This is a genomic window from Halovibrio variabilis, assembly GCF_007991175.1.
GTDB lineage: Bacteria > Pseudomonadota > Gammaproteobacteria > Pseudomonadales > Halomonadaceae > Vreelandella > Vreelandella variabilis.
In genome coordinates this window covers 54,568-111,552 of sequence record NZ_BJXV01000003.1, presented here as the reverse complement: position 1 = coordinate 111,552, position 56,985 = coordinate 54,568, and the positions used below count along the sequence as shown (strand labels likewise).

Genomic DNA, 56,985 nt, shown 5'->3' with positions numbered 1-56,985 from the left:
AAAGGGCGCGCTTTCCGCGTTCGCCGTATCCGTTATTAAGCTACTGATCAATCAGTTCAGGTAGTCAAGTCAGATGGTCAAGATCGTAAAGAGGAGCCGACGCAGCTAACCATGAAAATCCCCAAAAGATTACAGCCCCTGGTCGATGATGGAATGATCGACGAGGTGCTGGTGCAACTGATGAGTGGCAAGGAAGCGCAGGTCTACGTGGTGCGCTGCGGTGACGAAGTGCGCTGTGCCAAAGTGTTTAAAGAAGCTAAGCAGCGCAGCTTTAAACAGGCGGTTCAATATCAAGAGGGGCGTAAAGAGCGCAACAGTCGCCGTTCTCGGGCCATGGCCAAAAAAACCCGTTACGGCCAGAAAGAGCAGGAGCAGGCGTGGCTGAATGCCGAAGTCGATGCGCTCTATCGCCTTGCCTCGGCTGGGGTTCGGGTACCCGAACCCCACGGCTTTGTGGATGGCGTACTGCTGATGGAAATGATCACCGACGCCGAAGGCAACGTGGCGCCGCGTTTGGATGAGGTAACGCTTACCCCCGAGCAGGCCGAAACCTACTACGCCAAGGTCATCCAGGACGTGGTGCGCATGCTATGCGCGGGGTTGATTCACGGCGATCTGTCGGAATTTAATGTATTGGTCGACTCCTCCGGCCCGGTGATTATCGATCTCCCCCAGGCGGTTGATGCCGCAGGCAATAACAGCGCCGCCGCGATGCTGTATCGCGATGTCAATAACATGCGCAACTACTTCGGCCAGTTCGCGCCAGCGCTGCTCACTACGGAATACGGCAAAGAGATGTGGGCACTGTATGAAACCGGTGAACTGCATCCGGATAGTAAGCTCACCGGCCACTTCGATGCCGATACCCATATTGCTAACGTCGATGAGTTGATGGAAGTGATCGACGATGCCAAAGAGGAAGAGGCCGACCGCCAAGCGCGTATGCGCGATGATGACGACGACGATGGTGAAATTCCGCAGCCTTACTAACGTTTCAGCTTACGTTGTCGCGCATCTTTTCCGCTTTTCGGTCAGGGTATCGGCGCTGTAGACAATGTTTTTATAGACACTGTTTTTATAGACACTGTTTCTGTAGACACTGCTGCCTGCGTTCTTCACAAGGAAAATATATGCTGTCGCGTGTTTTACAGCCGCTATTTCGTTACTTCGAAACGCGGGTCAATCCCTACCCTGAAGGCAACGTTGAAACACCGCCTAAGGGCTTGATGCCGTTTATTGTCCATTTTTCTCGTCCGATGCTGCCGCTGTTGCTGCTTATGACGCTGTTCACGGCGCTGGTGTCGGCGGCTGAGGTGGTGTTTTTTAGCTATATGGGCCAGTTAGTAGATTGGCTGGGCAACGTGGAGCGGGCGAATTTTTGGGCAGAAAATGGCTTATGGCTGTCAGGCTTGGGGTTATTGTTACTGATAGGCTTACCGCTATTAGTGCTGATGCAGTCACTGGTCACCCACCAAAGCATTTTTGGTAACTACCCGATGATCGGCCGCTGGCTGTCCCACCGCCATATGCTGAGCCAGAGCCTGGCATTCTATCAGGATGAGTTTGCTGGGCGGGTATCGCAGAAAGTCATGCAAACGGCGCTGGCGATTCGCGAAACCGTCACCAAGGTGATGGATCTGCTGGTCTACGCCATCGTCTATTTTACCGGCGCGGCCTATTTGCTAGGCCGGGCGGATCTGATGCTGCTGATCCCGCTGGGGCTATGGTTGGTGGGCTACTTGGCGATTATGCGCTACTTCGTGCCGCGTCTGCGGGATGTCTCCATGGCCCAGGCGGACGCTCGCGCGCAAATGACCGGCCGTGTGGTGGATAGCTACAGCAATATCCAAACCATCAAGCTGTTTGCCGATACCGAGCGCGAGCAGCGCTACGCCAAAGACGCCATGGAAGGCTTTATGGTCACCGTGCATCGTCAGATGCGGTTGGTGACCATCATGAGCGTGGGGTTGACGCTGCTGAACACGGCGCTATTGGTGGGCACGGCGGCCATGGCGATCAGCGCCTGGTACACCGAGGCGATTTCGCTTGGCGTGCTGGCGATCGCCATTGCGCTGGTGATGCGTATCCGCTTTATGTCTGACTGGATCTTGTGGGAAGTTGCCGGGCTATTTGAGAATATTGGCACCGTACAAGACGGTATGAATACCATCGCCCAAGAACCCACCGTTCGCGATGCCCCTAACGCTCAGCCGCTAAGTGTGCCCCAAGGGGAGATTCGTTTTGACGCCATGCGCTTTGGTTACGAGCAGGCCAAGGGCGAAAACAAAACCGTGTTTGATGGTTTTAACCTAACCATTGCCCCCGGTGAGAAAATCGGGTTGATAGGGCGCTCGGGTGCGGGTAAATCAACCCTTGCCAACCTGCTGCTGCGGTTTTATGACGTCCAGGGTGGGCGCATTCTAATTGATGGACAGAACGTTGCCGAGGTGACGCAGACCTCCCTGCGTCATCAGATTGGCATGGTGACCCAGGACACCTCGCTGCTGCACCGCTCGCTGCGCGACAACATTCGCTATGGCAGCCCACATGCCAGCGAAGAGGACGTTTGGAACGCGGTGCGCCGCGCCCATGCCGATACTTTTATCGATGAATTGGTCGACCCGAAAGGACGCCGCGGACTGGACGCTCATGTGGGCGAGCGGGGCGTTAAGCTATCCGGCGGCCAGCGCCAGCGTATTGCGATTGCTCGGGTGCTGCTCAAGAATGCGCCGATTCTGGTCTTGGATGAGGCCACTTCGGCGCTGGATTCTGAAGTGGAAGCCGCCATTCAAGAGCAGCTGGATACGCTGATGGAAGGCAAAACGGTGATTGCGATTGCCCATCGCCTGTCCACCATTGCCATGCTTGACCGACTGGTTGTGGTCGACGAAGGGCGTATTGTGGAAACTGGTACGCATCAGGAGTTACTGGCGCAAGGGGGAATCTATGCCAGCCTGTGGCAGCGACAGTCGGGTGGTTTCTTAGGTCACGACCTTGATCTTGAAGATAATGCCCTCATCTCATAATAGACCAGTCGTTTTTAATGACATGCGTTCAATAGGAGGTAGTGATGCAAGCTATTCAGCTTCGAGAGCCCGGCGGTTTAGACAAACTAGACGTCGTTGAACTAGCGGCTCCAGGCCAGCCCGGCCCTGGCGAAATAAAAGTACGCCTTCATGCCAGTTCCTTGAATTTCCACGACTACGCCGTGGTTGCCGGAATGATCCCGACAGAACAAAACCGCATTCCCATGTCCGATGGCGCGGGTGTGGTAGAAGCGGTCGGTGAAGGCGTGAGCGAATTCGCCGTTGGCGATCACGTGGTCTCGACCTTCTTCCCGCATTGGCTAGAAGGCCCGGCCAGAGTCGGTGATTTTCGCACCACGCCAGGCGACGGCGTGGACGGCTACGCTCGTGAGCAGGTGGTGCGCCCGGTCGAGTGGTTTACCCATCAACCCAAGGGCTATAGCCACGCTGAATCGGCTACCTTAACCACGGCGGGCTTAACTGCTTGGCGGGCGCTAGTGGTCGATGGCGGCCTTAAAGCGGGCGAAACGGTGCTGGTGCTGGGCACCGGCGGGGTATCCATTTTCGCCCTGCAGTTTGCGCGTTTGATGGGCGCGCGCGTAATTGCAACGTCATCGTCTAACGACAAGTTGGCGCGGCTGCGCGAGATGGGCGCTGAACACACCATCAACTACAAGGAAACGCCCGAGTGGGGTAAGCGCGTCAAAGAGCTAACCAACGGCGAAGGCGTTGATCATGTGGTTGAGGTGGGTGGCTCTGGTACCTTGCCACAATCCATTGATGCGGTGAAAATCGGCGGGCATATCGCCTTGATTGGTATCCTAACCGGCCGCGAAGGCGAAATACCCACCGCTAAGCTCATGGCCAAACAGGCTAATCTAAAAGGCTTGATTGTGGGCAGCCGTCGCCAGCAGATCGAGATGATTCGCGCCCTTGAAACGCTGGATATGCATCCGATCATTGACCGCGAATTTCCGCTTGCCGAGATCGCCGAGGCTTTCCGCCATCAGGAGTCGGGCCAGCACTTCGGTAAAATCTGCCTAACGTTTTAATCGCTTAGCCGCGATTTAGTCAGTTGACGTGTACGCCTTGTGTTGCTTTGCAAGGCGTACAAGAGAGCTAATCAGTCAGGCGGCTATAAACCACACCCTTCACTTCAAGCTCCAGTATTTCATCGTAGGGAACCGTGATGCCTTCAATGTCGCCCGGCGCTTTTCGGCTGTTTTTTATCTCGGTTTCAGGTATCACCTTCACGCCCACCAACCCGACGTGCTGAATTCTTGCGCTAAAGCGATTGCCTTCGTGTTCAATCAATAACCGCTCCCCAGCAATACATTTTTCTAGTTTGGCATGCAGTTCTGCTTCGCTAACGTGAACAACACTCATCGCTTTCTCCTTCGATACGTGCAATAAAGATTAATCCCTTAAACGCGTTATCTACTGTCTAGCACGACTCTAGTTTAGACTATAAGTTCGTGGCGTGATGTTTAAGCCTCACTAGACTCAGGTAGTTCAGCGCTGTGATAAACGTTTTGGACGTCGTCCAATTCATTGAGCATGCCCAGGAATTTTTCCAACATTGCCACATCGTCGCCTTCCACCGGGGTGGTGGTTTGCGGCAGAAACTGAATTTCATCCGCTTCAAAATCAATCTCACCGAAGGTGTCTAACAGCGCCTGTTTGGCTTTGGCGTAGTCGGTGTGCGGGGCGAAAACGGTAATGCGGCCGTCCTCTTGCTCAATGTCAGTGACATCGACATCGGCTTCCATCAAGGCTTCGAGCACGGCCTCTTCGTCGCTGCCAGCGAAGGAGAAAATGGCGCAGTGGTCAAACATATGGCTAACGCTGCCGGGGGTGCCGATTTTGCTCTTGGTTTTGGTAAAGCAGCCGCGCACGTCACCAAAGGTGCGGTTGGGGTTGTCAGTAAGGCAGTCGACAATCACCATTACATTGCCGGGGCCAAAGCCTTCGTAACGGGCGGCGGAGAAATCTTCGCCACCGGCGCCGCTGGCTTTGTCGAGTGCTTTATCAATGACGTGGGAAGGCACCTGATCTTTTTTAGCCCGCTCCATTAAACCGCGCAGTGCCAAGTTGCTATTGGGGTCGGTACCGCCAGCTTTGGCGCAAACGTAAATCTCGCGGCCATATTTACTATAAACCTTGGTCTTTGCATCGGCCGTTTTGGCCATGGATTCCTTACGGTTCTGAAAAGCCCTACCCATGTTGCCGTCCTATGTTATCGATACGGTTATCTATACGCCTCTCGCGGTGAGCGGCGGGTATTTTTGAAAAAAGTGAAAAGCGCCAAAAGCATAAATTTTACCCAACAGCGTACCATGCTAACAGCGTTATTTAAGCCGCTAGCTGAAGAGCGGGGTCCCTGGCGCTATACTGGCCGCCAGCCTGCAGAGTATGCTATCAACACCTTAGGGAGAAACCGCTATGCCATTTTCATTGTGGCTATCGTTAGCCGCGATTTGTGCCATGGGCGCTATGTCGCCAGGGCCCAGTTTGGCCCTGGTATTGCGTCATACCCTCGGCGGTGGTCGCTTTAACGGTATGACGGCAGCACTCTTTCATGCCCTTGGCGTGGGTTTTTATGCGCTATTAACTGTTTGGGGGCTGGGCGCATTAATCGCCGGTTTTCCCCTGCTGTTTCAGCTAATCACGTGGTGTGGAGCGGCTTATTTGGCGTGGCTAGGGTGGCAAGCGTTACGTGCAGCCAAAGCGGGCGCCTTAGCGCCCAACGTGATTGCCACTAACCGCGGGCAGGCAGCCAAAGAGGGTGTGCTGGTCGCGTTGGGCAACCCTAAGCTCATTCTTTTTTTTGTTGCGCTGCTGAGCCAGTTTGTCACGCCAGACATGAGCGCGCTGGCGAAAGCGATTATTGTGTCAACCGCCATGATCATTGATGGGGGCTGGTACGTGTTGGTCGCAGTGGCGTTGTCACACTCACGAATTCTACCCTGGCTGCAACAGCGTGCCCATTGGATTAACCGCATTACCGGGGTGCTGCTCATTGCGTTGGCGCTAAGAGTGGTTGCCGGGCCACTGGTGTAAAAAGATCAGTCGTGGCATGGTGATAGGCATGCCGTTTGAGGTTTTTTGTGGGGCTTAGTGATGATTTACGACCAAGATTGTTATACCCACCAAGGGCTGCCGTTCAACCTGCGGGCGCTGCGGGGCCAAGTGTTGTTAGTGGTCAATGTCGCTAGCCAGTGTGGCTTTACCCCACAGTTAAAAGAGCTTGAAACCCTCTATCAGCGCTATCGTGATCGTGGTTTTACCGTGATTGGATTTCCGTGTAATCAGTTTGGCCGCCAATCACCGGAGAGCGCCCAAGCGTTTTGTACTTTCGGCGAGGCTCAGTTCGGCGTGACGTTTCCGCTAATGGAAAAAGTAAAGGTCAACGGTGGGGGCGCACATCCACTCTTTGTGTGGCTTAAAAACGAGGCGCCTGGTGTGCTGGGGACTAAAACCATAAAATGGAATTTTACTAAATTTCTGATCGGGCGTGATGGGCGTGTGATCGCTCGGTTCGGGCCTCAGGACCATGGGCGCCCGCTGCGTTTGGCATTAGAAAAAGCCTTAGATCAAGCTTACCCTTAAGGTCGCTGTCCTTGCTGTTTATACCTGCTCACCCCGCGCGACCAGTACGCGATTCATTAGCTCGTTCCAACGGTGACGCACCATCATGGTGGTTAAGCCTGAGAACAGCGCCCAGCTTTTGCGCCGCCAGCCCTTCAATCGCATGTTGTGGTTAACCAACTGCTGCATCAGTTTGCGGTCGTCAAATTGACGCCATTCGCTGGCAATGGATAGCTGATGACGCGACATCACTGGGGCCATCTCCAAGCGAAACATCCACTCCAACTCGTTAAGCGTCATATCGTAGCGCTGCACTACCTCTACCATGCCCGCGTAATCTCGTTCGCTGGGTTCACGGTCAAGCCACAGCGGCGCTAACGCTAGCCAAAGATCGCCGCGTTCGTCTACTAGCTGCTGCGCATTCATGTGTGCCTCGTTGGTGAAGTAGTTAATAGTGGCTATCGTGACGTGAAAGCGCCTCTAGCTCAAGGGCGGGCAGTCGCTCGAAAGGACAATCGCTCAAGAGCGGACAGGGCGGGCGTAGACAGCTAGAATAGTCCCACTGAGTCACGACATTGCTACGGCAAAACGGTGTCGATAGCGACATTTATCTGATAACGAGGTTCACTGTGATTATTAAACCCAAAGTGCGCGGCTTTATTTGTACCACCACGCATCCTGTCGGCTGTGAGCAAAACGTCCGCGAACAAATTGAAGCAACCCGCGCGCGGGGTTTGGATAAAAGCCAAGGCCCTAAAAAGGTATTGGTGATTGGGGCTTCCAGTGGCTATGGCCTAGCCGCACGGATTACCGCCGCGTTTGGCTACGGTGCCGACACTTTGGGCGTGTTCTTTGAAAAGCCTGCTACTGATAAAAAGCCCGGCACCGCCGGTTGGTACAACAGCGCTGCTTTTGACAAGTTCGCTAAGCAAGAAGGCTTGTATAGCAAGTCGATTAACGGCGATGCCTTCTCCCATGAAGCGCGCGAGAAAGCCATTGAATTGATTAAACAGGACATGGGCGAGATTGACCTGGTGGTCTACTCGCTGGCATCGCCCGTTCGCAAGCTGCCCGATAGCGGCGAAGTGAAGCGCTCAAGCCTGAAGCCAATTGGTGAAACCTACCGCGCCACGGCCATTGATACCAATAAAGACGCGATTACCGAAGTGGAAGTCGAGCCTGCCACGCAGCAGGAAATCGACGATACCATTACCGTGATGGGGGGCGAAGATTGGGAACTGTGGATGGACGCGCTTGACCAAGCGGGCGTGCTGGCGAAAGGCGCGCGTAGCGTGGCGTTTAGCTATATCGGCACCGAAATCACCTGGCCTATTTACTGGCACGGTGCGCTGGGTAAAGCCAAGGAAGACCTGGACCGCGCTGCAACGGCTATCGACAGCCAGCTGAAAGCCAGCGGCGGTGGCGCCAACGTAGCGGTGCTCAAATCGGTGGTCACTCAGGCCAGCGCGGCGATTCCGGTGATGCCGCTGTATATCGCCATGGTGTATCGCATCATGAAAGAACAGGGCCTGCACGAAGGCACGATTGACCAGTTGAATCGCCTGTTCAGCGAGCAGCTCTACTCGGCCCAGGGGCTGCGCGGCGAGTTTGCCACCGACGAGGCTGGCCGTCTGCGCCTGGATGACTGGGAGCTGCGCGACGATGTTCAGCAAGCCTGCCAGGATTTATGGTCAGAGGTAACCACCGACAACCTTTTTGAAATTACCGACTATGCTGGTTATAAGCACGAATTCTTGAAGCTGTTTGGCTTTGAGCGCGATGATGTCGATTACGATGCCGATGTGAACCCTGAGGTGAAGTTCGATGTCATTAATTTATAGGGTGTGATGCAACCGGATAGCCAGGAGGTATTTATGGATACCAGGGAGAGTAAGACCCGAGAAGAAGAGAAGCAGCATTTACTGGATGAACGGGTTCCTGAGGACTTTGACGCTTCTCAGCCGCACCTTCAGCCTGAGGCAAAACAGAAGCCACCCAACAGGCTGCATCAAGTGATCCCGTTAGTGGTTGTGGCGGTTGGGATTATTGTGGCTGGGCTGCTTATCCTGGGTATTGGTGGCAGCGGCGGCTAAAGTAAATGTGTTGTGTCATTCTCAATTGCCGGGCCTTGTGCCCGGCAATTTGCATTCTTGCGTCACTTTTTTGCTGCACAGGTCATAACGCTGCCTTCAGCTAAGTAATTGCGTAAGATAGACGTTTCACTCCGATGATGGCGATCTTTCATGCTGCGCAATTACCTATCATGCAGTCTAACCTGTTAGTGCCGCCGGTTAGCGTCAGCCGTAGGCGGGTAGCCTTTGTGCTGCTGCCGGGGTTTTCGCTGCTGGCCCATGCCAGCGCGCTGGAACCGTTGCAAATGGCCAACCAGCTGAGTGGGCAAATGCTTTATCACACCGTCACGCTGAGTATGGATAGCCAGCCGGTGCGCAGTAGCGCGCAGCTGTCGCTGCTGGCCCAGCACGAGCTAAGCACCGCGCTTGGGCCACTCGACTTTCTGCTGGTCTGCGCGCCCACGCCGCTGCCCTATGCGTTACCCGCTAAGCTGAACGAGTGGTTGCGAGGTCATCAAGGCCGCGGCGTGGCGCTGGGCGGACTGGCGGGCGGCACCGAAGTGCTGGCGCGCTGTGGGCTACTGGAAGGTTACCGCGCCACGCTCCCCTGGCAGCGTTTCGAGGCCTTTGCCCAGGCGTACCCGCAAGTCACGCTTTCCCAGCAGCTGTTCGAGATCGACCGCGATAGGCTGACCTGCGCAGGCGGCACCGCCGGCATGGATATGATGCTTACGCTGATTGGTCAGCATCACGGTGCCCGCTTGGCTGAGCAGGTGTCGGAGCAGTTTGTTTGCGATCGTATTCGTTTGGCCGATGAACGCCAACATGTGCCGCTGCGCAGCCGGTTGGGCCACGCACCGCAAAGCCTGGTGGATGCCGTGACGCTAATGGAAGCCAATATTGAGGAGCCGCTCTCAACCCTGGAGCTGGCCGAACACCTGGGAATTTCCCGGCGTCAGCTAGAGCGGCTATTTAAGAAGTATTTGCAAGCGGTGCCCAGCCGCTATTATTTAGACTTGCGCTTACAGGAAGCCCGCAAACAACTGCGGGAAAGCGACCGGGCAGTAGGCGATATCGCCTTTGCCACAGGGTTTTCCTCGGGTGCCCACTTTTCTACTGCCTACCGGCACCACTTTGGTATGACACCGCGGGAAGAGCGCCTGGGTTAGAAAGATTAGGTTAACGTATCGACGATGCCGCCTTCCACACGAAGCGCTGCCCCAGAGGTGGCGCTGGCCTGGGGCGACGCGGCATACACACTCATGTTGGCAACTTCTTCAGGCGTCGCCAAGCGCTGGATAATGGAGGAGGGGCGGTTCTCCTTCACAAAGCGGGCTTCCACCTCCTGCTGTGAAATACCCTCTTTTTCAGCCATGTCACCAATCATATTGAGTACGCCCTCGGAACGGGTCGGCCCGGGCAGAATGGCATTCACGGTGACCTGGGTGCCGCTGAGCACCTTGGCGAGCCCCCGCGATATCGACAGCAGCGCCGATTTTGTCATGCCGTAATGGACCATTTCGCTGGGGATATTGATGCCCGACTCGCTGGAGATAAATTGAATACGGCCCCAGTCGCGCTCGCGCATGCCCTGTGCATAATGGCGAGAAAGGCGTACGGCGCTCATCACATTGATATCAAAAAATTGTTGCCAGGTGGCGTCGTCAACGTCGAAAAAGTCCTGGGGCGCAAAAATACCCACGTTGTTGATCAGGATATCTGCACTGGGCTGCTGCGCTATCAAGGTTTGGCAACCCTCAGCGGTACCCAGATCCGCCGCCACGCCTTCCACCTTGGCATTGGGGGCGTCTTTTTTAAGCGCCGCGATGGCCTCGTCAACCCGCGCTTGGGTACGTCCTGTGACGACCACATCAGCGCCTGCACTGGCGAGCCCTTGAGCAATCGCAAAACCAATGCCCGCTGTAGAACCGGTGATAATGGCGTGCTTGCCGCTTAGATTAATCTGCATATGCTGGTCTCCTCTCGTCCTGAGTGTCGGTGCTCATCACTATGCAGCGCAGCGAATAACCGCGTAGCTTGCTAATCAGTATGGTGCTCTTTTAGGCTTCTTCAAGAGGGCGGTCTTCAATCGACCAGGCGTTCAGTCGCTTGCTGAGCACTGAGCCAGTAAAGCTGAGCCAGTAAAAAAAGGGGCCTTGTGACCGTGCCCTGCCGCCCAGGCAGCTTAGCAACATCAGCGATACTAATGTTATCTCTAGCCCAACACCTGCTTATGACTTGGCATTCGGCGGCATCACCACCCACTCAGGCTCCTCGAATTCGCCGATCAGGCGGATCTCGCAGCAGGGGGCCGCACGGCGGATGATTTCCTTTATCTCCGGGTTGGGCTGGGCTTCCATGGCGTCGCGGCTGGCCTTGCTGTCCCAGTGGGCGATGGCGATCAGGGTGTTGGGGTCACCGATCTTACGATGCAGTTCGGTGCCGCGTGCCCCAGGCGCCTGCTGGATGAGTTGGCTGGCGCGGACCCAGGCGTCGGCGTAGTCCTCGGCACGGTAGCCGTCGCGGATATGCACTTCGAAGATATATTTCATGGCGCTGCTCCCTGTCGCTGCTGCTGAAACTGTCGATCCTGGGTCAGTGTAGCCCGCTCACCGTCCTGATTCAGCTGCCTCTTTTCTCGCGCCGTTAGTCGAGCGTGATGCTCAGCGTCTGCCGAGCCTTGCAGGGGTAGCCGTAGCGCAGGTGTAGGGTGCGCTTGTCGAGGGCCATCACCACCGCGAACAGGGTCTCCATGCGCTCGGCCTCGGGCAGGTCGACGTCGGTGTGCTTGCAGATCGACATGGGCGCATTGTGGTGGTCGCTCAGTACGTCGAACAGCGCGCTAACGCCGGCCTCTGGCGGTGGGTCGAGCAGCTCATTGAGGCGGCGCAGGCGCACATGGGAGTCGGGCTTAGAGAAGTCGGTGACATAGGCGGTGGCGGCCGCGGCGTAGAGGTGGTTGGTATGGGTCACCCGCCCGCCGCTGGGCTCGAGTACCCCCGGCGGCCCGGGCTGTACCTCGAAGCCGGCGGCCTGGCCTGCAGCGCTGGCGACCAGAAAGTGCGCTGGCGAGGCGACGCGGTCTTCCGCGACGATGCGCTGGGCGCTGGTGAAGCCGTCGCTTTCGAGAAGCTTGCGCAGGGCGACGTGGATCGGCAGGCCGTCGCCGCAGGTCTGCGAGCGGATGGCGTTGAGACACACGCCGAGGCCGTGGGCGTTGAGGCCGATCTTGGCCAGCATCCCGGCCTCGCCGACGCTGACCAGCGGCGGCGCATCGTCGCTCTCTATGTGCAGTACCACCACGTTATCGAGCTGGTCGAGGCGCCAGTCCCAGTTCTGGGCCAGCCATTGGCGACCCTGTTGGTAGAGCGAGAAGGCGGAACAGCCGCCGCTGGCTTGGGTTAGCGAGATCTCGCTGCGGCAGTTGAGGGTGAGAATGTCGTCGCGCTGCAGGCCGGCGCCCTCGGCAATGCCCTCAAGCTCATTCAGGATCGCCGGGAAGGCGCGTTCGATAGCCGGTATAAAGCGTCGTGCTTCCTGCCGGGCGGCGGCCCAGTCGAGGCCTACAAAGTCTTGAAACAGCCGGTCATAGACCTCAATGCTGCGCTGAATCTGTGCGGCGTGGCGCTGGCCATGGGCCACGCCAATGGCATGGCGGCTACCGCGCAGGTGGGTTATGTCGAGCATGCGGAGTGCTCCTCGGGGAGGGGGTTTACTCAAGCCTACCGCGAACAGCGTGGAAGTGCAGGTGCTTGGCTACGCAGGCTCACGGATTGACTCGCCCTTGATTGCCGACAATAAAAAGCAGGTTGCTAAATACGTCACTGATACCGTGAGGTGCACAAGGACGGATATAGAGTGTTACAAAAAGGGGGTACGCCAGTTAAATGCGGCTATTCATAATTTGCCGTCCCATTGCTGAAAGCGGTTAACCGGGTTGGCCGCTTATACTGTTGTTACTTCTTTCCTCCATTGGAGATAGCGTGCCATGAGCCATACCCCAAGCCGTCAGGATTTCGATCACTACATGACGCCCAACTACGCCCCGCAGCAGGTCATTCCGGTGCGCGGTGAAGGTAGCCGCTTGTGGGACCAAGAAGGGCGTGAATATATCGACTTCGCCGGCGGTATTGCGGTGAACTCACTAGGCCATTGCCACCCAGTGCTGGTCAATGCGCTGAAAGAGCAGGGCGAGAAGCTCTGGCATCTCTCCAACGTGTTTACCAACGAGCCAGCGCTGAACCTGGCCAAATCGCTGGTCGAGCGCACCTTCGCCGATAAGGTGTTCTTATGCTCCTCCGGCGGTGAAGCCAACGAAGCCGCGCTGAAGCTGGCGCGCCGCTGGGCGGTGGATCACCACGGTGAGCATAAAGATAAGATCATCTCGTTTTATCAATCTTTCCATGGCCGCACCTTCTTCACCGTTAGCGTTGGCGGTCAGCCCAAGTACTCCCAGGGCTTTGGCCCGGTGCCCGGCGGCATCCTGCATGCCGATTACAATGATCTGGAGAGCGTGCGCAAGCTGGTTGGCGACGACACCTGCGCGATTATGGTTGAACCGATGCAGGGCGAGGGCGGTATCGTACCCGGCACGCAAGCATTCCTTCAGGGCCTGCGCGACCTGTGCGACGAACACAACGCGCTGCTGATTTTCGACGAAGTGCAAACCGGCGTGGGCCGTAGCGGCGAGCTCTACGCCTATAAGAACTATGGTATTACGCCGGATATTCTCACCAGTGCAAAATCCCTGGGCGGCGGTTTCCCTATTGGCGCCATGCTGGCGACCGATGCGGTAGCTAAATCGCTGGCGATTGGCACCCACGGTTCCACCTACGGCGGCAATGCGTTGGCGTCTGCGGTGGCGCTGGCGGCGGTTGAATTTATCGATACCCCGGAGGTGCTTGCCGGCGTTAAACATCGCCATGATCTGTTCCGCGAGCACTTGGAAACCATCAACCGCAAGCACGGCGTGTTTAAAGAGATTCGCGGTATGGGCTTGCTGATAGGCGCCCAGATGTCGGATGCCTATGAAGGCCGCGCCAAAGACATTCTACCGCTCGCTATCGAAGAGGGGTTGATGGCGCTGATTGCCGGGCCGAACGTACTGCGCATGGCGCCCTCCCTGGTGATTCCTGAAGCGGATATTGCCGAGGGCATGGCCCGCCTAGAGCGCGCGATTGAGCGGTTAGTTGCAACCGCATGAGTGAGCAAACCGCAGCGGTTACCGTCTTAACTCAACAGGGGGCGTCGAGAATGCTGGTAGTTCGACCCGTTAAAGCGGCTGACCTTATGGCGCTGGAGCAATTAGCCGAGCACGCGGTGCCTAAACTTACCAACTTGCCCGCCAATCGTGAACGGCTCCAGGAGCGTATTGCGCGCTCCCAGGATGCCTTTAACGGCGACGTTGAGTTTCCAGAAGATGAGCACTATACGTTTGTGCTGGCGGACGACAGTCGCGAGGAAGTGCTCGGTACGGCCACCATTCGCGCCCAGGCGGGCGCTAATGAGGCTTACTACACCTATCGCCAAGAGACGCTGATTCACGCTTCCCAGCAGTTGAACGTTCGCCGCGAAGTGCAGACGTTAGCGCTTTCCCATGAAGTCTCGGATGCCACCCTGCTGTGCGCCTTTTCGCTAAACCCGCGCTACAAAGGCACCAGCGCCGAAAGCCTTTTGCGCCGGGCGCGGCTGATGTTTATTGCCCAATACCCAGAACGCTTTTCGCGCATCTTAGCGGTGGCGTTTCCCGGCTATTTGGATACCCGCGGCGAATCGCCGTTCTGGGAGAGCGTAGGGCGGCACTTTTTTGCCCGCAGCTTCCAGGATATTAATCACATTGCCGGAGTGCGCTCGAAAAGCTTTATCGCTGAAGTGATGCCCCAATTCCCACTTTATTTGCCGCTGCTAACGCCCCAGGCGCGGGCAGCGATTGGCCGGGAGCACCCTGCCCACGAAGAGGCGCTGGAGGAGATGCTGGCGGAGGGCTTTGTGCGCTCCCGGCATGTGGATATTTTCGACGCCGGGCCGATTGTCAAAGCCGAGCGCGAGCGGTTGGAAACCTTCCGCAGTGCCGCCTGGCACCCGGTACGCATTCGCCCTGAACACGCGTTGCCCGATGCCGAACCCGCGCTGGTTGCCAATCAAAAGCTCGGTGAGTTCCGCTGTATCGTCGCGCGTTATGCGTTATCCCCTACGGGGCAACTGATGCTTTCCCCCGAGCACGCCGAGCGGTTGGGCGTCACGGAAGGGCGGGCGGTGCTTGCCGCGCCGCTGACGCTACCCGCCGCGGTAGACGCGCTCGATGAAGGAGAAATGTAATGCGCATTCGACCCATTGCCCGCGATGATTTGGATGGGCTCCAGGCGCTTGCGCAGCAGGCGGGCGTTGGCTTTACCTCACTGCCGGATAACCGCGAGTTTTTAGCCGGTAAGATTGAAGCCGCCGCCAGTGCCTTTGAAGAGCGCACGCCGGTGGATGACCGGCTCTACTTCTTTGTGCTGGAAGATGAAGCGAGCGGCGAGCTGGCCGGGTGCTGCGCCATTGAGGGGCAGGTGGGCCGCGAAGTGCCGTTTTATAATTACCGATTGGGCACTTTAGCGCACTCCTCCATACAGCTGGATTTGCACCGCACCATTGATACGCTGTTTTTAAGTTCCGACCACACCGGCGACGCCGAAGTGTGCTCGCTTTTTCTGCGCCCCGAGTATCGCGGTGAAGCTAATAAGCATCTGCGTAACGGCGCACTGCTCTCCAAGGCGCGCTGGCTGTTTATGGCTCAGTTTCGCGACCATTTCCCCAATAAAGTGTTAGCGGAAATGCGCGGTGTGTTCGACGAAAACAATACCAGTCCCTTTTGGGAGAGCCTGGGAAAACACTTCTTTCCCATGGATTTTAACGAGGCGGATCGCTTGACCGGCCTGGGACAGAAGAGCTTTATCGGCGAGTTGATGCCCAAGTTCCCCATTTACACCACCTTTATGGCTGAAGAAGCCCGGGCCTGTATTGGTCAGGTGCATCGGCATACCCGCCCAGCGCTGGAGATGCTTAAAAAAGAGGGGCTACGCTGGGAAGGCTATATCGATATTTTCGACGGTGGCCCCACGGTGGAAGCCTACATCGATGACGTGCGGGCTATCCGCAATTCGCGGCTCTGTCAGGTGGAAGTCTCGACAAGCGCGCCGCAAGAGAGCGTCAGCCGCTGGCTGGCGGCCACCACCTACATGCTCAGCTTTACCGCCAGTTGGATCGGTCGCGCGCCCAGCGAAGACAACACCATCGTGCTGAGTGAACAAGAAGCGCAGCGCTTAGGCGTTGCCACCGGCGATACCCTACGGCTACTTGAAACCTAGGCGACGTTTACAGGAGAGTTTTATGCACGCCCAGCAGCAGCAACTGATCAATGGCGCCTGGATCGCAGGTGACGCAGAGCCGTTGAACAAGCACGACCCTGTTTCCGGCCAGCCGTTATGGCAAGCCGCGACGGCCAGCGCCGACCAGGTCACGGCCGCAGTGAAGGCTGCCCGCAGCGCTTTCCCTGGCTGGGCACGCAAGCCTTTTGCCGAGCGCCAGTCGCTGGTCGAGCGATTTGCCGAGGTGCTCAAAACGCGCGGCGAAGCGCTGGCCCTGGCGATTGCTGCAGAAACTGGTAAGCCCTTGTGGGAAGCGCGCACCGAAGTGGGCGCGATGGTGGGCAAGGTAGCGCTCTCTGTAAAAGCGTATAACGAGCGTACCGGCGAGCGGGAAAAGGTCGTTGGAAGCACCCATGCTGTCTTGCGTCACCGTCCTCATGGTGTCATGGCGGTGTTTGGCCCCTATAACTTCCCTGGCCATCTGCCTAACGGCCATATGGTGCCCGCGCTATTGGCGGGCAACACGGTGGTCTTCAAGCCCAGCGACCAAACACCACTCACCGCTGACCTGACGTTGCAGTGCTGGCTGGAAGCGGGACTACCGGCGGGAGTGATCAACCTGGTGCAGGGCGGTGTGTCAGTAGGCCAGGCGCTGGCAGGCAACCCCGATATTGATGGTCTACTGTTTACCGGCAGCGCCAAAGTAGGCGGTATGCTGCACCAGCAGTTTGCCGGTCAACTGGATAAAATCCTCGCGCTGGAACTGGGCGGCAATAACCCGCTGGTGGTGAAGGGGGTCGACGACCAGCGGGCAGCGGTGCTGGCTATTTTGCAGTCGGCATTTCTCTCGGGCGGCCAGCGCTGCACCTGCGCCCGTCGTTTGATGGTACCCCAGGGCGAGGTAGGCGACCGCTTGATTGATGCGCTTTCTGAGGCGATCGCCAAGCTGCACGTGGCGGGTCAGTTTGAGGAAAATCCTGCGCCGTTTTACGGCGGTTTGGTGAGCGTGGCCGCCGCCGATGGTCTGCTGAAAGCTCAAGAAGAGCTGGAAGCCATGGGCGGCACGGTAATCAATCGCATGCAGCGCCTGAAAAAGCATACCAGCCTGTTAAGCCCTGCCTTAATTGACGTAACCGGGTTGGACGTCCCTGACGAGGAGCATTTCGGCCCGTTGCTGAAAATCCACCGCTATCGCGATTGGGATGAAGCCCTGGCCCTTGCCAACAACACTCGCTATGGACTTTCCGCCGGGCTGATTGGCGGCGATAGAGCCGACTGGGATGACTTTTTGTTGAAAATTCGCGCGGGCATCGTGAACTGGAACCGCCAAACCACCGGTGCTTCCGGCGATGCGCCCTTCGGTGGCGTAGGTGACAGCGGCAACCACCGTCCCAGCGCTTTCTATGCGGCGGACTACTGTGCCTATCCGGTCGCTTCCATGGAAGCCGATAGCCTGGAAATGCCCGAGACCCTGCCGCCGGGAGTCAGTCTATGAGTACCGCGTCACTAGGCGGCGTCCGGGAAGTCAATTTCGATGGCCTGGTCGGCCCGACCCACAACTACTCAGGGCTGGCGGTGGGCAACGTGGCTTCCATGAGCCACGGTGGCTTGGTGTCCAACCCCAAAGAAGGGGCGCTGCAGGGACTGCTTAAAATGAAATCCTTGATGGAGGCGGGCTACGCCCAGGGAGTACTCCCCCCCCAACAGCGCCCAGATATCGGCGCGTTGCGCGACCTAGGCTTTAGCGGCAGCAATAGCGACGTGCTGGCCCGCGCTGCTCGTGAGGCGCCGCAACTACTGCGGGCGGTCTGCTCTGCCTCCAGTATGTGGACGGCTAACGCAGGTACCGTGACGCCCAGCATTGATGCGCAGGATGGCCGCGTGCACTTTACCCCGGCCAATTTGCAGTCGAGCTTTCACCGCTATTTAGAGCCCCAAACCACCGGTCGCGTGCTGCAGGCAATTTTCCGCGACGAACAGCATTTCGCCCACCATCCGGTGCTGCCCGCGACGCCTGCCTTTTCTGATGAAGGCGCGGCCAACCACACTCGATTATGCGGTGAGCACGGCGAACCGGGTGTGCATTTATTCGTGTATGGTCGCCAGGCGTTTGGTGACGTGCGTAGCGGGGTGCGTGAGCCCAAGCGTTATCCTGCCCGCCAAACCTTGGAGGCTAGCCAGGCGGTAGCCCGTCAGCACGGGTTAAGTGATGCACAAACGGTATTTGCCCAGCAGCATCCGGAGGCCATCGACGCGGGCGTCTTCCATAACGATGTGATCGCGGTCGGCAATGGTCCTGTGCTGCTCTATCACGAAATGGCTTTTCTGGACGAAGAGGGCACGCTCGAGGAGCTGCGCGCCAAAATGGCCACGCCTCTTATTCCTGTTCGGGTGCCGCTTGAGGCGGTGAGCATGGAAGATGCTGTCGCCTCATATCTATTCAACTCCCAGTTGCTCTCCAACCCGGACGGCACTATGACCCTGGTAGTGCCCGGTGAATGCCAGGAGCGCGAAGCAGTATGGCGCACTATTCAGGACTATTTGCTGGCGGGCAATAACCCCATTAGCGAAGTGATCGTCAAAGACGTTAAGCAGAGCATGCGCAACGGCGGCGGCCCCGCTTGCCTGCGCCTGAGGGTGGTGCTGACGGAGGCTGAACGCGCCGCGCTCACCGGCCGCGTGCTGCTCACCGATGCGCTTTATGATGACCTAACCGCCTGGGTGGAGCGTCACTACCGCGACTGTCTCGCGCCTGATGATCTGGTTGATCCGCAGCTGGCGGAGGAATCGCTTGCTGCTCTGGATGAACTCACCCAGCTATTGAGAATTGGCTCGGTTTACCCGTTTCAATTGGGGTAGGGTTGACTGGCTGATCGGGAGCTAAAGCGTCAAAGCACTGCTTGCGACAAACTCGTGAAAACAGCACCAGGAATCGAGATATGACGCCTATTATTCGGCCTACTAACGACAAGGCGTTCGCGGAAAAAATAATTCGTCAAAATATGTCTGATTACTATCAGCAGCTGGGTATGCGCTGGAATCCCGCCTTGTTCGATAAAGACTGGGGCGAGTTAGACAGCTACGAGTTAGTCATAAACGCGTCACGAGTGGGGCTGCTATGTATAAATCACGATGGAAATGCCTACTACATTCGAGAGTTGCAGATTGATCGAACATGGCAGCGACAAGGCTTAGGCACAACGGCCATTCGCTACACGGAGGAAATTGCCCAACAGTCGGGTATCCGCTTGCTTCGGCTGCGTGTGTTTTGTATCAACCCAGCAATAGCGCTATACGAACGTATGGGATTTCGCGTGTGTAAAACAGAAGGCGGGACTCACTATATGGAGCGGCGTATCCTATAACGATAAAGTCGATTAGCCAAAAGGCCTGAACAGCGCAATGACCACCTCGAACCACCGTTTTTCCGATGCAGAGCGGCGTGGGCTCTACCGCGCCATACACGAGCGGCGCGATGTGCGCTCGCAGTTTCTGCCCGACCCGATTCCCCCTGAAGTGCTGAACCGCCTGTTGGAGGCCGCGCATCATGCGCCCTCGGTGGGGTTTATGCAGCCTTGGGATTTTATTGTGATTGAAAGTCGCGACGTCAGGGAAACGGTGCTGACGATGTTCGAGCAGGAGAACCAGAAGGCCGCCGAGCGCTTTGAAGGCGAGCGTAAAGAGCGTTATCGCAGCCTTAAACTGCAAGGTATTATGGAAAGCCCGTTGAACCTTTGCATTACCTGCGACCGCAGCCGGGGCGGCCCCCATGTGCTGGGGCGCAATAGCATTGTAGAAATCGACCTTTTCAGCACGTGTTTAGCGGTGCAAAATCTCTGGCTGGCCGCGCGTGCGGAAGGTGTTGGTGTCGGCTGGGTGAGTATTCTCGATCAGCAGCAGCTAAGCACAGCGTTGAACCTGCCTGAGCACGTTTATCCGCTGGCGTATCTCTGCCTTGGCTACGTGAGCGAGTTTTTAGACCAGCCGGAGCTTGAAGCGAAAGGCTGGCGTTCCCGCCTGCCATTAAGTGAACTGGTACACGGCGATAAGTGGGGGCAGCCGTTTGCCACTCCCTGGCTTGACGCGCTATAGCGCTACACCTTATTTGTCGCTAATGTATTCGCTTCTGCTAAATAAGGCGGGGCGCCATTTATGCAAAGCGATATCATCCTCAAGCGGCTAAGGGCCGACGACTCTATCGGTGCAGTAGTCGCAGGCTGGACATTTGCAGCCTGGGGGCATTTACACCCAGGGCTCACACTAGAACAAGCCATTGAACGTACTAAGGCCAATTGTGGACAGGCTGGCGTGCCTTCCATTTTTGTGGCCATGCAAGGCGAAACACCAATTGGCACCGCCAGCCTCATTGCCGATGATATGAGTATTCGCCGCGAATTTACCCCCTGGCTGGCCTCAGTATTTGTCGTGCCCGAATGGCGGGGGCAGGGTATTGCCTCTGCGTTGGTGCGCCAGGTAGAAACCGAAGCAACCGCGAAAGGCCTTGAGCGCTTCTATCTCTATACCCCTGATCAACAGTCGCTTTATCGACGGCTGGGGTGGCAGGAGTTAGAAAGCCTTGAGTATCGGGGCGAAACCGTCACCGTGATGTCACGACAGTTGGGGCTTTAAGGGGCGCTTATGATCAGTGGGCGTGCATTACGCTACTTCGATACTGTGGCCCGGTGCCGTTCACTGCGCCAAGCTGCCGCCCAGCTGCATATCGCCCCCACGGCGATTAGCCGCCAGATCGATTTACTTGAACACCAGCTTGGCGCACCGCTCATCGAGCGCGGCCCTAACGGCATTAGCCTGACGGCGGCGGGGGAGCTGTTGGCCGCCCAGGCCCAGCGCACCCTGCGTGATCTTGAGCGGGTGCAGGAGCATATTGCCGACCTTAAAGGTTTACGCACTGGCCGGGTCAGCTTGCAGGTAGCGGAAGGCGTTGTGGCTGGCCTGTTAGCCCCAGCGTTAGCCAAAATGGGACAGCGCTATCCTCATTTGAGTTTTGATATCGGGATCGCAAGCGCCAGCCAAATGGTGGAGGCGCTGCGCCGAGGCGATGCAGATATTGGCCTGTCGTTCTTTATGCCTCGCCATGATGACATTGTCCCCTTTGCTAGTGCCGAGTTGCACCACCATGCAGTGATGGCTCCAGGCCATCCATTGGCCGCGGCTTCTGAGGTGAGTCTTCACACCTTGGCAGAGCACCGGCTGATCCTACCTGATGAATCCTATGGCGCTCGCCAAGCGCTGGAGCGCGCAGCACACCGGGCGGGCGTTACCCTAGTCCCTACCTTCAAGACTGCCTCGCTGGAAACTCAGAAAGCACTCGCCCTTAACGGCGCGGGTGTGCTGGTATTGCCGCCGATGGCGGTAGCTCGAGAGTGTCAGTTAGGCAAGCTCGTCAGCATTCCCCTATCTCCTTTAGAGCTCGAAGCAGCGCGGATTGATCTCTGCGTTTATCGCCATCGCCAGCGCAGCTTTGCCACCGAGGCATGCCTTTCGCTGCTGGCGAGTGCACTGCAAACCCGGCAAGACCCGCCATCCTGAAAGGGCTTGAACCTGAGAGATCTAGAAAGAGTGGAGTGCACACAAATTGTGGACACTCTGCGGTCAATATTGAAATAGCAGAGGTCGCTGTGTGGGTGCATGCTGAGCTTATTGATAACGACTGCCTGATGACAGCCGTCGGACAACAACAGCAAAAGGTGATGTGATGCCTGAACCATACCAACTAACCGCCACGCAGCTGCTAGCGGGCTACCGAACCCATACATTCTCGCCAAGTGAGGTAGCAGGCGCCCTGGTTGAGCATATCAACCGCTGGGAGCCGCACATTAACGCGCTGTATGCCTATCAGCCCGATGCCTTCATTAAAGCAGCTGAAGCATCCACCCAACGCTGGGCAAAAGACGAGCCAAACGGCGCTTTGGATGGTGTCCCGGTCACCCTTAAAGAGTTGATTGCCACTAAAGGGATGCCGGTGCCGGTGGGCACGGGGCTGGGTGAGCAAGCACCTGCTACGGAGGACGCTCCCCCAGCTGCGCGCCTAGCGGAAGACAATGCCTTGCTGTTGGCAAAAACCACCTGCCCCGATTTTGGCATGCTCTCATCCGGTCTCTCGTCGTTCCATGGTTTAACCCGAAACCCCTGGGATTTAGCCTGTAATACCGGTGGTTCAAGCGCGGGGGCGGGCGCGGCGGCCGCCGCAGGACTTGGGCCGCTGCATGTGGGTACCGATATTGGTGGCTCGGTACGCTTGCCAGCGGCGTGGTGCGGGGTCGTCGGTTTTAAGCCCACCCTGGGCCGGATACCCATAGATCCGTATTATGTGGGTCGCTGTGCCGGGCCCATGAGCCGCTGCATAGAGGATGCCGCGCTGATGATGACGGCACTTGCCCGTACGGATCGACGCGATGCGATGCGTCTGCCGCCGGAAAAAATCGATTGGATGGATCTAGGGTTAGACATTAAAGGCTTGCGAGTGGGAGTGATGATGGAGGCGGGGTGTGGTCTGCCCCTGGATGATGAGATTCGCCACCAAGTGGAACAGGCCGCAAAGCATTTGGAAGCCGCCGGAGCAACGCTGGTGCCGCTGGCGCCAGTACTGACCCGCGAAATGCTGGATGGGCTGGATCACTTCTGGCAGGCCCGACAGTGGAGCGAGCTGTTAAAGCTCTCGGCAGAAGAGCGTGAGCAGGTACTGCCTGCCATTTTAGCCTGGGCCGATGGCGGCGCGCGCTTAAGTGGCGTAGACGCGGTGCAAGGTTTCCAGCAAACCATGATGATGCGACGCGCTACCGAAAGCGTATTTGATGAGGTCGATGCGGTGATTTCACCCACCACCCCCAATATCGCCTTTCCGGCTGAGTGGCCATCGCCGACTAATGATCCGCGTCAGCCTTTTGAGCACATTGCTTATACCGTGCCGTGGAACATGGGCGAGCAACCCGCTATTTCCCTTAATGCTGGGTTCAGTAGCGGCGATATGCCTATTGGCGTGCAGTTGGTTGGCTCACGTTTCGCGGATCATTTTGTACTCAAGCTGGCGCGACTGCTTGAAGAGCGCTTGGCGCTACCCATGCGCTGGCCAACGCTGCCAACTGATAAAGTGGGGGCACAATAAAGCCGTTTTTAAAAATCTGTCATTAAAAACGTTCATTAAAAACTTGAATTCAAATATTAAGGGGAATACTTATGGGACCTTTATTGGTGCTGCCTACCTCCCGGGCGGGCTGGGGGCTATTAATTGCGTTTGTGGCGCTGGTGCTGGCAGGCACATGGCCGGTAATTGGGTTGGTGAACCGGGCCACCTTGGTGATGGGCTTGCCGCTGATAGTGGTGTGGAGCTACCTGGTGATTTTTGCCTGCGTGGTGGTGATGTTGATCGGCAACCGCATTGTAGAGCGAGACGACCATGAGTAGCCCTTGGCCACTGCTCATTACCTTGACCTATGTCGCCATTGCGATGGTAATTGGCCTGCGCGCCAGGGCAGGGCGCTCCATGAATAGCCTGGAAGAGTGGGGCGTGGCGGGCCGCAGCATGGGGCCGGTGACGCTCTACCTGTTGATCGCCGCTGGTAGTGTGAGTGCTTACACCTTTATGGGCGCGCCCGGCTGGGCTTATTCCAAAGGCGTCGCAGTATTTTATGTAGCGATCTACCTTGCTTACCTGGCACTGGTAGCGTGGTACTTCGGGCCGAAGGTGTGGCAGTTCGGCGAGCAGTTTGGCCACGTGACTCAGGCAAGTGCCATTTCAGACCGCTACCAAAGCCCCGCGCTGGGCGCGCTGGCGGCGCTCGTAATGGCGATTGGCTCTATTGCCTACGCGGTGCTGCAAACCATTGGTTCGGCGTACATTCTATTTGTGATGAGCGGTGGGATGATTCCGATTTGGTTGGGGGTCGTGCTGGTGCTGGCTTGCATAGCCGTCTATCTCTACGCCAGCGGTCAGCGGGCGATTGGTCGCACCAATGCGTTTCAGGGCGTGTTAATGCTGATCGTTGCCTGGGCCGTTGGCCTCTGGGCGGTGCATAGCGCTACCGGCGGGCTGAGCTTTGCTGGGGTATTCGAGCGCATTCAGGCCGAGCACAGTGAGTTTCTCACCCTGCCCGGCGCAGGCGGCGATATGAGCTTTAGCTTCTGGACAACCTCGATCATCGTTTCCATGTTCTCGTTTATGCCGCCGGTATGGACGCAGTGGATGAGCGCCTCTTCGGCGCGGACTATTCGCCGCAGCGCTACCTGGTTGCCCACTTATTACGTGGTGATTTTGCCCATGGTGGTGGTCGGCTTTATCGGCATTTTTTCGCTGCCTGAGCTGGCTCGGGCCGATACGGTTGTACTCGAATACGCCATGCAGCACTTGCCGGTGGTATTAGTGGGGTTGCTCGGCGCAGGCACCCTGGCCGCCTCAATGTCTTCCAGCGAGCCGTTTATTCATTCGGTCTCGCTGTCACTCAGCAAGGATGTGCTTCAGCCGATGCTAAAGCTCTCTGATGGCGCTACCGGAAAGCTCGCTCGATTGCTGATCCTGCCCATTATGTTCTTAGTGGTAGCGCCGCTGGCGATTGCCGAGCCTGGCAGTTTGGTAATGATTTTGTTGGTGGGGCTGGGGTTTGCCTCTCAGGTGCTGCCTGCGTTCGTTGGTATGTTCTTCTGGCCGCGAGCGTCTCGCTTGGGCGTGATGGCGGGTATCGTGGCGGGGTTTTTGATCACCACGGCATTTACTATTCTTTGGTCACACCCCATGGGCATCCATGCGGGATTCTGGGGGCTGATGCTTAACCTGCCGGTATTTATCGCGGTCTCGTTGATAACGCCGGCTACCCAAGGCGAAGTGGTCGAGCGTTTCTTTCGTATCGCCGCGCCCCGCGGGTTTACCCAGCGGATAAAAGCCGCTGACTTAATCTCTTAGTATTTATCGCCTATCATGAAGCAGATCGCTTTATTTCTTATGCACCTATAGGTAGGCCACCGCAATGAGCCAAGCACTGACAGGACACAATCGCCCGCAGCAGGTGATCGAGGCAATTCAGCAGACGAATTCGGCCCTGACAACGGCCACCCGCCAAGCGAAATTCTCTAAAATGGCAGCGTCGCCGTACCGTTTTTTTCGGGGCACTAATCACCTTTACTGGGACGATGTTTGGCACGATTGGCGCTTTGCACTATTTGGTGGTTGGCCGGCAACGCAAACGTGGCTGCAGGGCGATGCCCATGCGTACAATTTTGGCGCCTACGGGCACCATGATGACCAAGTTCGCTATGGTATGGATGACTTTGACGATGCCCTGATTGGAGATTATCAATACGACCTGTGGCGGCTCGCTGTCAGCATCGTATTGGATGGTCGCGAGAACGCTGAGTTAGCGACAAAGGCCATTGAGAAGGCGCTTAAAAAGCTAATACAAGGCTATTATCAAACGCTGGCTGACCATGCGGACGGCACCCCCGTTGAGGCCGTGACCCTCGAAAGCGCCAAAGGCCCGCTTAAACCCTTTATGAATAAAGTGGCTGACAAGCAGAGCCGCGCCCGCATGCTTGAAAAGTGGACCACGCTGGATGAGCAGAAAGGCCGTCTGTTCGCCGAGCGTCCTGGCAAACTCGCTAACCTGCCTGCCGATGTGGCGAGCCAGTTGAGCCGGACGATTGAGCACGAGTATCAGCAAACGCTTCAGCATCCGGTCAAGGATAGCGACCCGCAGCATTTTCGGGTAAAAGATACCGCCCGCCGCTTGGATGCAGGCACCGGCTCGCTCGGGGTGGAGCGATACTACGTGCTGATTGAAGGCGGCCGCGATCATGAGCACGATGATATTGTGCTGGACGTGAAGGAGCAGGTGGCGCCGGAAGCCTATCGGCTGATGAGTGCAGATCAAAAGCGAGCCTGGCGCCGCTCGTTTCCCAATGAGGGTATTCGTCATGCGGCCGCCTTTCATGCCATTGCGGAACATCCAGACCCCTATCTGGGGTGGCTAACATTGAACGATCGAGTGTTTTCGGTTCGCGAACGCTCTCCGTTCAAGAAAGACTTTCCTACCCATAAGCTGTCCGGCAATAAGTCGTATCGCAAGTTGGCGCACCAGTGGGGGCAAATTCTCGCCCGTGAACACCTACGCGGCGCCCAGGCGCTTAACCAGGGGGACCCAACACGCTTTGCCAATGCCGTTTGCCAACGGTTAAAAGGTCGTGAAGACCTGTTTGTTGAGGTGGTGTCGACACTGGCGGTGGCTTATGCCGACTGCGTTGAGCAAGATTACGCCGTGTTTATCGACCATTTTCTGGCCACGGCGTCGGATTAGCCAAGTCTGTTTCTAGCCAAGACTGTTTTTAGCCAAGAAAGGACATGTTTGATTTCACTGGGGTTGCTGTTTGTCATGCATCAATCCCGGTTCTTCAAGCGGCGTAGACCACACCACGCATCGGTTACGCCCAGTACGCTTGGCTTGATAAAGCGCTTCATCGGCGAGCCTGAGTAGCTTCTGAGGCTCGCGGGTATGGTCCGGGTAGGTGGCAATGCCACAAGAGAGAGTGATGCGTCCCAGCGGTATTCCGTGGTGAGCATAGGCTGCTTGTGACACTAAGGCTAACAGGTCGTTAGCGCTGGATTCGGCTATTTTGGCGGAGGCCAATGGCAGTAAAGCGACAAATTCTTCACCCCCAATTCGGCACACCACGCCTAAGTCAATAAAGTGTTGGCGAAGCCGTGAAGCGACCTCAACCAGCACGGTATCACCTGCCTCGTGGCCAAAGAGGTCATTGATCTGTTTGAAATGGTCTAAATCCATCATGAGCAGTGAAAGCTGGCTGCCGTGCTGTTTAGCACGACGGCATTCGTGGTCTAGCACCGTGTTGAAATGGCGTCGATTGTGCAGTCCCGTCAGGTGGTCTTTAAAGGAGAGGCCTTCTAATTCCTGAACCAGTTGATCGAGTTCTGCGGTGCGCGATGCCACTTGCTGCTCTAGGTTTTCGTTGACCGCCGCTAACTGTTGTTGAGTGTGTCGGTAATGCCATAGAAAAATAGCCGCATTGGCCAGTGAGAAAGCCAGTGTGCCATAGCTCAGCGGCACGCTTCGCCAGGGCAGGAAACCATGGGCAACCAGCATGTCGATCAATAAAAGCGGGCCAAAAAAGGCAAAACTGACGACCAGCAACCGCTGCTCAAGGTTCAACTGAGGAAAACGCAGCAGGGCAAGTAGCAGCATCGTGGGGAGTGTGACGGCCAATAATACGTCGAACACAGGGAAGGTCAGCGATAGGTTAAGACCCCCAAGGTGTACCAGGCCGATGGCGGTGACCAGATAAGCCAAATGCAGTATCCAAAGCCGCGTTATCCATCGCTTTGCCGTGCCTTCAAGCCAGTAACTTAGCAGCAGACCCAGTGCAACGGGCAGCGTGAAGTAGCTGCCCGCGCGCAGTGTGTCCCAGGCCAGTGCATTGTCTGCGATTAGTTGGCGCGCCGGTGCTTCGGCGAGCAACATAAACCCTGACGCGTAGGCAAAGAGGGCAATAGCCCCGAACCCACGTCTTTCAGGGCTAATCAACGCAAAAATGGTGGCGAGAATCGCCAAGACCAACACAATGGCGCTGACGGCCAGGTCCTGAACTGAATCACGAATGGCTTGTTTCAGCACGTCAATGCGCTCCATCACCTGCACTTCGCCCCATAAGCCGATATTGGTGTAAGAGGAGAACACCCGCAGGTAGAGGGGCTGGCCCGCCGCGTCATCGGGCAGGTCGACCATGTGCCAAGGCCAGCCAGCAAAGTCGCCACGCCCTTGCGCGTCGAACTCTCCGTGCTGATAAATCAGCTGGTTGTCTAGGTAGATCTGGCCGATTAAATTCATGCTGGTGATATAAAGCACCGGGTCGTTCCAATTACCCTCTGGTAACACCGTACGAAACCAGACATTTTCTTGACCATTGCGCTGGGGCGGGTCGGCCGGGAAGTTAATGGCGTGCCAATCCGGCGAACCATCGTTCAGCCATTGCGGCGATGAATCTGCTTTTAGCGGGGAGTCGCCCCAACGATACTCCCAGTTTTGAATTGGCTGAGGTTGCGGCGACGTATCCGCCTGTAACGCGCAGGAGGAAGCCGCCAGCATGGCAAGTAGCATTATTAGCAGATATTTAATGTAGATGGCGGACCTACGGGGCGGCATGGCAAACGACCTCGCTTTTCAGCATTTATATTACTGCTAAATGGATCGAATAGGCCATGTTTTAGGGTTGATACTGCCTAATGCAATGAAGGCCAGGCTATGGTAGCGAGTGTCATTTAAAAGGGTGGTGTTGGCGTACCGATCTGGGCCCTATTGATATGCTGGTGCTGGCAGCGTTGACCGGTATCTAGGCAAACGATTCGCTTCTTGCCAGCGGTCAAACCAGCGGCGGGGTTGAATAACCCGCAGGGTGGGCTCGCTCTGGTTAAGTTCTACCCCTAATCCCAGCGCGCCAAGGCGGGCATACAGGGCGCCATTCGCGCTGCGATCCGCCAGAGTGACATCCGCAAGCAGCAGCAGCGGGCCGCCGGTTAGCGTTAGGTCGCGCAAACCTATTTGATTGCCGTTGATCAATAACCGGGCAGTGCCGCTGATATCGCGCACGTTCAGTAGCCGCCCGAGCCAGTCGCTATCCCGGGCGCGGGTTAGAAATAGCCGAGCCAGTAAACCAGTATCGCGCATTTCAAGACGCAGCTGGCTGGTTAGACGAATAGGGTCTGCCCAGTCTAGCTGTGCTTCGTCCATTAGCAGTTGCACCCACCAGCCTGTATCTGCCGAGCCACCTTCATTCAATCGAGCGATATTTTCCAAGCGTAAGAAAGAGTCGTCGGCGGTAAAGCGCTGTGTTTCCAGATCGCCGTCGGTTAAGTGTAAATAAAACTGCAAGTCGCCACGCAGGCGCTGCTCCAACAGGGCCAGCTCGGCGCCGAAAGCGCGCAGCGTTATTTCCCCCTGGGCGTTTAACCCTTCCAGCAGCCACTCGCTTTCCAGGCTGGCTTGCCCATCCAGCAACGTAATGCCGGCATCTTCTGGCAGATAGCGATTGTAGCGGGTGAAATCGGGCACTTCGGTAATCGGCAGCGCAATACGCGTCGTAAAGTGTTCGGCTTGAGGCGATTCGAGTACGGCGCTGAAATGCTCTGTCTGGGTGGTAAGGGCGAAATGGCGGCCTTCCAGATGAGGACGGTCATCGTCTTGGCGCCCTAAGGCAAAGCGGGGGATGCCGAGTGAGAGTTGGGCTTGCTCAGCGCTATTCAGTTGGGCGGTGAGTTCACCACGTCCGGTGGCGAGATAGTCTAAAAAGGTCACTTCAAGCTGGTCGGCATTGACGCGCAGTCGGGTAGGTGCCAACAGCCGGTCATCGCGAAAAGCGCCTTGGGCAAAGAGCTGGCCCTCACCCGCGATGGCTAAACCATGCGCATCGGGTAGAAACGCATTTAAAAAGCCTAATCGCTGCACGCTGCCTTCAAGCGCAAACTGACCGCTGGGCACCTCATCAAGGCGCTGAAAACGGCCGTCGGTGAGTACCAAGGCGCTTGCTAGACGTTCGCTCGGCTGGTCAATGTCGGCAACTTGCCAATTCAGCCGGGTGCCGCTGATATCCAGCGTGGAACCGTCCATCGCCGCCTGCGAAATGGTGAGGTTAAGCTGCATATCACTGGTTAGGGTGCCTGACTGCTCGCCGTGCTGCCAATGGGTGGCAATCCCCACGCCGGATAGGTACACCTGGCCACTGGCCTGCGTCGCGGTGAAATCGAGCTGACCGTGGCTGGTTGCCTGCCCGCTAAGCATTTGCAGTGGCGCTGGTTCGGGCAGTATTGCCGCCAGATAGCCTTGTAACACGCGGATATTGGGTAGCCGGGTGGCTTGCCAGCTTAGCGTTGCGGATGCCGCTTCACGCGCTTGGTCTGCATCCTTGGGGCTCGATGCGACGACGTTAATGTCGGCATCTTCGAGCAGCAGCCGGTTATAGTGGTGTAAGGTGGCATCGGCGACGTTAACAGTCACGTCAATCATCGCTTGCGGCGTTAGCTGGGCAGTGAGTAAACCGCTACCCTGGGCGATAAAACCCCGGGTGTCTGCGATCAGCTCATTTGCTCGAATCGTTAGCGAGGCACGATGAGGGCGCGACTCGCGGATACTGGCCTGGGCGTCAATGTGGCCATGGCCGGCAAGGCGAATACCTTGCTCTTCAGCATTCTGTGAGGGCGAATGGGGGGCCAGGTATCGGTCAAGCATATCCAAACGGGTGATGTCGCCTTCCAGCTCAAGCGTTGCCGCCGTGGGGAGAGCCAGTTGATCCAGGCGTTGATTAGGGATCTGCGCGGCAAGGCGTAGCTCAGCATGCTCTGCATAAACGTGTGTATCGGCCAGTACTGCTTCAGCCAGCGCTACGTCGCTGAGCCGGGTGCTAAAATGCACGTGATCGCGGTCAACGAATAGGCGAATCTGGCCTTCACCGCTTGCTACGTGGCTGGGCGGTGGGTTGTCAGCAATCAGCCAGCGGGGTGAATCATCGGGCGTGCGCAGGCGCTGCTCGTCCACCGCTAAGCGCAGCGCCGGAGCCGCAAGCGTCAGCGCGCTATCGGGCTGTAATTCACCGGCTTTCAGGTTAACCGTACCGGTTAATGCACCCCGCCCCGCCAGGCTTAGCCAGGGCAGGGTGTCCAGATAGGGCATAAAGACATCCCAGGCATCCGCCTGAGCATCGACCCGCAGCTGGGCGGAAAGCGCCGCCCATACGTCAGGGTTGAGTTCTCCGCTGGCGACGTCCACGGGAGCAACACTGGCTAGCGTCGCCTCAGCGGTAAGCTGGATATCGTTTACCAGGGCGGCTTGATCGCTCTGGCGTACTAAGCGACCATGCGTAATGGCGAGGGAAAAGTGGGGGACTGCCAGCGTATCGCGGCTTAGCGTGGTGTCTTCTACGCGCAGCTGACCCTCTGCTTCGAGGGCTATATCACCGATGGTTAGGCGACGAATGCCGTCGGCATCCAGCGCGTCAATGTGCAGCTCGCCGCGCAGCAGGGCCAGCAACGAGAGCGAAAGGGTGGCGTGTTCGGCCTCAATCGCGATGGGCAGGGCGTCATCTTCGCGGGCTAAATAGAGTCCTTCTAGCTCCCAACGGCCTGGATGGCGGCTGACCCCTTGGTCCCAGCGGATGTCGATCCCTTCGAATTGAGAAATACGTTCCGGTAGCCACTGGCTGTTAAGTAACCAATAGCTGCCAGCCACCCAAATCACCGTCATCAACAGTAAACCAATCAACGCTTTCAGCAGCAGGCGGGGCAGGCGTTGTTTTCCAGTGTTCGCGTCCGACATAGTGGCTTCCCTAGCAGATAACTCCTGTTGGGGAGTGTTTTATGGCATTATGCGCGACGTTGGGCAGTAACGGGTTTTCGATTTCAACGCTAGGCAGGCAACAAACGCCATGTTTCAGGATTTTTACACGCAGCGCGGCGAGTATGTAGTGATCTCCGCAGAGCAGGCCAGCCGCTTTGCCAAAGGCGTGGCTGGCGATTACAACCCCATTCATAACCCGGATGCACGCCGCTTTTGTGTCCCCGGCGACCTGCTGTTTGCGTTGGTGCTAGCAAAGTTTGGCTTGTCGCGGCAAATGGATTTTCGCTTCACTAACATGGTGGGAGCCGATACGCCGCTAAAGTTTAGTGGGTTAGAAAACGGTGCTATTCACGTTTGTGATGAGCACGGGAAATGTTACCTGCAGGTCACGCGTGATGGTGAAACGACCCAGGATAGCGCCGCGGTGGAAGCATTTGCACGCTGTTATGTGGCGTTTTCAGGCAAAAACTTTCCGCACTATCTGAAGCCCCTGATGGAGCAACACGGGGTGATGTTTAACCCTAAACGCCCGCTGGTCATTTACGACAGCATGGGGTTTTCACTTGAGCGGTTAGATGGTTTCTCACCGGGCTTAACGCTGTACCAGTCGTCGTTAGAGGTGCAGGGTAAGCGTGCCGATGCGTTGCTGGAGTTTTCGATTGATTCCGCTGGCGAACCGGTGGGCGTCGGCTCCAAAAAGCTGGTGGTAAGCGGTCTTTGCGATTACGACACTGATGAAATGGCCGCTATCGTTGAGGAGTTTTATCGCCTTAAGGCCGCCTATGAGAAGGCCTGACGTCGACCTCTACCTCTAAACGATGTTCGCCGCCGCCATTCATCACCCCTTTGAGCGGGGCCACATCCGCGTAGTCGCGTCCCCACGCCAGCACCGGGTGTTGCTCACCGGCCACGGTGCCGTTAGTGGGGTCGAGGGCTAGCCAGCCCCAGTCGGGAATCCAGGTAGCCAGCCACGCATGGGAAGCATCTGCGCCTATAAGCCGTGGCTGGCCCGGTGGCGGCTGGGTTTCTAAATAGCCGCTAACATAGCGGGCGGCAAGCCCTACCGAACGCAGTGCGCCAATCGCCAGATGGGCGAAGTCTTGGCAGACGCCGCGCCGTTGGGCGAGCACCTCGCTTAGCGGCGTCGCTAGGGTGGTGAAGCTGGCGTCGTATTCAAAGGTTTGATAAATCAGTTCATTAAGCGCTAGCGCTGCCTCGACGATGGGCCTGCCTGGGGTAAAACAGCGGTGGGCAAAGGTGGCCAATGCATCGTTTCGGCGGATAAACGGCGAGTCCAGGCGGTAGAGCTGAAGGTCAAAGCTGCCTGCCTGGCAGAGCTGCTGAGCCACGTTTTCCCAGCTCGGCGAGGTGCTCGGTAGCGCGGCTAACGGCTGGGTATAAAGCGGCGTGACCACGGTGACGTCCAGGCTCTGGTGGACCTCTTCGAGTGCAAAATAAAGCACCCGATTGCCAAACACGTCGCGGCGTTCGCTCTGCACCTGGGGCGCCGGGCTAATCTGTAATGCCGAGGCGCCGCACTGCTGATAGGGCGTTTCACGCGGTAGCACCCGGGCTTCGCTATGGCACAGGGTCACGGGGGCGCTGTAGTGGTAGCGGGTGGTATGGCGCAGCGTGTAGTTCATGCGTCGGGCTCCATGCTGACAAGCTGGCGTGGCCGCTCCACGTGGCTGAAATGGCTCTGACTTATCGCCTCAGAAAGCGCGCTCAAGGGGGCTATCAAGGCATCCAGCAGTTGCGCTAGCGCTGCTTGCGCCTCTGAGGTGTCGGCTAAATGGCTCAAGCGATCAATATCGGCCAAGTGCAGCGCCGCATTGGCCTGAATCAACAGCCGTCGTTCTGCATTACGGTAAGGCGATGAACTGCCGGGCAGTTGGTCCATTTGCCGCTCAATGCGCTTGAGCATATAGCCCACCGAGCGGGGATTCGTTTCGTCAAACAGCAAGAGGTCCAGAATCGCCGCGGGGTGGAGCTCGCTGCGATAGCGCCGCCGGTAGGCGGTAAAGTTATCGGTAGTGGCGAGTACTACTTCCCATAGCGCAAGCCCCGGTGAGTGCGGGGCATGGAGAGTCAGCTTGAGCAGCTTGAGTAGCCCCAGTACGCGATCCAAAAAACGGCCGATATCCATAAATCGCCAGCCGAAGTGGTGCGGCATGGTTTCATTGCACAGCCCGAAGAAGGCCGCTAACTGGGCCGATAGCCCTTCGCAGGCGCGGCGTGCCGCACTGGTGCCTAAATGGGTATTAAACGTGGCTATTTGCTCGCCTAGCTGGTGCACGACGCGCCAGGAGTCGTCGCCCAAATGATCGCGCACGCTGCGCGCACTGCGCATGAGCTGGGCAAACAGTGGCTGCAGCGCCTGCGGGTCGACGTCATCGAATTGCGCCAGCAGCGCGGCGCGCTTTAGCTCAAACCCAATCCGCGGTGCCTGCGCACGCTGCGCGGCGTCCTCGTTGAGCGTGGTGATATCCAACGCCAGCAGCAGCTCATCCAGCAATTGGTCGGCAATGTCATCCTGGTCATACTCCATCAACCTCAGCAGCGCTTCACGCAATAGTCGCGCGCGGGTATCCAAGCGTTCGCCGTAGCGACCTAGCCAAAACAGGCTTTCGGCCACCCGGCTGGGCAGGTCGGTGCCGTCGCGGGTGGCGACCACCGGGCCGCGGGCCTGGCGTAGCTGGCTAACATGGGGCTGGGGCGAGGCGGCCGTGACCCACACATCCTTAACGACGGTGCTGCTTAACGACGGCGACCCAGGCTTGCCGACCCAGGCTAAACCGCCGGGCATGACTTGATAGTCATTGTCGGCGCTGCGCTTTCCACTGGCGCTGTCCGGTGTGCGGGTGACAAAGCAGCGTAGGTTCAAGGAGGCGGGCTCTAAACGCTGCAGGTGGCTATCAAACATCGGCGCCGTGGCGGGCACCGTCGAGGTATCCGCATTGGCTAGCCGTAACGGCTCACCCAGCAGGTGCTCGCATAGCGCAGGCAGGTAGTCGGCAAGCACGGGGTCTTCCAAAATGCCCACCCCTAAAGCGTTAGACAGGGCCACCTTGCCTGCGCGCATGGTCTGCAGCATGCCAGGCACGCCTAGCGGCGAATCGCCGCGCAGCTCCAGCGGGTCGCAATAGGCGTCATCGCAGTGGCGCAATACCACATCCACTGGCTTTAAGCCGCCTAACGTGCGCAGCCATACTTGGCTATCGCGGACGACTAAATCCTGACCTTCCACCAGCGCAATATTGAGATAGTTGGCCAAATAGGCGTGCTCAAAATAGCGCGGGCTGGACGGCCCTGGGGTCAGCAAAATAAGCGTTGGATTATCACGATGGTAATAGGCCATTGCGATGAGCATGCGGTGGTGCAGGTCAAGAAAACCGGCTAACCGCTTCAATGGCGCATTGCGGTACATGTCGGGCAGCGCGCGGGCCATCAGGATGCGGTTTTCAAGCGCAAACCCCGTGCCTGACGGCGCCTGCAACCGGTCTGCGATTACCCGCCACTGGCCTTGAGTGTCCTGAATGACATCCACGGCATGGAAGTTGATCGCGGAACGCTGATCGGGCAGTGACTGATGGCAGGGTAATAGTAAGTGCGGCGATGCAAGCAGTGCCTGAGCCGGTAATAGCCCCGCCGCAAACAGCGTTTTGGGCCCGTAAAGGTCGTCATAGAGGGCGCTGAGTAGCCGGCTGCGCTGGACTAAGCCCGCCACTAATGTTTGCCACTGCGCTTCATCAATCACCCAGGGCAGCGGGTCAAGCCGCCACGAACGCCCCTGGGTGTCGTCGTGCCGATTGAAAATCACGCCGTTTTCGGCTAGCAGTCGCTGGATCTCTTCATGCTGTTGATAGCGGCCTTCCGGACCCAGGGCCTCCAAGCAGCCGAGTAAGCTCTGCCAACCGGGGCGCAGCTGCCCCTGACCATCGAGCATGGCGTCAAACGTGCCGGGCTGTCCCTTGCCTAGCTGATTCAAGTAATCCTCAACGAGCCCATGTTTAACAGGCGCGAGAAGCGAGGTAGAGACAGGGGCCGTCATTGTCCTGGTCATCCTGAGAAGTAGGCCGCTGATTATCCTGCACCGCTAGCTAATAGGAAAGCATTAGCTTGGCGTCCAGCGCAGGTCGAGGGTCTGCGGTAGCTCCAGGCTGGGGGATTCCAGCTTGGGGACCTGATGGCCATGGCGATGGCCGCTGTCACTAAAGCGGCCTAGTCGGCGCGCTTCGGCTTCAAAGGCGTTGACCGGAAAGGTATCAAAGTGGCGGCCAGTGGGGTGCGCCACGTGGTAAGTACAGCCCGCGACGGAGCGCTGGTTCCAGGTGTCGACCACGTCAAACACCAGCGGTGCGTGAATGGGAATTTGCGAATGCGGCGCCGAATGCAGCGCCAAGGGCGGCTGCCAGGCACGGTAGCGCACCCCGGCCACCGCTTCACCGTTTCTGCCCGTTGCGGAAAGTGGTACCCGGCGACCGTTGCAGGTCACCACGTAACGGTCACCGCTCATGCCGCTGACGTTGACTTCCAGGCGCTCCACTGAGGAGTCGACGTAGCGGCCAGTGCCGCCAGCGCCGGCCTCGTCACCCGCGACATGCCAGGGTTCGATGGCTTGGCGCAGCTCGATATCCAGCATGGGAGTGTGCAGGCGACCGTGTAGCGGAAAGCGAAACGCCAGGAAGGGCGCAAACCACGCCAGGTCAAAATCGAAGCCATGGCAGCGTAAATCGTCGAGCACATCGCCAAGGTCACTCCACAGGTAATGGGGCAGCATCCAGCGATCCTGCAAGGCGCTGCCCCACCGCACTGGTTTGGCCCGGTAAGGCGTTTTCCAGCAGCGTGCCACCAGGGCGCGGACCAGCAGCATTTGCATCAGCCCCATGCGGGCATGCGGCGGCATTTCAAAGCCGCGTAGCGCTAACAGGCCTAGCTGCCTATCGCCGCTATCCGGTGGGTAGAGTTTGTCGATACACAGCTCGGCGCGTTGGCTGTTGCCGGTTAAATCGGTGAGCAAGGGGCGTAGCAGCTGATCCACTAGCCAAGGCTGATTCAGGTCGCCTGCAGGCATTTGCTGGAGGGCGATTTCCAGCTCGTAAAGTGCCTCGTGGCGGGTTTCATCCATCCTCGGGGCCTGGCTGGCAGGGCCAGTAAATAAGCCTGCAAACAGGTATGACAGGCTCGGATGGTGCTGCCAGTAAGTCACTATGCTGGCGAGCAGATCCGGGCGGCGTAAAAACGGCGAGTCGTCAGGGGTGATGCCACCCAGGGTGATCTGGTGGCCGCCGCCGGTGCCGGTATGGCGCCCATCAAGCATAAATTTCTCGGTGCCCAGGCGCGACGCCCACGCATCGGCATAGAGGCGTTCGGTCTGCGCCACCAGGGTTTGCCAACTCGCTGCCGGCATCATATTGACAGTGATCACACCGGGGTCGGGCGTCACCATCAATTTTTCCAAGCGCGAATCCTGGGGCGGTGCGTAGCCTTCAATGACGACCGGGCAAGCCAGCTCGCAGGCGCATTCTTCCACGCTATTGATCAGATCAAAATAGTGTTCCAGGTGGGTCAGCGGCGGCAGGAAAATATGCAAACGGCCATCGCGAGGCTCCACGCATAGGCTGGTATGGATAATGCCGTTCTGGTGGTCACTTTCCGTCGGTGCTTGATCCGGGTCGGCCCACGGCAAGGCGGAGAGTGGCAGGCGCAGCCCTATGGGCGAATCGCCGGGCACTAAAAAAAGATGCTCGCGCTTGAGCGGCCAGCGGCAAGTTTCCCAGCGGTGGGCCTGGCTAAGCGAATGGCGCAGGGGCAGTGCATAGCCGACCACGGCGTCCAGGCCCTGCTGCAATAGCCGTGCTAGCCGCTGACGTTCAGCACCGTCGTTGACAGTGGCGTTGCGTGGGTCAACGTTGATCGGCAGCGATTGCTCTTGCCAACGATAATAAGCGCTATCTTCATAGGCTGAGTGCCAGTGGCGCTCGGCCACGCTCAAACGCTCGCTTAGCGCGGTGGTAAAGCGCTGAGCGGTTACGTCGTCCGCGGCTACCTCGGGCGCGTCCGGCATAAAGGCTAACCACTGTGGGTTCCGCCATAGCGGCGCGCCGTCTTTACGCCAGTAGCAGGCCAACGCCCAGCGCGGTAGCGGTTCGCCGGGGTACCTTTTCCCTTGCTGCTGCTGAATCACACTGCCGGGGGCGAAAGCCGCCTGAAGGCGAGCCAGCAGCACCTCGGCGCATTCGCGCTTGTGTTCGCCTAGCGCTTGGGTATTCCACTGCGGGCTTTCCATGTCATCCACCGACACAAAGGTCGGCTCGCCACCCATGGTCAGGCGTACGTCCTGCTGGTTAAGCTCAGCGTCAACCTGGTCGCCTAGCGCGCCGATGCGCTGCCACTGCTCATCGCTATACGGCTTGGTGATTCGCGGGTCTTCGTGAATGCGCTCGACTTCCATGGTGACATCAAAGCTGACCTCACACTTTTCTGAAGACCCGGTGATCGCCGCTGCACTGCCGATGGTGGGGGTGGCGGCTAACGGAATATGGCCTTCGCCCGCGAACAGGCCCGAGGTCGGGTCCAGGCCTACCCAACCGGCCCCAGGCAGGAATACTTCGGTCCAGGCATGTAGGTCGGTGAAATCCTCCTCGCTACCGCTGGGGCCATCCAGCGCTTTGACATCCGACTTGAGCTGAATCAGGTAGCCCGACACAAAGCGTGCGGCGAGCCCCAGATGACGAAAAATCTGCACCAGCAGCCAGGCGCTGTCGCGGCAGGAGCCGCTGGCAAGCGTCAGCGTTTCTTCACAGCTTTGCACGCCGGGTTCTAAACGTACCAAGTAGCCGATGTCGTCCTGCAGGCGCTGGTTCAGCGCAACCAAAAAATCGACGGTCGTGGTGGGGGTGCGCGGGACGGTTTCAAGCCACGCCATCAGCCGCGGCCCGGCTTCGGTTATTTCCAGGTAAGGGCTTAATTCTTGGCGCAATGACGCTGGGTAGGCAAACGGGATCGTTTGGGCAATCTCATCTAAAAAGAAATCAAACGGATTGATTACCGTCATCGGGGCAATGAGCTCGACGGCAATGGTTAACTCTTTACGTGGTTCGGGGAACACCACGCGGGCATTGAAGTTGCCGAAGGGATCCTGTTGCCAATTGATAAAGTGGTCATCGCCGGAGAGTTTGAGCGAGTACGCCTCAATATGCGTGCGGCAGTGAGGCGCCGGGCGTAGCCGAATCACATGGGGCGAAAGAAGCACCGGGCGGTCAAAGTGGTAAGTCGTACGATGATACAAGGCAACGCGAATGGTCATGGGCCACCCTCAAAGGAACCGTTATCAACCGGATAGTCGGTTGCGTTAGGGAATAACCGAATGTTCCGCAAGTATCGTTCCACTTTTACTTTTTTGCAGCTGGTATCTGGCCTAAGGCGTTTAACAAGAGTGGAAATGCGCTAGTGCACCAAATTGAAGCCTCTTGGGTGCGCTAAAACAGTGCACTGAGACGCTATTGAGTGCTCAAAATTTCCGATAAGTAACGTTTGGGTAAGCAAGCGTTGAAATAACGCAAAAGATGGTACGTATATTGCTCTGAATTATTGGAATGTTTTGCACGCGGCAGACCTACACTGAGCATTAAGGACATTGCCGCGTCCACCCCAGCGCCAGGAGAGCGCCCATGAGCCAAGTGAATTGGAATAACTATGCGTGTCGTGACTATTACGATGAGCTGATGGCCGCACCCGGTCAGCCACGCGCGTCAGCGGGTGAACTGTGCAACATGTTGGCAAGGTTTAGCGCCGAAGAGTTGGCGGAGCGAAAAACCGCCGCTGAGATCGCTATTCGTACCATGGGGATTACCTTTACCGTTTATTCTGAAGGAGCCATGATCGACCGGGCTTGGCCCTTTGACATTGTGCCGCGGATTATTCCCGCCAGTGAGTGGCGCAAAACAGAGGCGGGTCTTAAGCAGCGTGTGCAGGCGTTGAATTTATTTATCGATGATCTTTACCACGACCAAAAAGTGATTAAGGACAAAGTACTGCCTGCGGAAGTGCTGGCGCAATCGGTCAATTTTCGCCCCCAGTGTGTCGGCATTAATCCTCCCCACGGCGTGTGGGCGCATGTGTGTGGCTCGGACTTAGTCCGCGATGGCGAGGGTACGCTGTATGTGCTGGAAGATAACCTGCGTATTCCTTCCGGCGTCTCTTACATGCTTGAAAACCGCAACGTCACCAAACGGGTGCTGCCGGAGCTGTTTGCTTCAGGCAAAATTCTGCCCGTGGATGACTATGTGGCCAATCTTTACGACATGCTGGCGGCGATGTCGCCGCGGCCTGGGGATGAGCCCCAGGTGGTGGTGCTGACCCCGGGTATTTATAACTCTGCCTACTTTGAGCACGCTTACCTTGCCCAGCAAATGGGCGTGGAACTGGTGCAGGGCAGCGACCTAGTCGTCGACGACGATGACGTAGTATATATGCGCACCGTGGAGGGACGACGCCGGGTCGATGTGATTTATCGCCGTGTGGACGACGAGTTTTTAGACCCGGAAGCCTTTAATCCGACATCAATGCTAGGGGTGGCAGGGCTAATGCGCGCTTGGCGGGCGGGCAAAGTGGCGCTGGCCAATGCCCCCGGCGCTGGCGTCGCTGACGACAAAGTCGTCTATGCGTTTGTGCCCGCGCTGATTCGCTACTATCTCGATCAGGAGCCGCTGCTGCCCAACGTGCCGAGCTATTTGTGCATGTTCGAGGACGACCGCCGCTATGTACTCGATCACCTGGATGAATTGGTGGTGAAGCCGGCCAACGAGTCGGGGGGCTACGGTATGCTGATTGGCCCACGCTCAACGAAAGAAACCCGTGAAGAGTTTGCCCGTTTGATCAAGGCGAACCCGCGTAACTACATGGCTCAGCCTACCCTGGCACTATCGACTACGCCGACCCTTTTCGATGGTTTAGCGCAGCCGCGCCACGTGGATTTACGCCCGTTTATTCTCTCAGGACCTGAAATCCACGTCACCACCGGTGGCCTTACCCGGGTGGCGCTAATCGAGGGCTCGCTGGTGGTCAACTCTTCCCAAGGCGGCGGCAGTAAAGATACCTGGATTGTGGAAACCGACGATAACGCGGCCGCGGCCGCGGCGAAAGGAGCCTAACGCCATGCTGTCACGCGTTGCAGAAAACCTCTATTGGATGGCGCGTTATATTGAGCGCGCAGAAGATACCGCGCGCCTGTTGAGCGTCAATAGTCACCTTATGCTCGATTTGCCAGGGCGCCTGCCGCTGGGCTGGGCGCCACTGATTGAAATGACCGGCAGCCGGGAAGCCTTCACCGCCCGCCATGCAGACTTTGATGAACGTAGCGTGGTGCACTTTTTATGCGCTGATACCGACAATGATATTTCGATTATTTCAGCGCTGGCGAGCGCCCGGGAAAATTTAAGAACCACCCGAGACGTGGTGCCGCGGGAGATTTGGGAAGAGGTTAACCAGCTATATTTAAACGTGGCGGATCACGTAGAAAACGGCGTTAGTCCGCGGCGGCGGGATAACTTCCTTAAAAACGTCATTCGTGGCTGCCAAACCCTGACCGGGCTCATTGAAGGCACCTTAAGCCATGGTCTGGCGCGTACTTTTATTGAGCTGGGGCGTCAGTTGGAACGGGCCGATATGACCACGCGGATTGTCGATGTGCGCTCCGCCAGCCTGTTGCCGCAAAACCCAGAAGAGCTGCTGCCGTTTGAGAATCTGCAGTGGATGAGCGTGCTAAAGTCGCTCACCGCTTATCAGATGTATCGCCAGCAGGTGCGTCTGCGCGTGCGCGGGCCGGATGTGCTGCGCTTTTTGTTACAAGACCCCAACCTGCCGCGCTCGATTGCCTGCAGCCTGGAAACACTTGGCTACGAACTAACGCTCTTGCCTCGCCAGGATCGCCCGGCAGCGACGGTTTCCCTGGTGCGTGCCGACGTGGTGGACGCCGATATTCAAGCGCTAGCTCATTCGCCCAGTAAGCTGCATGCGTTTATCGACGAGCTGCAGATTGGCTTTGCCGCCATCCACGCTACGCTGAGCGCGACCTATTTCGTTAATGACGACGCCGTGCCGATGGCGACGACGCCGCACCAAAGCCAGAGTCAACACCACGCGGGTGACAACGATAACGACTAGGGCCTAGCCTGTTCAAAGGCTTAGAAATTATCGAATAACGGCAGGCTTTCTTCGAGCAACTGCTCGATCGGGTCAAGTTGGCTTTCATGCAATACAAGCAGAGAAGACTCCTCCATAAAGCGTGAGGCAGGGGGTACCAGCAGCGCGAACTCTCCCTCTTCCAGATGGAACTCGTGTATTTCACGCAGGCCGTGCGATGTGAGGCACTGCGTGCACCGATAGGCGTCGTCTTCGCTATACACCAAGCGGTGATACATTTTAAACAGTGTGTAGAGTGCCAGGCCGCCATCAAAGGTCTGCCAGTGTGCGGGCGTACTGCGAATGTCAGGGGGAAGGTGCTGGCCCAGGGCTTCGGCGTTTGCAATCGCCTCGGTTAGCGGATCGTCAAGAACGGCGGTGGTGTCGGTGGGTAAAGGGGTATTGTGTTTAGAGGCATATTCAAAATCTCTGACCACGCGTTTGAAATCGGCCACGTTGCTAAGCGGGTAATCGACGTGCTGAAGGTCTTTCGGCTCATAGCCGCCATTTTCCCAGCCGTGGATAACCCGCAGTGTTATTTGCCCGCGTTTCATCGGGCGGGCAAGTAGCATATGCAGCATAATGCGAATATGCAGCTGACGCTCATCCGTATCGTTGTCAAACGCGCGATAGGGGTCAGAAAATAGTTCGTTTAGCCGACCAGCGGTGTGTTCCTTGGCTTCGTTATGAATCATGACAGTGTCCCTTTGAACGAGCTGTTTAGGCGGAGTAGCACGCCGCTTTTTATGCTAGCTATTATAGATCGCTAGCTCAGTATGGCGGGCAGGGCAGCGGATGAAAAGTTTCTTATGCCAGCGTTTTACTATGCGTTAGCTAAACCGTTTTAATTAGATAAACAAGCATCATCGCAAGCAATGATTATGTGATTAATTTTAGTGCGTTTTTAACCTAGCTGACAGATTGCGAGTAGCGCCTAACCTTTACTAAGCTGCGCTTTTAATTGAAGATAGGGTCTAGATATTTACCTACATTCACTGTCGCCAGGGGAGCCTTTGCCATAAAGGCTGAGAATGCGCAGCGCGCAGACCCTGGAACCTGATCCGGTTCGTACCGGCGGAGGAAGTGCGACATGCTTTACCTGACATCAGCCGTGCTTGGCGCGGCGCTATGCTGTTTTGCTTATTTAGGTTTACGTGCTCGCTGGGTGGATGGCCCGGTTGATGACTATGTCACGGCGCGCAATTCGCAAACCTCCTCGACCCTTGGGCTCTCCTTTCTTGCCTCCGGTATGGGCGCCTGGATTTTGTTTGCACCCCCTGAAATTGGCGCTTTTGTGGGGCCGTTAGCACTGGCGGGTTATGCCGTGGGATCGGCCCTGCCCTTTATTGTATTAGGGCTTTACGGGCCTAAAATTCGCCGGGCTTTACCAGAAGGCCGAAGCATCGCCGAGTTCGCTGACGCTTGCTACGGCAAGGGGGTGCGGCGCTGGGTAACCTTGGTGTCAGTCGGCTATATGGCCTGCTTTTTGGCCGCAGAGCTAACCGCCATCGGGGCGATCACCGGGTTACTTTCTGACGTGCCGCCTGCGCTAGTGATTATCGGTGTGGCACTGACCACGCTTGTTTATACGGCGGTGGGCGGGCTGCGCGCCAGTCTTGCTACCGACCGCTGGCAGGCTTGGCTTTTGCTGGCGCTACTCTTGGCGGTGGGCAGCGTCGCGTTATGGCGGCTGCCCGCAATGCCCAGCGAGGCGGCGCTGCCTTCAGTGCCCGTAACGAACGCGCTCAGTGTGGCGCTAACACTCGTCATTGCGGTCACGGCGGCCAACTTATTTCACCAGGGGTACTGGCAGCGCGTTTGGGCGGCCCAGGATGACCAAAGCCTGGGGCGTGGTGCCTGGTTGGGCGGTGGCATGACCGTTGTGGTCGTGATGATCATTGGCGGCTTGGGCACCTTGGCGGCAATGAGTGGCGTTGCGCTAGGTGAGCCGCCAATGCCGTTTTTTGCGCTGCTGTCTGATGCCCCCGCTTGGCTGTCGTTACCAGCGTTGGTGCTCGCCGTTACCTTGGTGGCCTCTAGCGTTGATACCCTGCAGAACGGTATTGCTTCCCTGGTAGTGGCCCGCAGCGAGCAGCGCGGCGTCTCACTGGTGGCTACCCGCTGGATTACCCTCATCTTGATGGTTCCCGTGGTGATCATTGCCTTGCAGGGGTTATCCGTACTGCGGCTGTTTTTGATTGCCGACTTACTGTGTGCCGCCATTGTGGTTCCCGTGTTGCTGGGCCTGTGGCAACGAATGACACCCCTCGCCGCCGTGGGCGGCGGAATTGCCGGGCTGATAGGGGCCGTGTTACCCGGCTGGGTTAGCCAAGGCAGCCTTGTGGCGGGCTTCTTGGCGGCGAGCTTTCCGGGCAGTGTGCCGACCTTGGGGCCATTTCTGGGGGCGCTGGTGGCGTCCACCTTGGTGAGCGTGGTGATCGCAGCGGTGATTAGAAAGTAGCCAGCCATAAGCAGGAACCATAAGCAGGAAGGTGCCAATCGCGTTATGATGGTAAGCAAACGCCTACCATCATGGGTGACACTACAATGTCTTATCCTATAACACCTAATGAAGATGCGCGCTTGGCAGTTCTCCGCGAGCTTGAGCTGCTTGATACCCCCCACGAGCCAGTCTTTGACCGTGTTACCCGGCTGGTGACGAAGCTGCTCAATGTGCCCATTGCAACGGTATCGTTGATTGACGCTGATCGGCAGTGGTTTAAGTCGAGCGTCGGTGTCGAAACGCGCGAGACGTCGCGAGATGTGGCCTTCTGCGCGCATACCATTATGCAAGCCGTGCCTCTTATCGTCGAAGACGCCACGGCGGACGAACGTTTTGCTAACAACCCGTTCGTGACCGTTCAGGACGGTATTCGCTTTTACGTTGGTTTTCCGCTGCTCTCCTCCCAAGGCCTGCCGCTGGGGGCGCTGTGCGCCATCGACACCAAGCCGCGCAGGCTACAAGAAGATGAGTTTGCGGTTATGCAAGACCTGGCCGCTATCGTGACTGATGAAATTCACCTGCGTGAGCGGCTGATTGTTGAGAAGAAGACCAAGCAGGCATCGCAGCAGGCGCTGAAAGCGTTTCATCAAAGTATGGAAAACCAGATAGAGCGGCGTACTCGGGAGCTCAACCTGGTCATCGAGTCAGCCTACGACGCTTATATTAGCCTGGATACACACGACGTGGTTTTGGATTGGAACCGCGCCGCGGAGATGATGTTTGGTTGGCCACGCAAACAAGCGCAGGCACGGCCGATCACCCAGCTGCTGTTTCCGCAAGGGCTACCCGCCAGCGACGAACAGGCGCCGCTGATCGCCACCGCTCAATGCCGAGACGGTAGTCAACTGCCGGTAGAAATTCGCATAAAATCGTTGCGCATCGATGGCCAACAGCGGCGCAGTTTGTTTATACACGATATTACCGAGCGTCAGCAGTTGGAGCGGCTACGCGACCAGGAAGCCCGAGAAGATGTGTTGACCCAGCTGCCCAACCGGCGCGCCTTGAATGAACGCCTGGCTGAAGCAATGGCACGTGCCCGCCGCTTGCAAAAACACCTGGCCGTGTTGTTTATGGATTTAGACGGGTTTAAAGCGGTTAATGATCAGCACGGCCATACAACCGGCGATGCGCTGCTGCGCGAGATAGCGAAGCGTTTGAAAACGGCCGTTCGCGAAACCGATTATGTTGCCCGCTGGGCGGGGGATGAGTTCGTGGTTCTATTAGAAGGCGTTGCCCCCGACGCTGTTCAGCCGTTGGCTCAGTCCATGGTCGAGGTGACAGAAAAACCGGTCCCAATGGGCGAGATAAGCCTGAGGGTAAGCACCAGCATAGGCGCCGCACTTTATTCACCTACCGCTGGAGAAACGGCTCATGAGCTACTTAAACGCGCTGATGTGGCCATGTACGAAGCTAAACATTCTGGCAAGGGCCAGGTAAGCATGGCGCGCTCTGCCGATAGTGCGGCTCCCGACGCACTCAATCTCAAGGACGAATATGATTAGGACGCTTTTGACCACTCCTGACGGGGCGGTTTACGAAGGTGATGAAGACCTGTTCGCAATGTGGCAAGCCACACCCGATAGCCATATCTGGATCGATATGCAGGGCGAGACTCAGGAGCGCGAGCGGACTATTTTAGAGGCGTTTGAGTTTCATTCGATGGCGATTCAGGACGCACAAAAAGAGCGTCATCCGCCGAAAATAGAAGAGTTTGATAACCACACGCTGATTATTTATCGCGGCATTTCGTCATTCGATGCAACGCTGAACTATCAGCCTCAGCAGCTGTGCTTCTTTATCGGTACAAGGTTTCTGGTGACCCTTCATCCCGGTGAGGCGTTAAGTATTGAGCGCCTGTTCAATGACCATGGCAAAACGCTTTTAGCGCATTCTCCGGAGCACGTGGCGCTGCGGGTGATGTATATATCGGCGGGCTTCTATATCGACAGCCTGCTCGAGTTTGAAACGGAGCTAAGCGATCTTGAGGATGAACTGTTAGAAAACGGTAATGATGTTTTGATGCGCAAGATCATTAGCTATCGTTCTCGATTGGTCAAAATGCGGCGTATCTTTAGTTACCACAAAGGGATCACGCAAGAGCTGACGGCCTACGACTATGAACATCTGCCCCGGGATGAGAGTGAAACCCTGCACGCGATTAACAATGTGGCCGAACGCTTCGAACGGCTCTACACCCTGACCCAAATGTACTACGACATTTGCGGCGACTTGGTCGACGGCTATATTTCCATTTCCTCCCACCAGTTAAACATCACCATGCGCGTGCTCACGGTGATTACCGCGATTTTTGTACCACTGACTTTTATTGCCGGTATCTATGGCATGAATTTCGACAATATGCCTGAACTGCGCTATGAGTACGGCTACTTTTTTGTCTGGGGCGTGATGCTGGGAATCGGTGGGCTATTGATTTGGCTTTTCAGGCGCAAGCATTGGTTTTAGCGCAGCACTAATTTTAGTTTTTAGCGCCAAGTCGCTAGGTTAACCTCCCCCTCTGTTGGCATGTTGAGCTTTTAGGTAAGCGAAAAGTTGACGCATTAACATGTGGTTGGTGGCTGTCTGTGGCATCCTCTGCAGCGACCAAGACTATAAGGCTTCAAGCCGTCACTAGCGTATTACCTGGGAGTACTTCCATGACCATTATGATTATTGGCCTGCTGATTTTTTTAGGCAGCCATTCCGTGCGTATTTTTGCTGAAAACTGGCGTCAGCAGCAGATTGCCAAATTGGGCGAGACCAACTGGAAGATCGCCTATTCGGTGGTGTCGCTGGTTGGTCTAGCCGTTGCGATTTATGGTTACGGGCAGATGCGCCTCGACCCTTTTATGGTTTGGTACCCGCCCATGGGGTTACGCCATGCGGTGGCGCTTTTGATGGTGCCTGCCTTTATCATGTTGGTAGCGGCCTATGTCCCGGGCAACGCCATTAAGGCCAAACTTGGCCACCCAATGATGCTGGCAGTCAAAATTTGGGCGTTTGCTCACCTGCTCGTCAACGGGCGCTTGGGCGATATTATCTTTTTCGCTGCCTTTCTGGTTTGGGCTATCCTGGCCTTTAAAACGGCCAAAAAGCGCGACCGCCTTTCGCCGCCCGCACCGGTTAACACTTCTAAGATGGCGACCATTGCCACGGTATTATTAGGCTTGGTAGCGTATGCGGTTTTCGCGTTCTATCTGCACATGCTATTAATTGGCGTCCCCGTGTTTGGTTAACGCCCAGCGTTGCCGCCACCGCGATGGATGAGGCTTGAGACTCGGTGAGAGTTTGTTATCTTCAACTATAATAGTTAACACATTCCATCAGGGAGTCACGTTATGGCTGAAGCTGCCCACACGTTACCAACGACGATGTCCGCCATGCTATTGACCGGTCATGGTGATATCGAAAAGCTGGAATACCATCAGGATGTACCGACCCCGCAGCCTAAGGCGGGCGAAGTGCTGGTGCAGGTAACTGCCACGGCGAAGAATAACACCGACCGCAAGGCCCGAGAGGGGTTATACCCCACCAAGGATAAAGGCGATGTTACTTCGTTCGCCATGGGTGGCACGCCAACGTTAACTTTTCCGCGTATCCAGGGCGCCGATGTGGCTGGCCGTATCGTGGCGGTCGGTGAGGGCGTTGATGCTGAACGCATTGGCCAACGAGGGCTGCTCGATTTTAATATCTACGCCGATGAGCGCCGCGATATTAACCTAACCCCCGATTACTATGGCCATGGGGCCGATGGAGGGTTTGCTGAGTTTATTGACGTCCCCGCCGATCAATTCCACGCGGTGCCCAACCCAGAGCTGCACGACGCAGAGCTGGCTTCAATGGGGATGTGCTCGTATCAAACCGCTTATCACATGATGACCGCCGCCAACGTCAGTGCTGGCGAGCGCGTGTTGGTGAGCGGCGCCAGCGGCGGCGTTGGCACCGCACTGATTCAGCTGTGCCGCATCGTAGGGGCTATTCCTTATGCGGTCAGCAAGCTAGACAAAGCCGAAGCGCTTAAAGCATTAGGCGCGGAAGCCGTCATCGATCGCGGCGATTTGCCCACGTTTGTTGAGCGTGTTCTGGACACTACCGGCGGCCAGCCGATTGATGCGGTCATGGATTTGGTCGGCGGTGAGATGACCAATCTGTTTATCGATACCATGATTGTCGATATGCAGGGGCGTAAGAACTATCCGCGGCTTTCAATCGCCGGTGCCAGCGGTGGCAACCTCAGCGAAATGATGTGGACCCGCATATACCTCTATCAAGTACAGATTTTTGGCGTTTCCCACGGCACCCGTGAAGAGGCCGAGCAGCTCGTCGCTTGGATTCGCAGCGGGGAGTTAAAGCCAGTGCTCCACGCGGCCTTCAAGCTTTCCGACCTACATGTAGCCGAGCGCTATTTTGTCAATCGGGACAGCAACTTTCTGGGTAAAATTGTCATTGTGCCCGATGCACAGTGGGCCGACCACGGCGCGCCTTTTGCGCTTGAAAACACACCGTCTGGTCAGGAGCGCCGCTAGTGAATAACGTGCATACCATTCAGCTGATGGACACTCATGCCGGTGGCGATGTCAGTCGTATCGTCACGGGGGGCATTGATGTGTTGCCAGGTGCCACCGTGCGCGAGCAGATGGAGTATCTACGCGATGACGCCGACGGGCTGCGTCGCCTGCTGCTTGAAGAGCCCTACGGTCTCCCGGAAATGTCGGTTGATCTGCTGGTGCCGGCGACTCACCCTGAGGCTGTCGCGGGTTATATCATTATGGAAGTCATGGGCTACCCGATTTATTCGGGTTCGAATACCTTATGCACGGCCACCGCCGTGCTGGAGAGAGGCATTGTGCCCAAACAGGAAGGCCTTCAGCGTTTTAAACTGGAAGCGCCCGCTGGGCTAGTACAAATTGAAGCGAGAGTGCACAACGGTGTAGTTGAGTCGGTGACCTGTGGCGGGCTGCCCAGCTATATCGACACCTACCGCGATCAGATTCACGTACCGGGGATCGGTAAGGTCACCTACTCAATCGCCTATAGCGGTGGCTTTTACGCCTTGGTCGATGCCGCTGAGCTGGGCTTTAGGCTGGTGTATGAAGAAGAGCGAGCGTTAGCTGAGTGTGCCTTCAAAATTGTTGAAGCGATTAAAGCCAAGCGTGGTTTTTCCCACTACACCCTGGGCGATGTGGGGCCGCTACCGTTTTTACACTTTATGGGCCCTGAAGAGCCCGTGGGCGAAGGCTATGTGCGCTCACGTTCAACGACCTATGTGCATCCAGGGGTTATTTGCCGTAGCACAACGGGAACCGGTACCTCGGCCCGCTTAGCGTTGATGAACTACGAGGGGCGGCTCAACGTGGGGGATAAGCTGGAAACGGTCTCACTGCGCAATACTGGCTTTATCGGCACCTTTACCGGCATCCATCAAGAAGGCGATTACCAGGTAGTGGAAAATACCATTACCGGGCGCAGCTATGTATTGGCCCACTCCGATATTGTCATTAACTGTATTGATCCAATGGTGTCCTGTGGCGAGTTACACCACATATTGAGTGACCGTCACCATAGCGCTAAACCGGTACCGCTGACACTTGAGACCTAGCTGTCTTTTAGCGACGCTAGCATGTAGAGACTTAGCGTTTAGCAACAAAGCCTTCGGCTTCTAAACGATCCCATACCGGGGCTTTTTCGGCCTCGGTCATCATCCCCCAGCCGGCAATTTCATCTAAGGTACGGCCACAGCCCTGGCAAACCGATGACGACATTTCCATTTGGCAAATTTTGATACACGGCGAGATAGGGCGCCCGTTGGGCGATGGGGAAACGTTCGTCATTACGATAGGCTCTTTAGATAATCTTGGGGGCTAAACGATACGGCGGGCAGTGGGGTAAAGCCACCGGTTACGAGGTGGGTACTTTACCACGCAGCGATTTGGTTTTGCCCTTACGCGTTTTGTGATCGACGCGGCGGCGCTGCGAACCTTTAGTCGGCTTGGTGGCGCGGCGCACCTTTTGCTGTTGGGTGGCACTCTGTATTAGCTCTTTTAAACGCGCCAGCGCATCCTCTTTATTTAATTCAAGCTTACGATGGCTTTGGGCTTTGATAATCACCACGCCTTCTTTACTGATGCGCTGATCCGATAGCGCCATCAAGCGTTCTTTATAACGTGGTGGCAGCGTAGAGCTAAGAATGTCAAAGCGTAAATGCACTGCCGAGGCGACTTTATTTACGTTCTGACCGCCGGCGCCTTGGGCGCGAATCTGGCTGATATCAATCTCCCAATCAGCCAGGGTAACGTTATTAGAAATGGTGAGCATTAATGGCCTCTGTATGACTGATGATCGTATAAGGCTAGCACATTTGGCACACAGGCATTCATTGGCTAATCCGCTGTCAGCTGGCGAGGTTGTTAATTGGCTGGCCATTGATAAAGGCCAGCAGGTTGCGAAAGGCATCGCCGAAGTAGAGCTCGTAGCTATCTTTTTCCACATAGCCGAGGTGTGGTGTCGCAACCAGATTGGGCAACGCCAGCAGCGAGCTTTCGAACACAGGTTCCTGATCAAATACATCCACCGCTGCTTGGCCGGGGCGACCGGCCTGGAGTGCCTGTTCGAGAGTGCCCGGGGCCAATAGCTGAGAGCGGCTCGTGTTGACTAGTAGCGACGTTGGCTTCATCTGGGCGAGCGATTCAGCGCTGACAATACCCCGGGTATCGTCGTTCAGGCGCAGGTGAAGGCTAAGCACATCCGCACGCTGGAACAAATCGGCTTGGCTTTTGGCGACCTCTATTCCGGCACCGGCGGCGCGCTGGCGGGTGCCTTCGCGGCCCCATACCAACACTTTCATTTCAAATGCCTGGCCATAGCGGGCGACTAAGCTGCCAATTTTTCCGTAGCCAAAAATACCCAGCGTGCGGCCTTTTAGGCCTGTGCCTAACGTGCGCTGCCAGCGACCCACTTTGAGGTTTTCGACTTCTGCGGGGATATGGCGCATCGCGGCCAGCACCAAGCCCCAGGTTAATTCGGCGGCGGCATAGGGCGAACCAGTGCCTACCATGACGGTAACCCCTTGACGACGGCAGGCGTACATATCCACATGGGCTGCGCCGCCACCAGTCTGGCTAATGACTTTGAGGTTGGGTAACCGCGCCAATAAGGCCGCGGTGATCGGCGTGCGTTCGCGAACGAGTACTAACGCCTCGGCCTCATGGAAGCGAGCTACCAAGGCATCAAGGTCACTGAGGGTATCGTTGACAACCGTTACATCGTGGTCATTGAGCTGCTGGAAAGCGTCTAAATGGCGCACACAGTCCTGATAATCATCGGCAATCACAATCTTCATCAAGCGAGTTCCTTCTTATACTAGCCGCAGCGCCCAGGGCAGAAGAGGGCGTCATTTGTTTGACTGCTATAGAGTGATATTACCCTGAAAACGATTGAACGAGGAGCTGAGCATGAGTGATTACCTATTAGACGAGACGCCGTTAAGCCCAGGCGTTGTTTACCGGCTGCTGTCGGGCAGTATATGCCCGCGGCCAATCGCGTGGGTCTCTACACAAGACGCGCGTGGGAATGCCAATCTAGCGCCATTTTCATTTTTTAATGTGGCCAGCGTAAATCCACCTGTCCTGGCGTTTTCACCGCTGCTCAATGGTAAGAGCGAACTTAAAGACACGGTGCGTAATTTAAATGAAGTCCCTGAATGCGTGGTGCATGTAGGCAGTGAAGGGTTGATTGAAGCACTCAACGCCACCAGTGCCAGCCTGCCACCGGACGATGATGAGTTTACCCTGGCCGGGCTTGAAAAAGCCGACATGCCCGGTGTTAGCGTGCCGCGGATTGCCAGCGCACCGGTGGCATTTGGGTGCCGACTATACGATATGATCCGTTTTGGTGATCAGCCCTTAGCAGGCACTTTGGTCCTGGCCCAGGTCGTGTCCATCCACATAGATGATGCCCTGTGGGATGGACGCCATGTGGATATGGATTTACTCAAACCCGTTGGGCGCTTAGCGGGCAGCGATTACATTCGCATTAGCGACCGTTTTGCCATTGAGCGGCCTGCTTAATGAGTGCTGAAAGTTATTAGAAATGCGATTTATAGACCCATTGACTCTTTTATGCTGGATAGTAAAAGGTGGGTTACGGAAGAGGTAAGAATCGTTACTTATCAGTTAGCGATAATTAGTCTTTAGTCGTATATTCTCCCGCCAATGGTAATAAATAAAAATTCGGTAATGTGGCGAAGGCGTGAGGGGAAGCAATGCTCGCCTTTGCCCATGTTTTTTACGTGGGGAAGTGATCTAGCTATTAAGGAGCAGATCAATGCGACAATTGGGAACATTTTTTCTAAACGCTAAGCGTTTAATAGCAACACTACTCGCCGGGATGTTAATAGCGCCAGTGGCTCATGCGGCGCTTACCTTTGGCATTGTGGCACCTTCCAGCGGCGGTGCTGCGCCGCTAGGGTTGGGTATGCAAGAAGGGATTGAGACCTACTTTGCCGAGGTCAATGCGGCAGGCGGGGTTAATGGCGAAACGCTGGCCTTGGTAGCACGCGATGATCAGTACCAGCCGCTGCAAGCGGCCAGCAACACGCGGCAACTGATTCAGGAAGATGATGTGCTGGCGGCGATTGGTAACGTGGGCACCCCCACCGCTACCGTGACGATTCCGATCTATAACGAATATAAGACCCTGCTTTACGGCGCCTTTACCGGTGCTGGCGTATTGCGCAAGTCACCGCCTGACCGCTACGTGATCAATTACCGTGCCAGCTATGTGCAAGAAACCGCCGCCATGGTGGAGGGCTTGTTGACCGCTGGAATACAGCCAGAAGAAATCGCTTTCTTTACCCAAAACGATAGCTTTGGCGATGCGGGCTACAACGGGGCCACGCAAGCGTTAACCGCCCATGGGTTTGCCAATACCGCTGAGTTGGCCCATGGGCGTTTTACCCGTGGTACGCGCAATATTCATCAAGGCTTAGCGACCATTCTGGAGGCGCCGGTGACCCCGCGCGCTATTATCATTGTCGGCACTTACGGGCCGGCGGCGGACTTTATTCGTGAAGCGCGCAATGACCTGCCCGATGCGGTGTTTCTAAACGTCTCTTTTGTGGGTAGTCAAGCGCTCATGGACGAACTTGGCGAGCAAGCGGAAGGGGTCATTATTACTCAAGTAGTGCCGCCCCTGAATGCTGACCTACCCGCCGTTGAAGCCTATCGTCAAGCGCTGCAAACGCATGCTGCGGGCAGCCAACCTGATTTCATCTCGCTGGAAGGGTACCTGGCCGCCAAGCTGTTTGTTGAAGGCGTTAAAGCCGCGGGGAGCAATCCTGATCGTGAGGCTATTGTGGATGGATTACTGGGGTTGGGGTCGATCGATATTGGCCTAGAGGAGCCGCTAAGCTTGGGGGCGAATGACCACCAAGCCAGTGACGCCGTATGGCCTACCATTATCACCAATGGCCGTTTTGAGTCGGTAGAGTGGGCGAACCTGGTGCCCTAACGCTGACGATATTTGCAAACCCTGACACAAGTGAAAAACAGATAATGAAAAAAAATTTAAGTATCCGAGCCATGTTGATCGGGCTTTTCTTAGCGGCGGTGCTAGGGGCAGTTGTGCTGGCGGCGACGGGCTGGATTACCAACCAACGATTAATCGACTCGCAGCGTTATATTACCGGTGAGGTGCTGCCACTGGGAGATGCCAGCCGAGGCATGGTGCTGGCCATGGGCGCGTTCGGGCAGCGGCATGCGGATTTGCTCGCCGCAGAAAATGCCCCAGACTTAGCCGGGATTACCGCACAAGCCGAGTTGGACGAGCGCTTTCGCGATGCGCGCCAAGGGCTTCATGGGGTTGATCAAACGGCAGGGTTGAGCGACCTGGATCGTCATTATCAGGCGCTATTAGACGGCGATACAGCGCTGGAAGCGGTGCGCCACGAAGAGCTGAGTTTACAAGCCCAGATGGCCGAACGTCTTGGCGAGATGCAAGGCTTGATTCGCCAAGTAATGCTGAGTGCCGAAGACATTGCCGGACGCGCGGCGTTGGCAAAGGTGCGTAGCGATCAGGCTCAGCGTGAGTTGATGGAAGCCTGGCGCGAAGACGGCATGACCACGCTGCCCACTCAGTTACTGGATAACATGTTTACCGCTCAGGCGGATATTGGCCGCTTGAGCGGCGATGTCCGAATGGCACTGGCACTGTTATCGGATCTGGGCCGCCAGATGATGCAAATGGAAAGCCCTGATGCCCTGGTCAACCTGCGTTATAACCAGATTTCTCAACAGGTTGGCCTTGCCCGACAGTCGCTGGCGGCAATAGCCGATGCGCCCAGCACAGCAGTGGAACAACGCCAGCTTATTGATGAGTTAGGTAGTGTTATTGGGGAACTAGAAGGGCTGATGGTATCCGATGACAGCTCGGTCTATGCGCTGCGCTTGCAGCAACTTGAACTCAGCGCTCAGGTACAGGCGGCATTGAACGACGTCGCCCAAGCCATGCAGCAGATGCGCGTTGCCCTATCTGACGTTGAAGCGTATACCGTTGGGCAAGCTGAAAGCGCTGCAACGCAGGCGGAAACCCTAGCCAATGCCGGACGTTCGCTGCTGATTATTGTCACGCTGGTGGTGATCGCGCTGCTGGCAATCTTTGGGTGGCGCACGATGGTGCGTGTATTGCGGCCGCTGGTCACGATGCGTGAGCAAATGGAAAACATCAGCGGTGCGGGCGGTGAAAATGCCGACCTCTCCAAACGCTTGGAACTCCAGAATAACGATGAAGTAGGCCAAACGGCCCAAGCCTTTAATCGCATGATGGACACCTTCGAGAGCATGGTGGCGCAAATTCGTGAAAGCGCCGAAGCCATTGCTTCGAGCAGCCGCCAAATTGCCGCTGGCAATGAAAACCTCTCCCAGCGCACTGACCAGCAGGCCGCGTCGCTGGCTGAAACGGCCTCTAGCCTTGAGCAGATTACCGCTACCGTGAAGCAAACCGCTGAGTATGCTGACCAGGCGAAAGGGGCGAGCGGCAATGTGGATCAACGCGCGCGAGCGGCGGGTGATGTTTCAATACGCACCACGGCGGCCATGGGCGATATTCGTGAGGCAAGCGAAAAGATCACTTCGATCATTAAAGCGATTGATGATATCGCCTTCCAAACCAACCTCTTGGCGCTAAACGCGTCCGTTGAAGCGGCGCGAGCGGGTGAGCAGGGGCGTGGTTTTGCCGTAGTAGCCCAAGAAGTACGCAAACTCGCCGGCCGCAGCGCCGAAGAAGCGGCTCAGATTCGTCACTTGGTCGATGACAGTGTTAACAAAGTGAGTGAGGGTGAGCAGCTCGTCAATGCCTCTAGTCAGCATCTTCAAGAGATCATAGAGAGTTTGGGGGAGGTGACGCGTTATGTCGTCGAAATTGCCGACGCCACCAATGAGCAATCCGCCGGTATTGATCAGATCAACCAGGCGATTGCGCAGCTGGATCAGGTCACTCACCAGAACGCCCGCCTCGTGCAGGAGGCCACCACCGCCAGCCACACCCTGGATGATCGCGCCGGGAATATGCACTCACTGGTAGGGCGCTTTCGCGTCAGCGACGCGGCAGGGCAGCAGTCTCTCGCCCTTCCTCAGCAGGAGAAAGTGACTCAGTAGTAAGCAATTACTACCTATTGCCGGAAAGCGCTTGCTAGTCTCATCCAACACGCCCCGCGTGTGCTCACAACACTTGATCAATAAGCATAAGATAATCAATAAGCATAAGATAAGAGGAGCACTGAGATGAGCAGCAAGCGCATTTTAATGATCACCGGCGATTTTACCGAAGACTACGAAACCATGGTGCCGTTTCAGGCACTCATGGCGGTTGGCCACCAAGTGGACGCCATCTGCCCGGGAAAAGCCTCTGGCGATACCGTGGCGACGGCGATTCATGATTTTGAAGGCGATCAAACCTATTCTGAAAAGCCTGGGCATCGCTTCGCACTCAATGCCGATTTCGCCAGCACTAATCCCGCCGATTACGATGCCCTGGTCGTGCCCGGAGGGCGTGCGCCGGAGTATCTACGCTTAGATAAAAACGTGCTGGCGATGGTGCAGCATTTTTTCGAGACCAATAAACCCGTGGCAGCGATTTGCCACGGCGCACAGCTATTGGCCGCTGCGAAAGTGCTGGAAGGCAGGCAGTGTTCGGCTTACCCAGCCTGCCAGCCCGAGGTAGAGCTTGCGGGTGGTCACTTTGCTAACCTAGAGGTAACCGATGCGGTAACCGATGGGAACTTGGTCACGGCACCCGCTTGGCCTGCCCACCCCGCGTGGTTGGCGCAATTTATGGCATTGCTGAATAAGTAGTTCGGCTGACGCTGAAAAGATGGCATGCACGCCCCGCACCCATTGGGCGTGCATGCCATTGCCCGCTATGCTAATGGCTCATCTGCTAAAGAATGTCGGGAGGTAATCGCCATGTGCAAACTGTTTATTCAGGCCGACCCTGAGTTATGGCGCAGCGCGACGCACTCGCTACGTATTGATGGCATGGTCACCAGCGTGCGTATGGAAAATTATTTCTGGCATATCCTGGAGGAAATTGCCCAGCGCGATGGCATGAATACCGCCCAGATGATTACCCGGCTTTACCATGAGTCTATCGATGCCGGGCATGATCTGGGTAACTTTACCTCGTTTTTACGCGTCTGCGCGCTGCGTTACCAAGCGCTTCAATTAAGCGGTGAGATTCCAACGCATCAGGAGGTGCCCATCGCCAGCCTGGACGCTGAACACATTTTATCCCGTGAGGCTGGCAACGCTCGCGACCCCTTGCATTAAAAAATCACTCAAGTCGTGCTTCCAGCGCAGTTAAAAACTGTTCAATACGTGCAGCGTTGGTGCCCACATCGCTGGCGCCTAGGCGGGAAGCCGAACG

At 56.8% G+C, this 56,985-nt stretch carries 52 protein-coding genes and 1 riboswitch (2 of these 53 cut by a window edge); of the genes, 36 read left to right on the top strand and 16 right to left on the bottom strand.

Going from position 1 to position 56,985, the window contains the following annotated elements; all coding sequences use genetic code 11:
• The 4 genes from dbpA to HVA01_RS04385 form a co-directional block, all read left to right on the top strand.
• Positions 1–39: the 3' end of an ATP-dependent RNA helicase DbpA gene (gene dbpA, locus HVA01_RS04400; RefSeq protein ID WP_146873315.1), read on the top strand. It extends 1,359 nt beyond the left edge of the window; 39 of the gene's 1,398 nt are visible here — the last part of the coding sequence; its start codon lies beyond the left edge, outside the window; it ends in the stop codon at positions 37–39.
• A gap of 72 nt (positions 40–111) precedes the next feature.
• Positions 112–990: a PA4780 family RIO1-like protein kinase gene (locus HVA01_RS04395; RefSeq protein WP_146873314.1), complete on the top strand. Its 879-nt coding sequence runs from the start codon at positions 112–114 to the stop codon at positions 988–990.
• 140 nt (positions 991–1,130) lie between these two features.
• A complete protein-coding gene (locus HVA01_RS04390; RefSeq protein WP_146873313.1) occupies positions 1,131–3,026 on the top strand; it encodes an ABC transporter ATP-binding protein in 1,896 nt (631 codons plus the stop codon).
• 44 nt (positions 3,027–3,070) lie between these two features.
• Positions 3,071–4,078, top strand: coding sequence for a zinc-dependent alcohol dehydrogenase family protein (locus HVA01_RS04385; RefSeq protein ID WP_146873312.1), 1,008 nt, complete (start codon positions 3,071–3,073; stop codon positions 4,076–4,078).
• 67 nt (positions 4,079–4,145) lie between these two features.
• Here the strand turns inward: HVA01_RS04385 and HVA01_RS04380 are convergent, their stop codons facing one another.
• Complete coding sequence (locus HVA01_RS04380; RefSeq protein ID WP_146873311.1) at positions 4,146–4,412, bottom strand: hypothetical protein; 267 nt, start codon at positions 4,410–4,412, stop codon at positions 4,146–4,148.
• 101 nt (positions 4,413–4,513) lie between these two features.
• Complete coding sequence (locus HVA01_RS04375; protein ID WP_146873310.1) at positions 4,514–5,248, bottom strand: YebC/PmpR family DNA-binding transcriptional regulator; 735 nt, start codon at positions 5,246–5,248, stop codon at positions 4,514–4,516.
• A 220-nt stretch (positions 5,249–5,468) separates the two neighbouring features.
• Between HVA01_RS04375 and HVA01_RS04370 the strand changes: the two genes are divergently transcribed.
• The gene (locus HVA01_RS04370; RefSeq protein WP_146873309.1) at positions 5,469–6,086 is read left to right on the top strand and encodes a LysE family translocator; all 618 of its coding nucleotides are present in this window, start codon (positions 5,469–5,471) and stop codon (positions 6,084–6,086) included.
• A gap of 57 nt (positions 6,087–6,143) precedes the next feature.
• Positions 6,144–6,635: a glutathione peroxidase gene (locus HVA01_RS04365; protein WP_146873308.1), complete on the top strand. Its 492-nt coding sequence runs from the start codon at positions 6,144–6,146 to the stop codon at positions 6,633–6,635.
• 18 nt (positions 6,636–6,653) lie between these two features.
• Here the strand turns inward: HVA01_RS04365 and HVA01_RS04360 are convergent, their stop codons facing one another.
• The gene (locus HVA01_RS04360) at positions 6,654–7,040 is read right to left on the bottom strand and encodes a DUF7079 family protein (RefSeq protein ID WP_146873307.1); all 387 of its coding nucleotides are present in this window, start codon (positions 7,038–7,040) and stop codon (positions 6,654–6,656) included.
• A 203-nt stretch (positions 7,041–7,243) separates the two neighbouring features.
• Between HVA01_RS04360 and fabV the strand changes: the two genes are divergently transcribed.
• From fabV to HVA01_RS04345, 3 genes are all read left to right on the top strand, one after another.
• Positions 7,244–8,455, top strand: coding sequence for an enoyl-ACP reductase FabV (gene fabV / locus HVA01_RS04355; protein ID WP_146873306.1), 1,212 nt, complete (start codon positions 7,244–7,246; stop codon positions 8,453–8,455).
• Between the two features lie 33 nt (positions 8,456–8,488).
• On the top strand, positions 8,489–8,707 hold the full coding sequence (locus tag HVA01_RS04350) for a hypothetical protein (RefSeq protein WP_146873305.1): 219 nt from the start codon (positions 8,489–8,491) through the stop codon (positions 8,705–8,707).
• A 170-nt stretch (positions 8,708–8,877) separates the two neighbouring features.
• On the top strand, positions 8,878–9,855 hold the full coding sequence (locus HVA01_RS04345) for a GlxA family transcriptional regulator (RefSeq protein WP_174787758.1): 978 nt from the start codon (positions 8,878–8,880) through the stop codon (positions 9,853–9,855).
• Between the two features lie 5 nt (positions 9,856–9,860).
• On the opposite strand, the gene HVA01_RS04340 is transcribed toward HVA01_RS04345, so the two are convergent.
• The 3 genes from HVA01_RS04340 to HVA01_RS04330 all read right to left on the bottom strand — a co-directional run bounded on the left by HVA01_RS04340 (position 9,861) and on the right by HVA01_RS04330 (position 12,373).
• Complete coding sequence (locus HVA01_RS04340) at positions 9,861–10,655, bottom strand: SDR family NAD(P)-dependent oxidoreductase (RefSeq protein ID WP_146873304.1); 795 nt, start codon at positions 10,653–10,655, stop codon at positions 9,861–9,863.
• 262 nt (positions 10,656–10,917) lie between these two features.
• Positions 10,918–11,238 carry an antibiotic biosynthesis monooxygenase family protein gene (locus HVA01_RS04335; protein WP_146873303.1) on the bottom strand — a complete coding sequence of 107 codons (321 nt, stop codon included), beginning with the start codon at positions 11,236–11,238 and terminating at the stop codon, positions 10,918–10,920.
• A gap of 94 nt (positions 11,239–11,332) precedes the next feature.
• Positions 11,333–12,373, bottom strand: coding sequence for a C45 family autoproteolytic acyltransferase/hydrolase (locus tag HVA01_RS04330; RefSeq protein ID WP_146873302.1), 1,041 nt, complete (start codon positions 12,371–12,373; stop codon positions 11,333–11,335).
• A gap of 301 nt (positions 12,374–12,674) precedes the next feature.
• On the opposite strand from HVA01_RS04330, the gene HVA01_RS04325 reads away from it, so the two are divergent.
• From HVA01_RS04325 to HVA01_RS04265, 13 genes are all read left to right on the top strand, one after another.
• Entirely contained in the window at positions 12,675–13,889 is a 1,215-nt protein-coding gene (locus HVA01_RS04325) for an aspartate aminotransferase family protein (protein ID WP_146873301.1), read from the top strand.
• Between the two features lie 50 nt (positions 13,890–13,939).
• Entirely contained in the window at positions 13,940–15,004 is a 1,065-nt protein-coding gene (locus HVA01_RS04320) for an arginine N-succinyltransferase (protein WP_146873300.1), read from the top strand.
• Positions 15,004–16,035, top strand: coding sequence for an arginine N-succinyltransferase (gene astA / locus HVA01_RS04315; protein ID WP_146873299.1), 1,032 nt, complete (start codon positions 15,004–15,006; stop codon positions 16,033–16,035). The genes HVA01_RS04320 and astA overlap by 1 nt, the downstream gene beginning before the upstream one ends.
• Before the next feature lie 22 nt (positions 16,036–16,057).
• Complete coding sequence (gene astD / locus HVA01_RS04310) at positions 16,058–17,530, top strand: succinylglutamate-semialdehyde dehydrogenase (protein WP_146873298.1); 1,473 nt, start codon at positions 16,058–16,060, stop codon at positions 17,528–17,530.
• Positions 17,527–18,894, top strand: coding sequence for an N-succinylarginine dihydrolase (astB, locus tag HVA01_RS04305; protein WP_146873297.1), 1,368 nt, complete (start codon positions 17,527–17,529; stop codon positions 18,892–18,894). The genes astD and astB overlap by 4 nt, the downstream gene beginning before the upstream one ends.
• 80 nt (positions 18,895–18,974) lie before the next feature.
• Positions 18,975–19,400: a GNAT family N-acetyltransferase gene (locus HVA01_RS04300; protein ID WP_146873296.1), complete on the top strand. Its 426-nt coding sequence runs from the start codon at positions 18,975–18,977 to the stop codon at positions 19,398–19,400.
• Between the two features lie 37 nt (positions 19,401–19,437).
• On the top strand, positions 19,438–20,127 hold the full coding sequence (bluB, locus tag HVA01_RS04295) for a 5,6-dimethylbenzimidazole synthase (RefSeq protein WP_146873295.1): 690 nt from the start codon (positions 19,438–19,440) through the stop codon (positions 20,125–20,127).
• Between the two features lie 60 nt (positions 20,128–20,187).
• Positions 20,188–20,664 carry a GNAT family N-acetyltransferase gene (locus tag HVA01_RS04290; RefSeq protein ID WP_146873294.1) on the top strand — a complete coding sequence of 159 codons (477 nt, stop codon included), beginning with the start codon at positions 20,188–20,190 and terminating at the stop codon, positions 20,662–20,664.
• A gap of 9 nt (positions 20,665–20,673) precedes the next feature.
• Positions 20,674–21,585 (top strand): LysR family transcriptional regulator, encoded by a 912-nt coding sequence (locus tag HVA01_RS04285; RefSeq protein ID WP_146873293.1) that lies wholly within the window; start codon positions 20,674–20,676, stop codon positions 21,583–21,585.
• A 166-nt stretch (positions 21,586–21,751) separates the two neighbouring features.
• A complete protein-coding gene (locus HVA01_RS04280; RefSeq protein ID WP_146873292.1) occupies positions 21,752–23,161 on the top strand; it encodes an amidase in 1,410 nt (469 codons plus the stop codon).
• 71 nt (positions 23,162–23,232) lie between these two features.
• A complete protein-coding gene (locus HVA01_RS04275) occupies positions 23,233–23,460 on the top strand; it encodes a hypothetical protein (RefSeq protein WP_146873291.1) in 228 nt (75 codons plus the stop codon).
• Positions 23,453–24,952, top strand: coding sequence for a sodium:solute symporter family protein (locus HVA01_RS04270; protein ID WP_146873290.1), 1,500 nt, complete (start codon positions 23,453–23,455; stop codon positions 24,950–24,952). Before HVA01_RS04275 ends, HVA01_RS04270 begins: the two co-directional genes overlap by 8 nt.
• Positions 24,953–25,016: 64 nt before the next feature.
• Positions 25,017–26,339, top strand: coding sequence for a DUF2252 domain-containing protein (locus HVA01_RS04265; protein WP_146873289.1), 1,323 nt, complete (start codon positions 25,017–25,019; stop codon positions 26,337–26,339).
• A 54-nt stretch (positions 26,340–26,393) separates the two neighbouring features.
• On the opposite strand, the gene HVA01_RS04260 is transcribed toward HVA01_RS04265, so the two are convergent.
• Together HVA01_RS04260 and HVA01_RS04255 are read right to left on the bottom strand one after the other, a co-directional pair.
• A complete protein-coding gene (locus HVA01_RS04260) occupies positions 26,394–28,199 on the bottom strand; it encodes a GGDEF domain-containing protein (protein WP_146873288.1) in 1,806 nt (601 codons plus the stop codon).
• 150 nt (positions 28,200–28,349) lie between these two features.
• Positions 28,350–31,361 (bottom strand): hypothetical protein, encoded by a 3,012-nt coding sequence (locus HVA01_RS04255; protein WP_146873287.1) that lies wholly within the window; start codon positions 31,359–31,361, stop codon positions 28,350–28,352.
• Between the two features lie 109 nt (positions 31,362–31,470).
• Here HVA01_RS04255 and HVA01_RS04250 point away from each other — a divergent pair, with 109 nt between their 5' ends.
• Entirely contained in the window at positions 31,471–32,178 is a 708-nt protein-coding gene (locus HVA01_RS04250; protein ID WP_146873286.1) for a DUF3581 family protein, read from the top strand.
• Here the strand turns inward: HVA01_RS04250 and HVA01_RS04245 are convergent.
• The 3 genes from HVA01_RS04245 to HVA01_RS04235 all read right to left on the bottom strand — a co-directional run bounded on the left by HVA01_RS04245 (position 32,153) and on the right by HVA01_RS04235 (position 38,691).
• Complete coding sequence (locus HVA01_RS04245; RefSeq protein WP_146873285.1) at positions 32,153–33,025, bottom strand: transglutaminase family protein; 873 nt, start codon at positions 33,023–33,025, stop codon at positions 32,153–32,155. The two genes, HVA01_RS04250 and HVA01_RS04245, sit on opposite strands and share 26 nt — an antisense overlap.
• Positions 33,022–35,433, bottom strand: coding sequence for a circularly permuted type 2 ATP-grasp protein (locus HVA01_RS04240; RefSeq protein WP_146873284.1), 2,412 nt, complete (start codon positions 35,431–35,433; stop codon positions 33,022–33,024). Before HVA01_RS04240 ends, HVA01_RS04245 begins: the two co-directional genes overlap by 4 nt.
• A 63-nt stretch (positions 35,434–35,496) precedes the next feature.
• Positions 35,497–38,691: a transglutaminase family protein gene (locus HVA01_RS04235; protein WP_146873283.1), complete on the bottom strand. Its 3,195-nt coding sequence runs from the start codon at positions 38,689–38,691 to the stop codon at positions 35,497–35,499.
• Positions 38,692–39,055: 364 nt separating this feature from the next.
• Between HVA01_RS04235 and HVA01_RS04230 the strand changes: the two genes are divergently transcribed.
• A complete protein-coding gene (locus tag HVA01_RS04230; RefSeq protein WP_146873282.1) occupies positions 39,056–40,537 on the top strand; it encodes a circularly permuted type 2 ATP-grasp protein in 1,482 nt (493 codons plus the stop codon).
• A 4-nt stretch (positions 40,538–40,541) separates the two neighbouring features.
• Positions 40,542–41,549 (top strand): alpha-E domain-containing protein, encoded by a 1,008-nt coding sequence (locus HVA01_RS04225; RefSeq protein WP_146873281.1) that lies wholly within the window; start codon positions 40,542–40,544, stop codon positions 41,547–41,549.
• A 20-nt stretch (positions 41,550–41,569) separates the two neighbouring features.
• Here HVA01_RS04225 and HVA01_RS04220 read toward each other — a convergent pair whose 3' ends face one another.
• Positions 41,570–42,262 carry a hypothetical protein gene (locus HVA01_RS04220; protein ID WP_146873280.1) on the bottom strand — a complete coding sequence of 231 codons (693 nt, stop codon included), beginning with the start codon at positions 42,260–42,262 and terminating at the stop codon, positions 41,570–41,572.
• Positions 42,263–42,560: 298 nt separating this feature from the next.
• A riboswitch (TPP riboswitch) is annotated at positions 42,561–42,668 on the top strand.
• Between HVA01_RS04220 and HVA01_RS04215 the strand changes: the two genes are divergently transcribed.
• The 6 genes from HVA01_RS04215 to HVA01_RS04190 all read left to right on the top strand — a co-directional run bounded on the left by HVA01_RS04215 (position 42,658) and on the right by HVA01_RS04190 (position 49,666).
• Entirely contained in the window at positions 42,658–44,028 is a 1,371-nt protein-coding gene (locus HVA01_RS04215; RefSeq protein ID WP_146873279.1) for an SLC5/6 family protein, read from the top strand. (Overlaps the previous riboswitch by 11 nt.)
• Positions 44,029–44,114: 86 nt before the next feature.
• Positions 44,115–45,572, top strand: a complete 1,458-nt coding sequence (locus tag HVA01_RS04210) for a diguanylate cyclase domain-containing protein (RefSeq protein ID WP_146873278.1) — start codon at positions 44,115–44,117, stop codon at positions 45,570–45,572.
• Positions 45,565–46,533, top strand: coding sequence for a magnesium transporter CorA family protein (locus tag HVA01_RS04205; protein ID WP_146873277.1), 969 nt, complete (start codon positions 45,565–45,567; stop codon positions 46,531–46,533). Before HVA01_RS04210 ends, HVA01_RS04205 begins: the two co-directional genes overlap by 8 nt.
• A 191-nt stretch (positions 46,534–46,724) precedes the next feature.
• On the top strand, positions 46,725–47,303 hold the full coding sequence (locus HVA01_RS04200; RefSeq protein WP_146873276.1) for an NnrU family protein: 579 nt from the start codon (positions 46,725–46,727) through the stop codon (positions 47,301–47,303).
• Positions 47,304–47,405: 102 nt separating this feature from the next.
• Positions 47,406–48,593 carry a zinc-binding dehydrogenase gene (locus HVA01_RS04195; protein ID WP_146873275.1) on the top strand — a complete coding sequence of 396 codons (1,188 nt, stop codon included), beginning with the start codon at positions 47,406–47,408 and terminating at the stop codon, positions 48,591–48,593.
• The gene (locus HVA01_RS04190) at positions 48,593–49,666 is read left to right on the top strand and encodes a proline racemase family protein (RefSeq protein WP_174787757.1); all 1,074 of its coding nucleotides are present in this window, start codon (positions 48,593–48,595) and stop codon (positions 49,664–49,666) included. The genes HVA01_RS04195 and HVA01_RS04190 overlap by 1 nt, the downstream gene beginning before the upstream one ends.
• Before the next feature lie 31 nt (positions 49,667–49,697).
• Here HVA01_RS04190 and HVA01_RS04185 read toward each other — a convergent pair whose 3' ends face one another.
• From HVA01_RS04185 to HVA01_RS04175, 3 genes are all read right to left on the bottom strand, one after another.
• Positions 49,698–49,898: a DUF1289 domain-containing protein gene (locus HVA01_RS04185; protein WP_146873274.1), complete on the bottom strand. Its 201-nt coding sequence runs from the start codon at positions 49,896–49,898 to the stop codon at positions 49,698–49,700.
• Positions 49,899–49,965: 67 nt separating this feature from the next.
• Entirely contained in the window at positions 49,966–50,382 is a 417-nt protein-coding gene (gene arfB / locus HVA01_RS04180; protein WP_146873273.1) for an alternative ribosome rescue aminoacyl-tRNA hydrolase ArfB, read from the bottom strand.
• Between the two features lie 76 nt (positions 50,383–50,458).
• Entirely contained in the window at positions 50,459–51,406 is a 948-nt protein-coding gene (locus tag HVA01_RS04175) for a D-2-hydroxyacid dehydrogenase family protein (RefSeq protein ID WP_146873272.1), read from the bottom strand.
• Positions 51,407–51,518: 112 nt separating this feature from the next.
• On the opposite strand from HVA01_RS04175, the gene HVA01_RS04170 reads away from it, so the two are divergent.
• The 5 genes from HVA01_RS04170 (at position 51,519) to HVA01_RS04150 (ending at position 56,888) form a co-directional block, all read left to right on the top strand.
• Positions 51,519–52,133, top strand: coding sequence for a flavin reductase family protein (locus tag HVA01_RS04170; RefSeq protein ID WP_146873271.1), 615 nt, complete (start codon positions 51,519–51,521; stop codon positions 52,131–52,133).
• A gap of 256 nt (positions 52,134–52,389) precedes the next feature.
• Positions 52,390–53,574, top strand: a complete 1,185-nt coding sequence (locus HVA01_RS04165; RefSeq protein ID WP_146873270.1) for an ABC transporter substrate-binding protein — start codon at positions 52,390–52,392, stop codon at positions 53,572–53,574.
• A gap of 44 nt (positions 53,575–53,618) precedes the next feature.
• A complete protein-coding gene (locus HVA01_RS04160; RefSeq protein ID WP_146873269.1) occupies positions 53,619–55,718 on the top strand; it encodes a methyl-accepting chemotaxis protein in 2,100 nt (699 codons plus the stop codon).
• Between the two features lie 126 nt (positions 55,719–55,844).
• The gene (locus HVA01_RS04155) at positions 55,845–56,414 is read left to right on the top strand and encodes a DJ-1/PfpI family protein (RefSeq protein ID WP_146873268.1); all 570 of its coding nucleotides are present in this window, start codon (positions 55,845–55,847) and stop codon (positions 56,412–56,414) included.
• 111 nt (positions 56,415–56,525) lie between these two features.
• Positions 56,526–56,888: a ribbon-helix-helix domain-containing protein gene (locus HVA01_RS04150; RefSeq protein WP_146873366.1), complete on the top strand. Its 363-nt coding sequence runs from the start codon at positions 56,526–56,528 to the stop codon at positions 56,886–56,888.
• A gap of 4 nt (positions 56,889–56,892) precedes the next feature.
• On the opposite strand, the gene HVA01_RS04145 is transcribed toward HVA01_RS04150, so the two are convergent.
• Positions 56,893–56,985, bottom strand: partial view of a DUF1499 domain-containing protein gene (locus HVA01_RS04145; RefSeq protein WP_146873267.1) — the final stretch only. The gene runs 675 nt beyond the window's last position; only the last 93 of its 768 coding nucleotides appear in the window; its start codon lies beyond the right edge, outside the window; it ends in the stop codon at positions 56,893–56,895.

Bases quoted from the DNA above. Each gene is read 5' to 3' on its own strand.
- HVA01_RS04395 (WP_146873314.1), top strand. From the start codon at position 112: ATGAAAATCCCCAAAAGATTACAGCCCCTGGTCGATGATGGAATGATC.
- HVA01_RS04390 (WP_146873313.1), top strand. From the start codon at position 1,131: ATGCTGTCGCGTGTTTTACAGCCGCTATTTCGTTACTTCGAAACGCGG.
- HVA01_RS04385 (WP_146873312.1), top strand. From the start codon at position 3,071: ATGCAAGCTATTCAGCTTCGAGAGCCCGGCGGTTTAGACAAACTAGAC.
- HVA01_RS04380 (WP_146873311.1), bottom strand. From the start codon at position 4,412: ATGAGTGTTGTTCACGTTAGCGAAGCAGAACTGCATGCCAAACTAGAA.
- HVA01_RS04375 (WP_146873310.1), bottom strand. From the start codon at position 5,248: ATGGGTAGGGCTTTTCAGAACCGTAAGGAATCCATGGCCAAAACGGCC.
- HVA01_RS04370 (WP_146873309.1), top strand. From the start codon at position 5,469: ATGCCATTTTCATTGTGGCTATCGTTAGCCGCGATTTGTGCCATGGGC.
- HVA01_RS04360 (WP_146873307.1), bottom strand. From the start codon at position 7,040: ATGAATGCGCAGCAGCTAGTAGACGAACGCGGCGATCTTTGGCTAGCG.
- HVA01_RS04350 (WP_146873305.1), top strand. From the start codon at position 8,489: ATGGATACCAGGGAGAGTAAGACCCGAGAAGAAGAGAAGCAGCATTTA.
- HVA01_RS04345 (WP_174787758.1), top strand. From the start codon at position 8,878: ATGCAGTCTAACCTGTTAGTGCCGCCGGTTAGCGTCAGCCGTAGGCGG.
- HVA01_RS04340 (WP_146873304.1), bottom strand. From the start codon at position 10,655: ATGCAGATTAATCTAAGCGGCAAGCACGCCATTATCACCGGTTCTACA.
- HVA01_RS04335 (WP_146873303.1), bottom strand. From the start codon at position 11,238: ATGAAATATATCTTCGAAGTGCATATCCGCGACGGCTACCGTGCCGAG.
- HVA01_RS04330 (WP_146873302.1), bottom strand. From the start codon at position 12,373: ATGCTCGACATAACCCACCTGCGCGGTAGCCGCCATGCCATTGGCGTG.
- HVA01_RS04325 (WP_146873301.1), top strand. From the start codon at position 12,675: ATGAGCCATACCCCAAGCCGTCAGGATTTCGATCACTACATGACGCCC.
- HVA01_RS04320 (WP_146873300.1), top strand. From the start codon at position 13,940: ATGCTGGTAGTTCGACCCGTTAAAGCGGCTGACCTTATGGCGCTGGAG.
- astA (WP_146873299.1), top strand. From the start codon at position 15,004: ATGCGCATTCGACCCATTGCCCGCGATGATTTGGATGGGCTCCAGGCG.
- astD (WP_146873298.1), top strand. From the start codon at position 16,058: ATGCACGCCCAGCAGCAGCAACTGATCAATGGCGCCTGGATCGCAGGT.
- astB (WP_146873297.1), top strand. From the start codon at position 17,527: ATGAGTACCGCGTCACTAGGCGGCGTCCGGGAAGTCAATTTCGATGGC.
- HVA01_RS04300 (WP_146873296.1), top strand. From the start codon at position 18,975: ATGACGCCTATTATTCGGCCTACTAACGACAAGGCGTTCGCGGAAAAA.
- bluB (WP_146873295.1), top strand. From the start codon at position 19,438: ATGACCACCTCGAACCACCGTTTTTCCGATGCAGAGCGGCGTGGGCTC.
- HVA01_RS04290 (WP_146873294.1), top strand. From the start codon at position 20,188: ATGCAAAGCGATATCATCCTCAAGCGGCTAAGGGCCGACGACTCTATC.
- HVA01_RS04285 (WP_146873293.1), top strand. From the start codon at position 20,674: ATGATCAGTGGGCGTGCATTACGCTACTTCGATACTGTGGCCCGGTGC.
- HVA01_RS04280 (WP_146873292.1), top strand. From the start codon at position 21,752: ATGCCTGAACCATACCAACTAACCGCCACGCAGCTGCTAGCGGGCTAC.
- HVA01_RS04275 (WP_146873291.1), top strand. From the start codon at position 23,233: ATGGGACCTTTATTGGTGCTGCCTACCTCCCGGGCGGGCTGGGGGCTA.
- HVA01_RS04270 (WP_146873290.1), top strand. From the start codon at position 23,453: ATGAGTAGCCCTTGGCCACTGCTCATTACCTTGACCTATGTCGCCATT.
- HVA01_RS04265 (WP_146873289.1), top strand. From the start codon at position 25,017: ATGAGCCAAGCACTGACAGGACACAATCGCCCGCAGCAGGTGATCGAG.
- HVA01_RS04260 (WP_146873288.1), bottom strand. From the start codon at position 28,199: ATGCCGCCCCGTAGGTCCGCCATCTACATTAAATATCTGCTAATAATG.
- HVA01_RS04255 (WP_146873287.1), bottom strand. From the start codon at position 31,361: ATGTCGGACGCGAACACTGGAAAACAACGCCTGCCCCGCCTGCTGCTG.
- HVA01_RS04250 (WP_146873286.1), top strand. From the start codon at position 31,471: ATGTTTCAGGATTTTTACACGCAGCGCGGCGAGTATGTAGTGATCTCC.
- HVA01_RS04245 (WP_146873285.1), bottom strand. From the start codon at position 33,025: ATGAACTACACGCTGCGCCATACCACCCGCTACCACTACAGCGCCCCC.
- HVA01_RS04240 (WP_146873284.1), bottom strand. From the start codon at position 35,433: ATGACGGCCCCTGTCTCTACCTCGCTTCTCGCGCCTGTTAAACATGGG.
- HVA01_RS04235 (WP_146873283.1), bottom strand. From the start codon at position 38,691: ATGACCATTCGCGTTGCCTTGTATCATCGTACGACTTACCACTTTGAC.
- HVA01_RS04230 (WP_146873282.1), top strand. From the start codon at position 39,056: ATGAGCCAAGTGAATTGGAATAACTATGCGTGTCGTGACTATTACGAT.
- HVA01_RS04225 (WP_146873281.1), top strand. From the start codon at position 40,542: ATGCTGTCACGCGTTGCAGAAAACCTCTATTGGATGGCGCGTTATATT.
- HVA01_RS04220 (WP_146873280.1), bottom strand. From the start codon at position 42,262: ATGATTCATAACGAAGCCAAGGAACACACCGCTGGTCGGCTAAACGAA.
- HVA01_RS04215 (WP_146873279.1), top strand. From the start codon at position 42,658: ATGCTTTACCTGACATCAGCCGTGCTTGGCGCGGCGCTATGCTGTTTT.
- HVA01_RS04210 (WP_146873278.1), top strand. From the start codon at position 44,115: ATGTCTTATCCTATAACACCTAATGAAGATGCGCGCTTGGCAGTTCTC.
- HVA01_RS04205 (WP_146873277.1), top strand. From the start codon at position 45,565: ATGATTAGGACGCTTTTGACCACTCCTGACGGGGCGGTTTACGAAGGT.
- HVA01_RS04200 (WP_146873276.1), top strand. From the start codon at position 46,725: ATGACCATTATGATTATTGGCCTGCTGATTTTTTTAGGCAGCCATTCC.
- HVA01_RS04195 (WP_146873275.1), top strand. From the start codon at position 47,406: ATGGCTGAAGCTGCCCACACGTTACCAACGACGATGTCCGCCATGCTA.
- HVA01_RS04185 (WP_146873274.1), bottom strand. From the start codon at position 49,898: ATGACGAACGTTTCCCCATCGCCCAACGGGCGCCCTATCTCGCCGTGT.
- arfB (WP_146873273.1), bottom strand. From the start codon at position 50,382: ATGCTCACCATTTCTAATAACGTTACCCTGGCTGATTGGGAGATTGAT.
- HVA01_RS04175 (WP_146873272.1), bottom strand. From the start codon at position 51,406: ATGAAGATTGTGATTGCCGATGATTATCAGGACTGTGTGCGCCATTTA.
- HVA01_RS04170 (WP_146873271.1), top strand. From the start codon at position 51,519: ATGAGTGATTACCTATTAGACGAGACGCCGTTAAGCCCAGGCGTTGTT.
- HVA01_RS04165 (WP_146873270.1), top strand. From the start codon at position 52,390: ATGCGACAATTGGGAACATTTTTTCTAAACGCTAAGCGTTTAATAGCA.
- HVA01_RS04160 (WP_146873269.1), top strand. From the start codon at position 53,619: ATGAAAAAAAATTTAAGTATCCGAGCCATGTTGATCGGGCTTTTCTTA.
- HVA01_RS04155 (WP_146873268.1), top strand. From the start codon at position 55,845: ATGAGCAGCAAGCGCATTTTAATGATCACCGGCGATTTTACCGAAGAC.
- HVA01_RS04150 (WP_146873366.1), top strand. From the start codon at position 56,526: ATGTGCAAACTGTTTATTCAGGCCGACCCTGAGTTATGGCGCAGCGCG.